Below are 57,671 nucleotides of genomic sequence, written 5' to 3' on the forward strand. Positions count from 1 at the left end.
TGAGGCTGTCCGCATTGCGTTTTTCGTCGAGAGCCTTTGCCAGCGAACCACGAATGCCGGAAACGACGATGACATCTTCATTTGAGTCCGCAGTTTCAACCGCATCGGTCGATTGCGCCCAGACCGGGGTTGCAAACATTGTCAACGCGGTGCCAGTCAAAAGCGCTGCTACAAAACGCCGCGAATCGATCTCACGCACCAAGGCGCCAGACGTGGCTATTCCTTTCAGTTTCATCCTAATTTCTCCCAAATATTGTTTTTTTTTTACGTGATTCAAAACTGATGATGTCTGACCATATTGTCAACCTGTTTTATCTACCAATACCATAAAGTTAAAAGCCAATATGCCAAGCCAATGTATTGATTGCGAATATACCAATTGAACATACCAATAAATTTGTCCTCAGTACGATGTCAGGTTTTACGTTGTTCACCAATGAAATAAGGTCGTCTCCCTAGGTCAACTAGATGGGTAAAGCTGGGGCAGGGTAATAGTGATTTTAAAAGCAAAGGATTCTGTTTTAAAATCTATACTGACCACTTTCTGGCTATCGCAGGCGCTGGCGACAAACATCGCAGAGGCTATGAAGGGGCGTGGACGGAGCCCAAGTAGTATCGCAACCTGGATGGCGATTGCGGCGCTCTCGCCTAATTCGACAACCATTTTTGAATTGCAGAACTAGCTCGTTACATTTCCAAACGCTCAGCCAAATTTAGCTCAATGCCGGTATTATCCAGACTAGCGACATTACAATAACTGCAAGCATCAATGAGGCTGCCAGAACAATCCTGACATTGTGAGGCGCTCGCGGTATGTTACTCGCCTCGCGTTCGGTAACTTCGATCTGATCGCCATGTCTTTCCATGATATGCTCCTTCACTGTCCGCAAAATAGCAAAGGTCATGATAGCATAAATATTCGGCTTTGGGCAGGTCTACGGCTGCTTCGGTCGAAAGGGCCAGGTGATGACGCCGCCAGCGATTAATGCCCACCAGATAAATATCGGTTGAAACGCCAAGCGTGGGGTGTGGTAGAGCCAACTCGCTGCCTCCCCGCCGATCGCGATATTGTTCACCGCATGGTTGATATTTGCCGGATAGACGCACAGCGCATAGAGCGCGAGGCCGATGCCAGCTGCATAGCGGATATGTTGGATCGTCCTGGGCGGGGTCATTAACCCTACCGCACCTGCGATTTCCGCGACCCCGGTCAAGAAGATGACTTGTTCGGGGAATGGTACCCAGTCGGGCGTGATTTGAAGAAAACCTACGGGAGACCGGATATGGACAATGCCCGCGACCAGATAGAGCAGTGCGAGCAAAATTCGGAAAAATCGCTTCGCCATTCCATCTTGCGGGTTGATATGCTCCACTACCGACGACCCATGCGAGCGACAACGGTAACAAAGAAGGCGGTCGACCAACCTAGTAGAATGAAGCCATTGAGGCCTTCTATAGCCGCAATCATCTGCCATTTCATGTCCAGGCCGTCACTGTTATAGCCGGTGGTGGAATAGGTGATGGTGGAAAAATAGATTGCCTGTTCGAAATTGGGTATGGCATCCACAAGGCGGTAGACGATCGCATAAGCCCAGATTTCTATACCATGCAGTACGAAAAGACCGAACACCAGGGCAAGGGTCACGACAATCCCGTGCGGTGACATTGGGTGAATATGTTCTGCTGCCTCTTCGCGCGCCTCTATCCGTAGAAAACGACCAAGACCAAAGACGCCGATACCGTGGATGAGCACGGTCAACAAGACCATGAAACCGCCCACGGCCAGTTCAGCGAACATGTGGTTCTAGCTTCCCCATGGTGCCGGTGGCACGGGAACAGGGGTAGACAAGTCGAATTCGACTCGGAAATGACGCCCGTCTGCCGATTCCGGACGGCGTAGCTCATATGCGAATTTGGCATCGGACTGACCGGGCGGGCTAATCTCGACGGCCCATATATTGGTAACAGACTGGTCGAGTCCGTTGGCCTTGAAGGATGCGATGGATTCTGCATCCACGGGGAACTCCTGCCGGTCTGCAGTACCTTCATCGGCCGTATCTCCGCCATAGTTGGTAACATCGTCGAGACTGCCATCTTCATGCCGGTGACGGTGCTTCAAGCGAAGTCCTTGATCGTTGCGGGTAATGAACCAAGTCCGCGACCGGTCCCATGTGTTCGAGCTCTCGGCAATATGGAAGGGGATCTGGATCTCGTTCAGATCGCAGGACGCTGCATGCATGATCATCGGCTTGCCCACCATGTCGGCGTCCGCTTCTTGCCCGGATACCAATATTCCGGCATATGCCTTGCCACAGAGTAGACTCATCCGCTCGAAAAAGAGGTCCTGTGCAGACGGTTCCGGTGTCGTGTCAGGCGACGAATCGCACGCAATGAGCGGGATACAGAGGAAAAGCGCTGCCGAGCAGGCGAATGAAGATTTGGTCATAAGTTTTATAGCTACACAATTTCTGCGGTCCGGGAAACCATCGAAATACATCTGATTGCTTATTATGTAATAGGGTGCTATAGGCACGAAAGCTAATAAATCGCGTTACGACGAAATCATGGTTTCGCAACCCCTAAGGTCGCATACTCTTTTTCCCATTTCTCGAAGTTGGCCAATCCCGTCCGGTTCTGCATTTTGCTAGATCGGGCATAATTAAGTTATGAATAGGAATAAGACTATGCCTACAGGCACCGTAAAATTTTTCAACACCGACAAGGGCTATGGTTTCATCGCTCCTGAAGACGGTGGCGATGACAGCTTCGTGCACATCACAGCAGTTCAGGCTGCCGGAATGCAGTCGCTCGAAAAAGAACAGCGTTTGACATATGATGTCGAAACCGGAAATAACGGCAAGAAAGCCGCTGTAAACTTGCAGCAGGCTTAAGCCTAAAACCGAATACGGAAAAGGGCGGGAGTGCACGGCACTCCCGCCCTTTTTTTGTTTTAAGTGGCTTGCTTGGCTAGCCCCAGTCGAATGCGAGACTGCCGCGATTATACAGTCCGGCGATCAGCGCCACGACCTCGTCCGATTTTCGCCATTCGGGATCGATGACAAATTGGTCTTGCGCGCAAAGCATCTCGGCCAACGGGATTTCATCCCCGGTGCATGGAAAGCATTCCCCGTCGACAAACAGCATTAACTGGTCCGCACTTTCGCGGATGAAGGAAAAACGGCTTGCCGGATTGCGGAGCAGGGGATGGTCGGCGGTCAGCAGGGCGTGCAGATGGTCTGTCTCGATCGGTTCCTCGGGACGCCAGTCGGTTTCCGGATATCTCGGCGTGCTGCTATATTCGCCAAACCATTTTGCAAAGTCGTTACGATCGGCCAATTTCTCGGTGACCATGGCGTGCAGCCGGTCGATAGCGGTGGCGGGTATTTCTCCAGGATTTGACTGGGTCGCCAAATCCGGATCGCAGTAGCGGTCATCATCGGTCATTTGCGGCAACAGGTCGTCGCACCAGCTGCCGATCAGTTCCTTTCGCGACGGCGATCGAAAGCCTATGCTGTAAGTCATGCAATCCTTGCCGACCGCGACGCCATTGTGGGCGATCCCTGGCGGGATGTAGAGCATGTCGCCCGGCTCCAATATCCATTCCTCCACGACGTTAAAATCGGCGAGCAACAACAAGTCATCGTGAGAACGGAGGGCAGTCTGATCGTCGCACATGCCGCCGATTTGCCATCGGCGCTGGCCGAGGCCCTGAACCAGAAACACATCATAATGATCAAAATGCGGGCCCACTCCGCCGCCATCGCTGGCAAAGCTGACCATCACATCGTCGATCCGCCAGTTCGGGATGAAGCGAAACGGCTCAATCAGCGCGGCAACATCGGCGACATGTTGATCGACCGCCTGAACCAGCAGGGTCCAGGGGGATTTACCCAATTCGCCAAAGCGGGCCTCGGGCAAGGGGCCATGTTCGGCGTTCCAGTCATCGCTCGATTGCGTGATCAGGCGTGATTCTACATGCTCCTCGCATGCCAGGCCGGCAAGCTCGTCGGGCGAAAGCGGATTGCGCCATGATTGCCAGGGATTTCTGATCAGTAGCGGTCGCTTCTGCCAGTAATCACGCAGGAAGGCAGCGGTATCGAAATTGTTGAATTGCATCCCCATCCGCTACACAATCTCCATCGGGAACGGTAGTGATACCGTTCAGATATATCAGCAGGCGTGTATCTTTGTCGGCTCCGGCTTTGTTGCGTTGCTCATTCTGCTCCACGCTGCCAAAGAGGGATATGACAAAACTGATCCTCTTCAACAAACCTTTCGGTGTGCTGCCGCAATTCACCGATCGCGGGAGCGAAACCAAGCGTGCGACTCTGTCGGACTATATCGATATGCCAGGCGTATATCCGGCGGGCCGGCTCGATCGGGACAGCGAAGGACTGATGATGCTAACCGGCGATGGTAAATTGCAGGCGCGGATTTCCGACCCCAAATATAAGATGCCGAAAGCCTATCTTGTGCAGGTCGAGGGGGAGGTCAGCGATGAAAGTCTCGCTATGCTGCAACAAGGCGTTGAGTTGAAAGATGGTTTGACCCGGCCTGCCGAAGTCGAACATATAGAAGAACCAGACCTTTGGCCGCGCGATCCCCCGATCCGGGTGCGCAAGAGCATACCCGATTGCTGGCTCAAACTGGCCATCAGCGAAGGCAGGAACCGGCAGGTACGCCGGATGACCGCCGCGGTGGGGCATCCGACCTTGCGACTGGTGCGCTGGAGCATTGGTGACTGGTCGCTAGAGGGATTGCAGCCCGGTGAATGGAGGGCCGACGAATAGGCGGTTTGCGCTTGCCCGAATTTTCGATAAAAAACAGGGATCGAGAGAGGGGCTGAAACATGAAAAAGACGATCCGTATCATTCTGCTGCTACTGGCTTTGCTGCTTGCGGCTTTCTTCATTTTCCGGACCCCCGACACCGATCGCGCAGAGATGATCGCTAAATATGGCAGCGAAGCGTCGCGCTTTGTCGACGACGGCCATGGCGCCAAAATTCACTATCGTGACGAGGGCAACAAAGACGGTCCAGCGCTTCTTCTGATCCACGGGTCGAACAGCTTGCTGCAGACTTGGGAGCCGCTGGTGGCTCTGCTTGGTGACAAATATCGTCTCATTTCGCTCGATCTCTACGGCCATGGATTGACCGGTCCCAATTCAGATGGTGCTTATGATGCCGATACCAATATAGAGGCGGCCCGCCTAGTGCTCGACAACGTGGGTGTCGACAAAGCCTATTGGGTAGGGAACAGCATGGGCGGCTGGGTGACGTGGCGTGCCGGTTTGTCGGTACCGGAGCGTATCTTGGGACTTGTCCTGATTGACGCTGCGGGAGCGCAGGTCGAGCAAAAGGGGCAGCCTTATCTGGGGGCGAGACTGGCCCGCTCATCGGTAGGACAGATGCTGCTGCCGGAAATTACGCCACGCTTTCTGGTCAAATCCTCGCTGGAAGAAAATTTTGCACAGCCTGAGCGGCTGACCGAAGAACTCGTCGACCGCTATTGGGAATTGCTGCGCTTTCCCGGCAATCGCAAAGCGGCAGTGGATCGGACGAAAACGCCGCGCCAACCGGAAAAATGGGCAGAAATAGGCACGTTGAAAATGCCGGTGCTGTTACTCTGGGGAGAGCAGGACAAAGTCATTCCTCTGGCCCACGGGCGTGCCTTCGCAGAAGCGATCCCTGGCAGCAAGTTGATCACTTATGCCGATGCCGGCCACCTCCCGATGGAGGAAACGCCGGAACAGGTTGCTCGCGATATCGACGGATGGATTGAAGGATTAGCCATAGAAGCAGTCGCTCCGAACGAGGAATGACGCCGGTTTCTTGCTATTCATTCCAATAAGCGTTCATCGGCAGGTTGATATCTGGTAGGCTCCAGTCGATCGGCGCCTGTCCATTCTGCTCGAGAAAAGCATTGGTCTTGCTGAAATGCTTGCATCCGAAAAACCCGTGATAGGCCGACAGCGGTGATGGGTGAGGAGCTTTTAGCACCAGATGTCGGCCACCTTGTTCAATGCTCTCCACAAAGGCCGCCTTTTTCTGCGCATAGCTTCCCCACAACAGAAACACGACAGGTTCAGGCTTCGCGGCAATCAGGCGTATGACCGCGTCGGTAAACTGCTCCCACCCTTTGCCGCGATGGGAGGCCGCATTGGCCATTTCGACGGTTAGAACGCTGTTGAGGAGCAGCACGCCTTGCTGCGCCCAATGTTCGAGAAAACCAAGGGCAGGGCGGGGCAGGCCCAGATCGTTTTCGAGCTCTTTGTAGATGTTAACCAGTGACGGCGGCGGTCGAACGCCGGGTTGGACACTGAAACACAGGCCGTGGGCCTGTCCAGGACCGTGATAGGGGTCCTGCCCCAATATTACGACGCGGACCTTGTCGAGGGGAGTGAGGTCAAGCGCGCGAAAATATTCCTCGCTCTCTGGGTAAATTTCTTTGCCTGCGGCTTTTTCCTGCAGGAGAAATTTCCTCAAGGCAGCCATATAGTCGCTGGCAAATTCTTCGGCGAGAGGTTCTTTCCAGCTGTCGTCCAGTTTTACGCGGTCATCCATATCCTGCTGATAGCAAGACGTTATGGATAGGCAAAGCGGGATCAACCTCGCTTGCCAGTTTCGTCCGGGGAGATTACCATCGCATCCAAGCGCCATAAAAAGGCGCAAACGCAGAAGGAAAAGCATCTTCCCATGACCAACCAAAATATTCCCGTAATCTCAGCCACTGGTCTTTTTACGCCGACAGATAGCATCAGCAATGAAGAACTGGTCGCCAGCTTCAACGCTTATGTCGATATGACCAATAATGAAAATGCAGAAGCTATCGCTGCGGGTGAGATGGAGGAGTTACCGCACAGTTCGGTGGAGTTTATCGAGAAGGCGTCGGGCATCAAGTCGCGCTTCGTGCTTTCCAAGGATCCGATCCTCGATCCGGAGGTGATGTGTCCCCGCTTTCCTGAACGACCCAATGAGGAAATCTCGGTTCTTGCCGAAATTGGTGTGAAAGCCGCACTGCAAGCGCTGGAACGGGCAGGGCGGAAACCGGAGGATGTCGATGCCGTGCTTTGTGCCTGTTCGAACATGCAGCGGGCCTATCCTGCGATTGCTGTGGAAATCCAGGCCGCACTGGGAATGGAGGATGGCTTTGGCTTCGATATGAATGTTGCCTGCTCCTCCGCGACCTTCGGTATTCAGACGGCGGCTGACTATATCCGCTCGGGTAGCGCCAAATCGGTGCTGGTGATCAATCCCGAAATCTGTTCCGGCCATCTCAACTGGCGGGATCGGGACAGCCATTTCATCTTTGGCGATGTTGCTACTGCAATCCTCATCGAATCCAAAGATATTGCTCCGGCGCAGCATTGGGAAATCGTCGGCACGAAACTCAAAACCCAGTTTTCGAATAATATCCGCAACAACTTCGGCTTCCTCAATCGCACCAATCCCGAAAGTCGCGATGACAAGGACAAGCTGTTCGTCCAGGAAGGGCGAAAGGTTTTCAAGGAAGTGGTGCCGATGGTCGCCAGGATGATCAACGAGCAGACGGATCGCCTCGGTATCGAAACGAGCGCGCTGCGCCGTCTCTGGCTGCATCAGGCCAATGCCGGTATGAACCGCCTGATCGCCCAGCGGGTGCTCGGTCATGAGGCCAGCGATGACGAAAGTCCGACGGTCCTCGACACATATGCCAATACATCGTCGGCCGGATCGATCATCGCCTTTCACAAGCACAGTGAAGATCTGGCTGCTGGCGACATCGGCCTGATCTGTTCGTTCGGCGCAGGCTATTCAGCGGGAACGGTTTTTGTGCGCAAGGTTGCGTGATCAGGGAGATTTGACATGACGATGACAGGCCAGTGCCTATGCGGCGCGGTAAGCTACTCGATTGAGGGAGACCTCCAGATGTGCGGCGTCTGTCATTGCAAAAATTGCCAGCGACAGGCCGGCAGTTCCTATTCCGTGCTTTTCGCGGTCGCGGATGACCAGATCGAGATTATCGGCGACCTCACCACTTATGACGATCATGCCGAGAGCGGCAATGTCGTCCATCGCCATTTCTGCGGTACCTGCGGCTCACCAGTGAAGACTTCGCTTCCGACCCAGCCTGGCATGACTTACATCAAAGCGGGAACGCTGGATGATACAAGCGTGCTGCATCCGCAAATCCATTTCTGGACGGGTAGCAAACAACCATGGGTAGAGATTGATCCGAAAGTCCCGCAGATGGAAGGGAATCCCGGATGATGATGAAACAGAAAATAGCTGCGGCGGTCATAACCTTTACCGTGCTCGCCGGCTGTGTTGATTCCGCAGGGCAGGGAGGTTCGGATGAAGCGGACGCCAGCTCACAGCTTTCGCCGGTCATCCTTCAGGCAGATGGCATCGCTCAGGGAGAGGGCTTTAACCTTCCCTACGGCACAAAAAAGTCAGAAGTGATCGCTATGCTGGAACTTTTCGGTCCGGTTGATCAGAGTAGCAATGAGGAATGCGGCGCCGGACCGATGGATTTTGTATCTTCTCCCGCGACAGGCCTGACTACCAATTTTCAGGATGGTAAGCTGGTTGGCTGGTCCTTCGACGGTGATGGGAAATTGGCGCGCACGGATCAAGATATCACTGTCGGGTCGGCCCGCTCTGATCTCGAAGCCGCTCTTCCGATAGAGATGCAAACCGACAGCACGCTCGGTATCGAGTTTTTCTCCGGCTCGGGAGAAAACGGATTTATCGCTGGTTTTCTATCGGATGAAAGCAAGAATGCGACTGTCGAGAGCCTTTATTCGGGCACCAATTGCTTTTTTCGCTGACCATTTGAGGTTGCGATTTCGGGGGACAATATGATCAGTTTACGGGCGCGCTTCCTGTTTTTCATCATCCGCATTTCGGGGTTGAAAAACTATCTACTCAAACCCGGCAATGCGGAGAAATATGTTGCGCGAGACCATGCGCGCGGTCCGGCTTCGCCCGTTCGCTGGTTGCGCAAACATTGTGACATAGAGAAATCCGAGATTAATGGGCAGCCGTTATATCATCTGGGCCCGAAGAAAAACGGCAGTTCGCTGCATATATTCTACCTGCATGGCGGCGGCTACGCGTTCAACATCGTTTCGCTTCACTGGCATTTCATCAAGAAATTGATCCGGAAAACCGGAGCAAGCGTCACGGTGCCGATCTATCCGCTATCGCCCGAGAACAAGTGGGACAGAAGCTATGCCATGGTGATGGAGGCCTTTGAACAGGCTGTTTCCCGACACGGCGCAGAGAATATCGTGGTGATGGGTGACAGCGCGGGCGGCGGCTTTGCGCTTGGCCTGTCGCAGATGCTTCGTAACGCGAACAAGCTTTTGCCCGGCAAACTGGTGCTGCTCAGTCCCTATCTGGATCAAACTGCTGCTGACCAGACGCAGGAAGAACTGGAAAAGACCGATGTTCTGATTTCGATTGACGGTATCCGTCGCCTCGGTAGCTGGTGGATGCGCGAGGGCGAGGATCCGGCAATGTTTCCCGGTAGCCCGTTGTTCGAGACGGTTGATCGATTGCCACCGATGCTGGTGTTTGCCGGAAGCGATGAAATGTTGCTTGCGGACTCCCTGCGGCTGAAACGAAAAGCTGATGAAATCGGCGCGGAGATCGAACTGAAAATCTATGATCGCATGCAACATGTCTGGATGCTGTTGCCGATTCCGGAAGCGAAAACGGCTTTGAGCGAGATTGTCGAATTCCTACTCGCCCCGAAAGTTTAGTTCCAGAAGGACACCATTGGGTTCCGTGAAAAACAGCTGTTTCAGCTGGATCGACGGGATGTCGTTAAGCCGATAATCGATTCCATGAGCCTCTAGTCGAGCGCTGAACGCCTGATGGTCGCTGCAATCCAGTGCCACATGATGGATTGCACCGGTGGTCGGTCCGGTCTCTGTTTCACGGCGATAGGCCTGCTGCATCTCTTTGGAATTTATGTGAAAAATCGCGCGACCGCTGTTATCATAAAGCCACTGGACATGCTCGGGTGGCAGCGGTTCAGGCCCATCTCGCACATCAAGATCGAATAACTCGACAAAGAAGCGCACGGTCCCTTCAAGATCGTCGGTGATGATATTCACATGATCGAGTGCGTTGAGTTTCATTCTAGCCCTTCAACTTGCGGCCACGTTCGATGATGGCGAGCCGCCGGTTCTCGACTTCGTCCATCGAGACACCAGCGTTATAAGGTACCGATATCTCGTGCTCATAGGCCATGCCGTCCTTGAGGTTGCGGTCAAAGCCGGCCATGATCAGATCCTTGTAAACCTTCAGAAAGTCGCGGTCGATAGTCGTCATGTCCCGCGCCAGTGCCAAAGCTGCCGGCATAAGTTCGCCGGGTTCATAGACATGGTTGACGAGGCCCCAATCACAAGCGGTCCGGGCATCCAGAAACTGCCCGGTGAAGCTGAGTTCGCAAGCGCGGGACAGGCCAATGAAACGGGAGAGTTTTTGCGACAATCCCCAGCCGGGCGTTATCCCGACCCGCGCGTGGGTGTCGGCGAACCGCGCGTTGGTCGACGCGATCCGGATATCGCAAGCCAGTGCCAGTTCAAAACCGCCGGTAATGGCGACGCCGTTGATGGCGCCGATCACCGGTATCGGCATTTCACTCAAAGCGAAGATCGGGTTTGTGCCTGCATCGCGGTCATTGGCCGGGCCAAGGCCGGACTCGCCCAGTTCCTTGAGATCAAGGCCGGCGGTAAATGCGCGCTCTCCCGCACCGGTAACGATCAGGGCATGGATATTTTTGTCATCGCGAACATCCTGACAGGCACTACAAAATTCCGCTCGCAACGCCGTGGACAGCGCGTTCATCGCCTCCGGTCGGTTGAGGGTGAGGGTGGCTACACCGTCCGATTTGTCCAGCAGTACAAGGGCCATCAGTCGTCATCTCCCGCTTCATATTTCTCGGCGATCTGTGCGCCCATCGCGGCGGTCATCGCGAAAGCCTGTTCAGGTTCGCTCTGTCGCAACAGTGCGATCTGTTGTTCCATACCTTCGGCGATAATAAGCTCGGGGACATTATTGGCGACAGCATCCAGAATCTGACGCGCGCATTCATCCGGTTCCATGCCATTGTCGATAGCGGCATCGGACTTCCCGCGACGTTCGCCCCCTCTGGTCAGCGCATTGCGCGATACATTTGTGCGGATTGATCCCGGCAGGATATTGGTAACGTGGATATTGTGCAGTTTTTCGACCTCGGCCCGCAGAGCATCCATATAGCCGATCAGTCCGTGTTTGGCGGCGCAATAGGCGGTGCGGAGCGGTACGCCAACGCGGCCCGCGACAGAGCTGATGCCGACGATATGGCCGCTTCCGGCGGCAATCATGTGCGGCAGCAACAGCTGGGTCAGCCAGATCGGCGCCAGCAGGTCAACGTTGATGATTGTGCTGTGGATCTCGGGATGGGTGTCGAGCGCTAGACTGCGCTGGCTGATGCCGGCGTTGTTGACCAGAATGTCGATCTGACCTTTCCAGTTGCGCGCCTGTTCGACCTTTACCGGCAGGGCCTCATAGTCGGTCGTTTCAAACGGCAGGACCAATGTATCGGTAGCGATACCGGCAGCCACTTGCTCGAGCGCATCCGTGCGACGGCCCGACAGGATGATATGCGCGCCTTGTGCAGCAAAGGCTTTTGCCAATGCCTCACCGATGCCGGAGGATGCTCCGGTGATCCAGACAATCTTACCATCAAATGTCATAAGTCCATTCCCTGTTCTGAAACGTTGGATTTCTTCCAGCCGACCCGACATAGGAAAGTGGCAGCATGATCACATGTTGCTGGGAAAAGAAGCCCAGCCGCCAAGGACGACGAACAGCAGCACAACGAAAAATTGAATGCGCCGGGCTGTCATGCCCATCCCGTCGGTTAAGCGTTTTTGCTCAATTTCGGTGCGTCATCGCCAAGATCTTCGAACCAGGCCTCGACCTCGCCGTTGAGCTTGATCAGCAGGGGATTGCCTTTGCGATCCATGGTCTTGCCGGCCTGAACTTTTACCCATCCCTCGGATACCGAATATTCTTCGATATTGTGCTTGCGGTCACCGCGGAAATTGATGCCAATACCGCGGGAAAGCAAGTCGCCGCCATAATGTGGGCTGCGCGGGTTGATGGCCAGATGGTCCGGCGGAACGTCGTTGCCGGATGCTTCGCTCTTGGCGGGTTCGGATTGCTGGTTGTCGGTCATTTTCTTTAAATACTCCAATTTGTTTGCAGCGCTTTGCCACAAACAGGCGGATAATCAAGTGTTCCCGGATCACAGACCGGAGGGCATCTTGTCAGTTAAAAACATCCTTGATATTTTCATCGGATTTTGGATCGGGGCCGAACCGGTTTTCTCCACGCGTCCCTTCAAGGCACATGAATACCAGTACGATCAGTCCACCGATGAATGGAATGAAATTCAATAGAACAAGCCAACCGGTCTTATCCTGATCATGGAAGCGTCGAACCTGTACCGCGAGAGCAGGGATTAAAATCGCCAGGTAAAACAGGCCGAGCAGGATTGAACTCGAGCTCCAGGTGGCCGCCTGAAAGGCATTTTCTGGATCCGATGTCGTGGTAAAGCTGCCGGTTATCAGTCCTAACGTCACGCCGACGATCACGATCAGTAGGACAAACATCCAATATTCTTTGCGCCGGGAGCGTCCGCTAAAATCTGCATAGCGTCGCAATGGCATCAACATCCATTCCATGGTCTTTCTCCTCGCAAGCCTCAATGGCATGAAGGTTACGGGAAAAAGATAGATAATCAAGTGATCTCGGCGTGAGGAAGTAATTTCTTGAGCTGGATTTTATATCACTAAGCTTGTTATCGAGTAGGTGCCTCGTCGGTTCGGTTAGACCGCTTTTGCGCGCGGTAATTTCAGTCTGGAACATCATAGAATGCGGAGTTTTCGACGTCGGATCACGCGTACCTCGAATTTCTGTCCCTTAAATGTCACACCCGCGCATATTCCTATTTGCGATGGAACCTTATCAGCACCGACGCGCTTGATGTGTCTCTTAATTGTTAGAGTAAAAAGAGGAGTTCACTATGTCCCCCACCAAACGCGCACTTAGCGCGGCCACAGTGCTGACAGCGATGATTGCTGTTCCTGCGCAAGCTCAGGAAGTTGATAACAAGGAATTCGACGGCTTCTATGTCGGCGGCTCATTCGGATTGGGCGCACAGTCCAATGACAGGGATGAAGGCGTCGCATTCGATACCGACCGCGACGGCAGTTTTAACAACGTTGTCCAGACGGTATCGGGCGCAAATGCCTTCTCGCCCGGTTTCTGTAACGGAGCTGCAAACGGAAATGCGCCAACTGCGGGCTGCCGGAATGATAAAGATGACATGGATTATTACATCCGTGCCGGAGCGGACAAACAATATGGCAATATTGTCGTCGGTTTTCTGGTCGATGCCGGTCGGAGTGAATCGACCGACAGCGTGACAGCGTTCAGCACAACGCCTGCGTCATACACGTTCACTCGCGAACTTGACTATGCGATCGGCGCTCGTGGCCGTGTCGGCTATACCCCGGGCGGCGTATTATTTTACGCAACTGGCGGTGTTTCTTATGCCAAGATCGACAATAATTTCACCACAACCAACGGTGCCAACAGCTTTACCGATAACGGAAAGACTGAAAGCTGGGGCTGGAGTGCCGGTGGAGGTGCAGAGGCGAAGATCACCAACAATATCTCCATGGGTCTCGAATATCTCTACACTCAATATACCGACGATGATTATGTTGTGAATGTCGGGCCGGGAACTGCGGGTGCGACAAACCCGTTTCTGCTGGCATCCGGTGGAACCGATATGAAGCGCAGTGACTCGAATTTCGATCAGCACAGCATCAGACTGACTGCAGCGCTCCGCTTCTAGCGGTTGTTGCAAATGGACAAGAAAAAGGCGGCCTCACCGGCCGCCTTTTTTTGTAACTGACGTTGTCTTAAGCTGCCGCTGCCTGACGGGAGGCTTTTTTGCGATCATTCGGATCGAGATAGCGCTTGCGCAGACGGATGTTTTTGGGAGTAACCTCGACCAGTTCGTCATCGTCGATATAGGCAATTGCCTGTTCCAGCGTCATCACTTTCGGTGTGGTCAGACGAATGGCGTCTTCCTTGCCCGAAACGCGGAAGTTGGTCAGCGCCTTTGATTTCATCGGATTGACATCCAGATCGCCCGGCTTGGCATTTTCGCCAATGATCATGCCTTCGTAAACCGGCGTTTGTGCGCCGATGAAGAGAATGCCGCGTTCTTCAAGCATGTTCAATGCATAAGCCGCGGTATTGCCGGTGCCATTTGAAACCAGTACACCAACCGGGCGGCCTTCGATAACGCCTTTATATTCGCCATATTTTTCGAACAGGCGGTTCATCAGGCCGGTACCGCGCGTGTCGGACAGAAACTCGCCGTGATAGCCGATCAGTCCGCGGGAGGGTGCGGAGAAGGTCAGGCGGGTCTTGCCTGCGCCGGAAGGGCGCTGCTCGGTCAGTTCCGCTTTGCGGCGCTGCATTTTTGAAACAACGGTGCTGGCATAGTCGTCGTCGACGTCAATGACGACGGTTTCATAAGGTTCCTGACGTTTGCCACCTTCTTCCCGATAGAGCACGCGGGGACGGGAAATGCCAAGTTCAAAGCCTTCGCGACGCATCGTTTCGATGAGCACGCCCAATTGCAATTCACCACGACCGGCAACTTCAAAGCTGTCCTTGTCGTCGCTCTCGGTCACTTTAATCGCGACATTGGATTCTGCTTCGCGCGCCAGACGGTCACGGATCACACGGCTGGTGACCTTGTCGCCTTCACGACCGGCAACCGGGCTGTCGTTTACGGCAAAGCGCATCGAAAGCGTCGGCGGATCAATCGGCTGTGCTGCAATAGGTTCTGTAACAGAAATATCGCAGATAGTGTTGGAAACGGTCGCCTTTGTCAGACCTGCCAGCGAGATAATATCACCCGCCTTCGCGCTTTCCACGGGAACGCGTTCCAGGCCATTAAACGCCATGATCTTGGTGGCGCGGCCAGTTTCGACGACCTTGCCGTCCATATCGATCGCGTGGATCGGCATGTTGATGTCGATTTTTCCGCTTTGGACCTTGCCGGTAAGGATGCGGCCAACGAAATTGTCGCGGTCGAGCAAAGTGACAAGAAATTTGAATTCAGCGTCCGGATCGACGTCTGGTTCAGGCACATGTTCGATAATCTTGTCGAAAAGACAGGACAGGTCGCCCTCGCGCACGTCCAGCGATTCACCGGCATAGCCGTTACGACCACTGGCATAGAGCGTCGGGAAATCGAGCTGCTCGTCATTGGCGTCGAGATTGACGAACAGGTCGAACACTTCGTCGAGGACTTCTTCCGCGCGGCCATCGGGACGATCGATCTTGTTGACAACGACGATTGGTTTCAGGCCAAGAGCCAGAGCCTTGCCGGTCACGAATTTTGTTTGTGGCATGGCGCCTTCGGCGCTGTCCACCAGAAGAATCACACCATCGACCATCGACAGGATGCGTTCGACTTCACCGCCAAAGTCGGCATGGCCCGGGGTATCAACAATATTGATCCGCGTGCCTTTCCATTCGACGCTGGTGCATTTTGCGAGAATCGTGATGCCGCGTTCTTTTTCAAGATCGTTCGAATCCATCGCCCGTTCTTCGACTCGTTCATTGTCGCGGAAGGTGCCGGATTGGCGGAAAAGCTGGTCAACCAGAGTTGTTTTGCCGTGATCAACGTGCGCAATGATTGCGATATTGCGAAGGGACATATATAGATTCTACCGTATGATTGAGGAAGGGGCGGCCATAAGCACAGCCCCGCTATCGTCGCGCCCTTAGCCTGTTTGGTGCTGCACCGCAACATTAGAAAGCTTGCTAAATCATTCTTAGCCATCCATTTGGCGCTACGACCATGCAAACCCTTCGTCTGATCCTCACCGATAAATTCATCTGGCTGCTCAGCGGAGCGGTGCTGTTGGCGACTTTGCTGCCGGTGCAGGGTCTGGCAAAAGATATTGCAGGAATTTTATTCAACGCCGGGATTTTCGCGGTTTTTCTGCTTCACGGTATCCGGCTCGAACGGCATGAAGTGAAGGCCGGACTGGGCAATATCCGCCTGCAAGGGACGATATTCGTCTGGGTATTTGGCGTGATGCTCGGGATCGGCCTGTTGCTTTCCAAGGCGCTCGATCAGATTCTCCCTGCCGATGTCGCTCTGGGTTTTCTGTTCTTAGGTGTGCTTCCGTCCACCGTGCAGTCGGCAACCAGCTATTGTGCCATCGCCAAGGGCAATGTTGCCGCCTCTGTCGTCGCCAGCGCCTTCATTAATCTGGTCGGCGTATTTTTGTCGCCGCTACTGTTTGCGTTGCTTGCCAGCGCGGCTGGCGTGGACATCACGACCGAAACCATCGTCAAACTAGCGGCAATATTGGTGCTGCCATTCGTTCTCGGGCAGACCTTCCAGAAATGGCTGCGGCCCTGGATCATGCAGCATAAGGATTTGACCGGCTGGATCGATCGCGGTGCGATTGCGCTGGCGGTCTATGTATCCTTTTCCGCTGCGATCATTGCCGGAATGTGGAGCCGGGTGAGCGGTACCGAATTCATCTGGCTGGCTGCCGCGCTGTTGCTTTGGCTGGGACTGGCCTTTGGCGGCGCGTGGCTGCTTGGCGGCTGGATGGGTTTCGCGCGGGCAGACCGCAAGAGCTTGCTCTTTTCCGGCGCGCAGAAGAGCGTTGCCATTGGCGCTCCCATCGCCGCGATCATCTTTGTGCCCGAACGTGCGGGACTGGTGATATTGCCGCTGATTTTCTATCATCTGGCGCAATTGTTCCTGTCGGCACCGGTCGCGGTGCGACTGGCCGGCGACGAGGATTAACGGATATTATCCGTTCGTCCTGAGCCTGTCGAAGGACCGCGCGCGCTCGAGAGAGGCACTTCGACAAGCTCAGTGCGAACGGTGAAATCTAAAGTTCTCGAAGCGCCCGAGCCGGTTTGGCTGACAGCACAGGAATGGAACCCAGCAAACCAATCCCCAGAGTGGCAATCGCGCCGATGCCCAGTGTCAGCAGGACGATTCCCCAATCGGGTTGCCAGGTGAACTCGAAAATCTGGGTGATCACGAACCAGCCTGCGAACAGGCCCAGCCCCAAAGCCACAGCCGACAACAGAAACGCCAATAGCGCATATTCAATCGCCTGAACCGTCAATATCTGGGCGCGCGTGGCGCCGAGCAGTTTCAGGATCACGCTGTCATAGACGCGGGCCTGACGCGACGCGGCGATCGCGCCGATCAGCACTGCGATGCCGGAGAAGATCGCAATCGAGGCGGCAGCGGCAATGGCGGTCGCCATTTGGTCCAAAATGTCGCCGATCTGGGACGCAATTTCCTTGACCTTGACCATCGAGATAGACGGGAATTCTTTCGGCAAGATGGAGAGCAGACTGTCTTCCTTTGCCGTTTCCATCTGGATCGTGGCGGCGACATTATGCGGTACATTGGCGAGCACGCTGGGCGGGAATACCAGCACATAGTTAAACCCGAAATTGCGCCAGTTAACCTTGCGGAACGAGGCAACCTTGGCCGGTATTTCGACGCCGAGCAGGCTGACGGTCAGGCTGTCGCCGATCTTGAGGCCTAGTGCGGCGCCTTGCTCTTCGTCGACCGAGACCAGAGGCGGCCCGTCATAATCTTGCGGCCACCATTCGCCATCGACAATCTCGCTGCCTTCGGGAATGGTCGCGCTATAGGTGAGGCCGCGGTCGCCGCGCAGCACCCACGCGCCTTCGGGGAGGGTTTCCAGTTCAGACACCCGCTGCCCACGAAATTCAGTGATCGTCCCGCGTAGCGTCGGCACGATATTCACTTCCGCGGCTCTCGATGTTTCTGCAACCTTGGCGCGAAACTCGTCCGCGCGTTCGACCGGGATGTCGAGCACGAAGAAACTCGGGGCGTCGCGGGGAACGGTGGAGCGTATTTCATTGGTCAGGCTGGTCTGGATCGCGGCCAGCGTAGCGAACAGGGTAAGCCCCAGTCCCAATGCCACAACCAGTTGTCCGGTCTGGGCACCGGGGCGATGAAGGCTGGTCAGGGCGAGACGCAGCAGCGGTTGTTTCGGCCGTGGTGCCTTGCTCGCCAGCCAGCGGATCAGCGCGCCCAAGCACGTAAGCAGCAGCAATATCGCGGCTGCGGCACCAATGAAGGAGGCCGAAAATAATGGCTCATTGGCTGTGCCGAGCGCTAGCGCGATGATCGCGCCAATCGCCAATCCCACGCCAATCCAGCTTTGCCGGTCGATCTGACGCCAGGACTTGCCCTCTCCGCGGATAATGCCCGCTGCCGGGATTGTTTTTGCCCGCGACAAGGGGGGCAGCGCGAAGATCACCGCTATAAGCAACCCGTATAACGCGCTGACCAGCAGCGGAAGCGGGTAGATGGCAAATTCCGGCTTGATCGGCAGAACGTCACCGGCGATCTGGATGATCGCCAGCGGGGCCAGGGCGCCGATCACGAGACCCAGCGCAATCGCGCCCAGCGCCACCGCCATGATCTGGAACAGATAGATGCGGAAGATCATAGCGCTGTCCGCGCCGAGTATCTTCAGCGTAGCAATCGCGCCCTGCTTGCCGCGCAAATAAGAAGCGACGCCATTGCCGACACCGATTCCGGCGATGACCAGCGAGGCCAGACCGACCAAAGTCAGAAACTGGCCCATCCGCTCGATAAAGCGGCGGGTGCTCGGCGCGCCATCGTCGCGGGTCTTGACCTCCCACGCAGCATTGGGAAATTGCTCTGCAAGACCGTCACCGACGTCGCGAGGAAGCGCGGTGGCAGGGAGTTTGAGACGATATTTGCTCTCGAACAGGCTGCCCGGCTGAATCAATTTTGTAGCGCGCAAGCCCTCGATCGAGGTGATCGCCACGGGACCGAGGGAAAGGCCTTCGCTAAGCCGGTCCGGTTCCTCGGCAATGATGCCGGAAATGGTGAAGCTGGCCTCGCCAAAGGCAATTTTGTCGCCGGTTTCCAGCGACAGGCGCTGCATCAGGGCAGGGGTGACGTAAATTTCCTGTGGCGCGGGAGCAGAGACGGTCTTGCCACTTTCGAGCTTGAACTTGCCGTATAAAGGATAGGCCGCGTCGACGCCTTTGAGTTCTACAAGCTGCGTGTCGCTACCGTCCGGTAGCCGGGCCATCGCCTGCATCCGCAGCGTTTCGGACAGCGTACCCGCTTCCCTCAGCGCAACAAGTTCTTCGTTGGTGGCTTCGCGCTGCGCAACCGCTATTTCCAGATCGCCGCCCAATATCGCCTGGCCGCGATTGGCCAGTTCGTCGGTGATCGCGTCGGTCAGGCTGCCGATGGCGGCAAGAGTGGCGACACCAAGAAACAGGCAGATGATCAGTAGCCGGAGTCCGACAAACCGTCCGCGCAGATCGCGGCGGGCAATCGTCCATGCTTTGCCCAGTTCAGCGCTCACGCGGCGCTGTCCCGTTCGATCAAACCGTCGCGAAGCTCAATGATCCGGTCGCAGCGTTTGGCCAGTTCGGGGTCATGGGTAATGATCAATAGGGTCGCCGCCGTGGCTTTCTGGCGATCGAACAGCAGGGCGATGACTTTCTCGCCGGTGGTGCCGTCGAGATTGCCGGTTGGTTCGTCTGCAAAAATGATCGTCGGCCGCGATGCCATGGCGCGGGCAATGGCCACGCGTTGCTGTTCGCCGCCGGAAAGCTGGGTCGGATAATGGCCGAGACGGTCGCCCAGGCCAACTGAGGTCAATTCCTTTGCCGCGATTTCAAAAGGATCGGGCTGGCCGTCCAGTTCGAGTGGCACCGCGACATTTTCCAGAGCGGTCATTGTCGGGAGCAGGTGGAAGGCCTGCAATACAATGCCGACCCGGCCGCGCCGAGCCACCGCCAGTTGGTCCTCGTTCATCGTGCCGAAGTCGGCTCCGGCAATATTCACTTCGCCGCCGCTTGCCCGTTCCAGACCGGACAGGATCGCCATCAGCGATGATTTGCCCGAACCCGACGGTCCGAGCAACGCAACGGTCGTTCCCTCTTCGATCTGCAGATCAATACCGCGCAAAATATCGACCCGTGCTTTCCCTTCCCCCAAAGACAGGGTGACATTCCGGGCTGCAATCGCGATATGGGGTTCAACTGAGGCGGCGTCGCTCGATGCGGCGTTTTTCTGGATCATGTGGGTAAGGATATCCGATGTTGAAGAATTTTTTCTTATATGGGTTCACACTGGCATTTCTGCAACTTTTGATCGCTTGTGGGCCTGCGCCGGAAGACGAACAAGCTGTTCTCAAGGACGTAGAAACGGCCGCGCCGAAAGCTGACGGCGATCGGGCGGCGGAAGCCAAAGAGGCCGAAATCCTGATAGTCGCTTTCGGTGACAGTCTCTACGCCGGCTATGGTCTGGACCAGAAAGAGGGCTTTGCGCCGGAACTGCAGGCCGCCCTCACGGCAGCGGGCAAGGACGTCCGGGTCCACAATGCCGGCGTGTCGGGCGACACCACTGCTGCCGGATTGCGGCGGATGGATTTCGTTCTGGATAGCTTGTCGCGCAAGCCGGATCTGGTAATATTGGGGCTAGGCGGTAATGATCTGCTCCGGGGCCTGAAACCGGCAGATACGCGCGCCAATATGGAAGCGATGGTCAAGAAGCTGCAGGATCGCGATATCCCGGTGATGCTGACGGGGATGCTCGCCCCGCCCAATCTGGGAGCCGCCTTTAGCGATGAGTTCAACATCATCTATCCGGCATTGGCCAAGAAATATGATGTCGCGCTTTATCCGTTTTTCATGGACGGGGTTGTCGGGCATCCCGATCTGTTCCTGCCAGACGGCCTGCATCCTACCGCAGAAGGCATTGATATCATCGTCGGCAAGATCGCGCCGCAGGTGGCGGAATTGCTGGAAGGCTGAGCCTTGTTGGAAATTGGAAGATTTGGAAGCATGTTGCACAGTTCTACAAAAACTGTATTATTTTGCTAATACAGCAGTTGAAACGCTTGAAAAGCGGGGCATTTGCATCCATTTATAGAGAAAGCCCCGCACTGGTGCCGGGGCAGGGAGGCTGAACAGCATGGCGACCGAAACAATCACCGCGACCGACGACCTGAAACTGACCCCGCCAGATCCGGTGGTTGCCGTTGCGCCCGAAAAGGCCGGAGGCCTTGTGTCCATTGGCGACGAGGTAAAGACCAAGCTGGAAGATAAAGTTGACACTTTTATCGACGATTTGATCGCTCAGGATCAAAATAGTCCCGAATTCGGGAAAAAAGTGGACCAGATTACCAATATGGGCCGCAAGGAAATTGCCGAAGCGGCGGGCCAGTCCAATCGCTTTCTCGATCGCCCGATCCGGTCGATGGATGAAGAAAGTGGCATCGGTTCCGATCTCGCGGAACTGCGCCGCACGGTCGAAGATCTTGATCCGGGCAAGCGCGGTAATTTGACCGCCAAGAGGAAGATTTTCGGAATCATTCCGTTCGGTAACAAGATGCGCAATTATTTTGACGGCTATAAAAGCGCGCAGGGCCATATCAGCTCGATCCTCGACCGGCTTCGTTCCGGCAAGGACGAATTGCTGATGGACAATGCGGCGATTGATGTCGAACGCAAGAATCTCTGGGCGGCGATGGGCCGGCTGGAGCAGATGATCCACGTTTCGAAGGTCATGGACCAAAGGCTCGAGGACAAAGCGGCCGAGCTGGACGCCACCGATCCGGGCAAGGCGAAGGCGATCCGCGAAAGCGCGCTTTTCTATGTTCGTCAGCGGACCCAGGATTTGCTCACCCAGATGGCGGTTACCGTGCAGGGCTATCTCGCTCTCGATCTGGTCAAACGCAACAATGTCGAACTGGTCAAGGGTGTGGACCGCGCCAGCACAACGACGGTGGGCGCGCTGCGCACCGGTGTGACCGTGGCTCAGGCGCTGACCAACCAGAAGCTGGTTCTTGACCAGATTACGGCGCTGAACACCACGACGGCTGGCGTGATCGACAGCACCAGCGAGATGCTCAAAAACCAGACCGGCCAGATTCACGAACAGGCCGCTTCGTCGACGATTCCGCTGGAAACGCTGCAACGGGCTTTCCAGAATGTCTATGACACGATGGACAATATCGACACGTTCAAGCTGAAAGCGCTGGAAAATATGAAAGCGACCGTAAATTCGCTGTCCGGCGAGATCGAAAAGTCGAAAGGCTATATTGCGCGGTCGGAAGGGCAGGCGAAGGCGCAACTGGAAGCGCCGTCGGAAAACCCCTTGTCGGCGCTGGAGGAATAGAGCCTGGTGTCCGAATCCAACCAGCAAGTCTTTGACAGCGCGGCTCGAGCGCTTCGCGACTCCCAGTTCCGTCGCTCGATCGGCAATCGCTCCCATCAATTGAAGCGGGGCCATTTCGTCAAGAAACTGGGCCGCGCCGCTATGTGGACGGTCGGCGTGCTGGTCGGCGCCAGTATTGTCGGCGGCATATTGAGCGGTATCGGTTTCTGGGGCGTGATGATTTCTGCCGGATTGATCGGCGGCGGTATCTGGGCGTCGATGAAATTTCCAAAGATGAAAATGCCAACGCCCGAAACGATCCTGAAGTCCGATCTGAAATCATTGGCGGGAAAAACCGAAATCTGGCTGGAAAACCAGCGTCCGGCGCTGCCGGCGCCAGCGGTCCAGATCGTCAACGGCATCGGCGTCCAGCTGGATATGCTGTCACCGCAGCTGAACAAGCTCAACGAAGGCGATGCCGCTGCCTATGAGGTGCGCAAGCTGGTCGGCGAGCATCTGCCCGAGCTTATCAACGGCTATCGAGCAATCCCTGTGTCGATGCGCAGCAAAGCCACCGACAGCGGCAAATCGCCCGACGAACAGCTGATTGGCGGACTGTCACTGATCGAGAAGGAAATTGCCGGGGTCACCCAGCAGATTGCCAAGGGCGATATCGACAATCTGTCGATCCGCGGCCGTTATCTCGAACTTAAATATGACCAGAATGCCGAAGCGGAATAAGGTCTGACGGCCAGATAAATTTTGTCCGGGACGGCAGCGTCCCGCTCGTAGCGGCGAGAGTCTCCATGGTCGCGCAAAGCATTGACGCTGGATGATTTTTGCCGGAAGAGACTGAAATTCAACTCGGTCTCCTGCCGGTTACATGTCATGGCCACAGGCCCTAAATTTCTCCCCGTTTTCGCCAAATCAGAGTAACTGTTTGCGAGCGGCATTGGGCAGCGGCGCAATAATACTTTTCGCACTTGCGCAATTCTTGACTTCAAAATACGTCGAATTCCATCTAGAAGCACATTAATTACAAAAATCTTATCGAAATGTAAGGACGGAATATGAGTTTCCCGCCACGGCAAGGCCTGTACGATTCAAACAACGAACATGACGCATGTGGCGTCGGTTTTGTCGCGAATATTGAAGGTGAAAAATCGCATCTCACGGTCAAACGCGGCCTCGAGATTCTGGTTAATATCGATCACCGAGGTGCCGTTGGTGCCGACCCTCTACTGGGTGACGGCGCCGGGATATTATTGCAGATTCCCGACGCTCTCCTGCGGGATTGGGCGAAATCGGAGGGTCTGACCCTTCCGGCTGTCGGTGACTATGCCGTTGCTATGTGTTTCATTCCGTCCGATCCGGCAGAAGCGGAATTTGCGACGACGCATTTTGAACGGTTCATTGCCAAGGAAGGGCAGAGCCTGATCGGCTGGCGCGACGTGCCGATCGATACAACAGGCATCGGCAAGGCGGTGCTCGACCAGATGCCACTGATTCGCCAGATGATCGTCGGCAAAGGCGAATCGATCGCCGATCAGGATGCATTCGAACGCAAAATCCTCGCGATCCGCAAGCAGGCCCATAATCCACTCGATGGCCTTGCCGAAAAAATGGGCATGCCGGGGCTGTCCGAATTTTATATGCCGTCTTTCTCGACCAGAACGATTGTCTACAAGGGGCTGTTGCTCGCCGATCAGGTCGGATCCTTCTACAAGGATCTCAACAACCCGCTGACCACATCGGCCGTGGCGATGGTCCATCAGCGCTTTTCGACCAATACATTCCCGTCTTGGAAACTGGCGCATCCCTATCGCTTCATCGCGCATAATGGCGAGATCAATACGGTCCGGGGCAATGTCAACTGGATGAACGCCCGTCGCCGGACGATGGAATCCGATCTGTTGGGAGCCGATCTTGACAAGATGTGGCCGCTGATCCCGCACGGCCAATCCGATACCGCCTGTCTCGACAATGCGCTGGAACTGCTGATTGCTGGCGGCTATTCGCTGCCGCACGCGGTGATGATGCTGATTCCGGAAGCATGGGCCGGCGATCCGACGATGGATGCCGACCGCAGAGCCTTTTACGAATATCACGCAGCCCTGATGGAGCCATGGGATGGCCCGGCAGCGGTTGCCTTTACCGACGGACGGCAAGTCGGTGCTACGCTGGACCGCAACGGTCTGCGTCCGGCGCGTTTCTGCGTCACAGATGACGGCCATGTGATCATGGCGTCGGAATCCGGCGTGCTTCCGGTCAAGGAAGATAATATCGTCCGCAAATGGCGGTTGCAGCCGGGCAAAATGCTGCTCATCGACATGGAGCAGGGCCGGATTATCGAGGATGAAGAGATCAAGGCCGATCTCGCCAAAGCCAAACCTTATGCGAAATGGCTGGAATCCACGCAATATAATCTGAAAGATCTCGATCTCGACGATCTCGACGATGTCGATGCACCTAAGGCGAACGGGCTGGACAGTCCTGCGGCACTGCTGGACCGCCAGCAGGCATTCGGCTTCACCCAGGAAGATATCACAAAATTCCTCGAACCGATGGCCAGTGACGGCCTCGATCCGATCGGATCGATGGGCACCGACACACCGATCGCGGTTCTGTCCGGCAAACCGCGCTTGCTGTACGATTATTTCAAGCAGAATTTCGCTCAGGTGACCAACCCGCCGATCGACCCGATCCGCGAGGAACTGGTGATGTCTCTGGTCTCGATGATCGGGCCGCGGCCCAATCTTCTCGGCCATGATGCCGGTACCCACAAACGGCTCGAGGTGGACCAGCCGGTTCTGACCAACGCGGATCTGCTGAAAATCCGTTCGGTTGAAGATGCTCTGGATGGCGCCTTCCGGACCGAAACCATCGATATTACCTGGGATGCCGAGACTGGCGCAGCCGGTCTGGAAATGGCGCTCAAGGAAATGTGCTGGGCGGCAACCGAAGCGGTGCTTGCCGACCGCAATATTCTCATTCTTTCCGACCGCGCCAAGGGCCCGGACCGGATCGCGATGCCCGCCTTGCTGGCAACCGCAGCCGTCCATCATCATCTGGTCCGTCAGGGCCTGCGGATGCAGACCGGTCTGGTCGTCGAAACCGGAGAAGCCCGCGAAGTGCACCATTTCTGCGTGCTCGCAGGCTATGGCGCGGAAGCGGTCAATCCCTATCTGGCCTTTGAGACGCTCGAGGATATCCGCGTTCGCCGCGAATTGCCGCTGACCACTCAGCAGGTCGAACAAAATTATATCAAGGCCATCGGCAAGGGCATTTTGAAAGTCATGTCGAAGATGGGCATCTCGACCTATCAAAGCTATTGCGGCGCGCAGATTTTTGATGCGGTCGGTCTATCCAGCGAATTTATTGAAAAATATTTCACAGGAACGGCTACGATGATCGAAGGCGTCGGGCTGACCGAGGTCGCGGAAGAAACCGTGAAACGGCATTCCGAAGCTTATGGCAACAATCCGATTTACCGGAATATGCTCGATGCCGGCGGTATCTACGGCTACCGGATTCGTGGTGAGGAACATGCCTGGACCCCCGCCAATATTGCGAACCTGCAGCATGCTGTGCGCGGCAATGACCCGAAAAATTACGCAGAATTTGCGGACTCGATCAACGAACAGAGCGAGCGTCTGCTGACCATTCGCGGGTTGATGGAGCTGACCAAGGCTAATGAACCGCTCGATATCAGCGAAGTAGAGCCTGCGACCGAGATCGTGAAACGTTTTGCCACCGGCGCGATGAGCTTTGGCTCGATCAGCCGCGAAGCGCATACGACGCTGGCGATTGCAATGAACCGTATTGGCGGAAAGTCCAATACCGGTGAAGGCGGCGAGGAACCGGATCGTTTCGTCCCGATGGATAATGGCGACAGCATGCGCTCTGCGATCAAGCAGGTCGCCAGTGGCCGTTTCGGGGTGACCGCCGAATATCTGGTCAATGCCGACGATATCCAGATCAAGATGGCGCAGGGTGCCAAGCCCGGCGAAGGCGGGCAGTTGCCTGGCAGCAAGGTCGACAAGAATATCGGCAAGGTGCGCCATTCGACCCCTGGCGTCGGTCTGATTTCACCGCCACCGCATCATGACATTTACTCGATCGAGGATCTGGCTCAGCTAATCCACGATCTGAAAAATGTGAACACCGGTGCGCGTATCTCGGTGAAGCTGGTGTCCGAAGTCGGCGTCGGCACGGTAGCCGCTGGTGTGTCGAAAGCACGCGCCGATCATCTGACGATTTCCGGCTATGACGGCGGCACGGGCGCTTCGCCTCTGACCTCGCTGACCCATGCCGGTTCGCCGTGGGAAATCGGTCTGGCGGAAACGCAGCAAACCCTGTTGCTCAACGGATTACGCTCGAGAATATCGGTGCAGGTCGATGGCGGGCTTCGTACTGGTCGCGATGTTGCGATTGGCGCTCTATTGGGTGCCGACGAATTCGGCTTTGCCACAGCGCCGCTGATTGCTGCCGGTTGTATCATGATGCGCAAATGTCATCTCAACACTTGCCCGGTCGGCGTTGCCACGCAAAATCCGGAACTGCGCAAGAAGTTTACCGGTCAGCCGGAATATGTGATCAACTATTTCTTCTTTGTCGCCGAAGAACTGCGCCAGATCATGGCCGATATGGGCTTCCGTACGATCGAGGAAATGGTCGGACGGGTTGACCGGATCAACATGAGCAAGGCGCTGCACCACTGGAAAGCGGAAGGCGTCGACCTGTCGCGTATATTGCATCAGGTTGTTCTCGCCGAAGGGGAGTCGCTCCACCAGACGATAACGCAGGATCACGGACTTGAAGCAGCACTCGACCAGGAATTGATCGCGGCTGCCGGACCGGCGCTGGACAATGGCCAGACCGTCAAGATCGAACGCAAGGTGAAGAACGTCAACCGGACCGTCGGCGCGATGCTCTCGGGCGAAGTTGCAAAAAAATATGGCCACGCGGGCCTGCCGAACAACACCATCCAGCTATCGTTTGAAGGCGTTGCCGGGCAGAGCTTCGGCGCGTTTCTGGCACACGGTATCTCGGCTGAATTGGTCGGCGATGCCAATGACTATGTCGGCAAGGGGCTTTCGGGCGGCCGTGTGGTCGTCAAACAGCCAGGCCATGTCGATCGCAATCCGACCGAGAATATCATCGTGGGCAATACCGTGCTTTATGGTGCGGTTGCCGGTGAAGCCTATTTCAACGGTGTCGCGGGCGAGCGCTTTGCGGTTCGCAACTCCGGCGCGGTGGCGGTCGTCGAAGGCACGGGCGATCATGGCTGCGAATATATGACCGGTGGCGTGATTGCCGTGCTGGGCAAGACCGGACGCAATTTCGCGGCCGGCATGTCCGGTGGTGTCGCCTATGTCTATGACGAGGACGGACTGTTCCGTCAGCGCTGCAACATGGCGATGGTCGATATCGAGACAATCAACGACGAAGAGGATGGCGAAGGCACCACGCCGCCGCAGCAGCTTCCGGTCGATGTGAATGATTTCGGCATGGGTGACATGCTCTATCATGACGCGGCCCGGCTGCGGATATTGCTGGAACGTCACAAACTTTATACCGGCAGCAAGCGAGCCAGCGAAATTCTCGACAATTGGGAAGAGGCCCTTGGTCGTTTCGTGAAAGTCATGCCGCGCGATTATTCGTCGGCGCTTAAACAACTCGAAGCCGAGCGTCTCGACGCTATCGTTGCTGCAGAATAATTGAAGATATTGGAGTAGAACGTGGGTAAAGTAACAGGCTTTCTCGAGATTGATCGCAAAGAAGCGACCTATGCCGATCCAAAGGAACGGCTGACCAACTATCGGGAATTCACGATCCCGCTGCCGGAAAAGGACCTCAAGGACCAGGCGGCGCGCTGCATGGATTGTGGTATTCCATACTGCCACAACGGCTGCCCGGTGAACAATATCATCCCGGACTGGAATAATCTGGTCTATGAAGGTGACTGGAAGAACGCGCTGGAATCGCTGCAGTCGACCAATAATTTTCCCGAATTTACCGGCCGCATCTGTCCAGCGCCTTGCGAAGCCGCCTGCACCTTGAATATTGACGATGTGCCGGTGAACATCAAATCCATCGAATGCGCGATTGTTGATCGTGGATGGGAAGAAGGCTGGATAACACCCCAGATTGCCGAAGAAAAAACCGGAAAATCGGTTGCGGTTGTCGGCTCCGGCCCTGCTGGCATGGCGTGCGCCCAGCAGCTCGCCCGCGCCGGTCATAACGTCACCCTGTTTGAAAAGAACGACCGGATGGGTGGCCTGCTTCGCTATGGCATCCCCGACTTCAAGATGGAAAAACATCTGATCAACCGCCGCCTCGTGCAGATGGAAGCGGAAGGCGTCGAATTCCGTACCAGCGCCGAAGTCGGTGTGACCGTTTCGGTGGAGTCGCTGCAGGAAAATTTTGATGCGGTTGTGATGTCCGGCGGCGCGGAAAAACCGCGCACGCTCGATATCCCCGGCTATGAAATGTCCGGCGTTCGTCTGGCGATGGAATTCCTGGCGCAGCAGAACAAGCGCAACGCCGGCGACGACGAGATGCGCGCTGCCCCGCGCGGCACGATTACCGCGACCGGCAAGCATGTCATCGTCATCGGCGGCGGCGACACCGGGTCGGATTGTGTCGGCACCTCCAATCGTCAGGGTGCCGCTTCGGTGACCCAGATCGAAATCATGCCCAAGCCGCCCGAGAAGGAAGACAAGACCTTCTCATGGCCGGACTGGCCGCTGAAGCTGCGCACCTCGTCCAGCCATCTCGAAGGTTGCGAACGCGACTGGTCGATCCTCGCCAAGCGGGTCGTCGGCACCAACGGTGAGGTCGAAGGCCTCGAATGTATCCGCCTCGAATGGGTGGACGGCCAGATGCAGGAAGTCGCCGGCAGCGAGTTCATCATCAAAGCCGACTTGATCCTGCTCGCGATGGGCTTTGTCGGCCCCCGCAAAATGGGGCTGGTCGATCAATCCGATGTGGACCTCGACGCCCGCGGCAATGTCGCGGCCAATGTTGTGAGCTATGCGACCAGCAAACCGGGCATCTTTGCCTGCGGCGACATGCGCCGCGGCCAGAGCCTGGTCGTCTGGGCGATCCGCGAAGGCCGCCAGTGCGCCCGCGCCGTGGACCTGCAACTGATGGGAAAAAGCCTGCTGCCGCGCTGAAAGAAGTGTAGCGGCGACTGCCTTGGCGATCTGGTTTTACGGAGCCATCTGCATAGCCGCTCTGCCGGTGCCTATTCAGCGAAGCCTGACGGTGCTCGGTCTCGGCATCCCGCTGATTCTGGTCGCCGTACCGCTGCATTTCCTGATCACCGGACGGACGCGCGCACGCGGGACCGTTCCTGCCGCCTAGTATCAGTTATGTCTCCAGCGCTTGTTCTTCGAACCGGTGAGGGAAGAAATCAAAACAGCCGGTCAGCTTCCGCCCCAATAGTTGTCATTCCGCCTTCGCCTCTTTAAGCCTATAAGCTGCCGCAAGCTAATGTTCAGTGCTGGGAGATGCTTGATTGCCAGCGCGCTGTGGCAGGAAATATATCAGCGCGACGATTGCAATAATCAATGCAAGCGACGCCAATGGACGACTAAACGCCAGTCCGCCATGGTCCAGAGGCTTATCAAGAAAATCTCCAACGGTCGCACCGAGCGGACGAGTGAGAATGAAGGCGGCCCAGAACAGAGCAACATGGCTGATAGAGGAGCGGTAGTAGAGCAAAGCGAGTAGGACAAGCATAGAGCCGAAAATCGCTGCCGCACCCAGATACCCCAAAGGTCCATCGGCGACCCAATCGCCAAGGGCGGTTCCCAGCGTTTGTGAGAATGTAATTGTGAGCCAGTAAAATACTTCCGCATGTGGTTCGTGGATGGTTTCTACTGACACGCTGCCGAGCGACCTGTGCCAAACAATAAGCGATGCTATCACAAGCCCTAGCAGCAACAGCGACCCGCCAGGATAGCCGATGCCAAGCGAACGGGTGGCAAAATCGGCCATCGTTGTTCCGACTGTGGTTGAGGCTATGATCGTGGCCCAGTAAAGAAATGGGTGAAACTTGTTCGAACGTATCTGAAACACAGCAAGCACGATAAAGATAACTGCAAAAATCGCTGTGCCGACAAGATAGCCCAGATCAAGCGACATACTGACGGTGTCGCCAGCCGTTTCGCCGAAGGTCGTGGCGAGTATTTTGATGATCCAGAAACCGAGCGTAACTGCCGGGACTTTTATCAAGGTGGTCATTTGGGTAGGTGTCATTGTGCGTCTCCAGTTATCTGGAGCAGCAGCTAGTATGAACTTAGATTCTACTCCATAAGCAGGCGCTCAAATAGGATGCTTTAAGCGAAAGTGCTATCAGTCCCGATGATCGTGAATACAGAACCAAAGGCACGCGCCACACCTAGTAGGAAGATCACGTTTGCTGTTGCAATTATAGTGCTTCAAGCGTTTGCGGCGACCTTCTTCGTTATCGACAGCATTGACGAGGTGGTTTTGAAAACCCGCGAAGGCATCACGACTGAAGTGATACTGGAATGCCTGATTGCTCTCGCTCTTTTGGCAGGGGTGGGAATAAGCGCATGGCTTACACGCAAATTGATTGTGGAAGCCCAACGCCGTGACGAAGCACTAGCCACGGCCAAAGGCGCGCTTGCCGATGTAATCAATCTTCGCTTTCAGGAATGGAACTTGTCGTCAGGGGAATCCGAAGTTGCCCTGTTTGCTATCAAAGGATGTAGTGTGGCTGAAATTGCGCAATTGCGAGGCGCTGCAACAGGAACGGTCCGGTCTCAACTCAGTCAAATATATGCCAAAGCGAAGGTGACAAGCCAATCGATGCTTGTTTCGCTTTTTATCGAGGAGCTACTGTAGTGCAATTTGTTGCAACTGCAAAAAGCGATGCCTTATCCTGACGCTTTCCATAAGCGGATACCGCTGGCCGGATCGAGACGGCGCAGTTACAAGCTTGGCATGGATGACCTTTCCACTGACAAATCGATCTGCAACAAGACAGTGACCCGTGATGAAATGCAGGCTCTGACCGAGCCAGGGACGTTGACCAATTGTAACCTCGAAGATGAAGACCTGTCTAAAATAGACCTTTCTGGGTGGAAGTTCGAGCTATGCAATTTGCGGCGGACGAATCTTGCTGGAGCAAATCTTGAAGACACTACATGGAAGTCCTGCCGTGGAGGTTTTGCGAATTTTACAGGCAGCAATCTATCCGACGCCGTCTTTACCGCTAGCGATTTTAATAACGCTTCGATGAAGCGTAGCACTCTTGAGGGCGCGAGCTTCGAGCGATGCAAACTCACTGGCGTCGATTTTTCTGATGTGAAAGCCATCGACATTAGCTTTAAGGAGACATTGCTAATCAACGTAAAGATGATAGGCATTTCGTTCAGGAAAGCCAATCTCGAGCGGCTCGACTTTTCACAGAGCGACCTTCGAAAATGCGACTTCCGGATGGCATCATTTGAGAACTGTAGTTTGCGCGAAACCATAGTGGACGATGCGCGCTTTGAAGGAGCAGACCTTCGCGGTGCGGACCTAGGTGGTATCCGTCTAGGTGACGCATCTCGATTTCGAGGCGCTACGATTTCTCGGGAACAGGCAGCGCAACTTCTAAGCGAAGTCGGTCTAATGGTCCGCTAATAGCGCATTGAAGCTCGAAAGGGTCTTTCTGCTTCCCACCCATTTGCGCTCATTCACATTATCGGACTTTCACTTTCGGCAGGTGCGAAGGGAGAGGTGGCTTTGCTCAACGGAGGGGGTGTTGCGCGCTTCGGTGCTTGTCGACGGGGAAACCATCGTCAATCCAATGTGTCATCGCTAATATGGCTTCCCGCCGCAGTGCGAGGCCAATCGGAAATGCCCTGAGTCCAAAAACATCGGGTGCGCGAATTGGGAGCGCACCAAATCGCATTGATATAAATTTATCAAATCTAACGATGTATATGAGAAAAAACTGGATCCCCCGTGAGGATTCGAACCTCAATTAACGGAGTCAGAGTCCGTGGTATTACCATTATACGACAGGGGAGTGCCGGTGCGGGGCAATAGGCAGCGAGCGGCTTTTGGTCAAGCCTTTTGGTGGTAAATGAACCGGGAAGGGGCAAACAATTTTACCATCGCTACAGTCGTGGCTGTCCCCGCTGGAAATCGGGAGGGGACGGGGGCAGGACTATTGCCGATATGTCGCGATATTCTGGCCGAGACAGCTTTTTACGGCCCGATTTGCGATCACGGTTAATGTTTTACCTGGAACAAGGTTACCGGCCCTTGCGTCATAGACCGCGCATCGTTATCTTCGAGGGCAAGTACCGGCGGTATTATCCGATCCGGAGAACATAAGAGTACGGTTATGGCGGATCAAGCGTCCCCATCGCCGCAAGATGCAAACGGCGGGTCATCCGCAAGGAAATCCCGCCCGAACCCTGCGGCGACATATAATGCACAGAGTCAAGCTGCGCCTGCCGTCCCTAACGGCGCGGCGCGTTGGCCGAAATTGCGATCCTATGCGGCGATAGATCTCGGCACCAACAACTGCCGGTTGCTGGTAGCCAAACCTTCGTCAGACGGTTTCATCGTTACCGACGCTTTTTCGCGCGTCGTGCGCCTGGGCGAGGGGTTGGTCGAAACCGGCCGGATCAGCAGCCGGGCGATGGACAGAGCGGTCGCCGCCCTGTCGATTTGTGCCGACAAATTGCGCCGTCGCAATGTGACGCTTGCGCGGTCGGTCGCCACAGAGGCCTGCCGGCGTGCAACCAATGGTGACAAATTTATCGAGCGGGTCCGCCGGGAAACCGGCATCGCGCTGGATGTAATCACCGCTGAAGAAGAAGCGCGTCTGGCGGTACTGGGCTGCCAGATATTGCTCGAACCCGGTGAAGGTCCTGCGCTTATTTTCGATATTGGCGGTGGATCGACCGAGCTCGTACTGGTCGACACGACCGGTTCCGCTCCCGAAATCATCGACTGGCTGAGCGTGCCCTGGGGCGTTGTTTCGCTAACCGAAAGCGAGAAATTCGATGGTGATGATCCGGTCGCGCGGGCGGAGGCCTTTGCCTCGATGCGGGCAAAGGTTGCGGACAGTTTTGCCGTTTTTGCCGAACGATTGCCGCGGCTCGAGCAGTGCGATTACCGTCTGCTCGGAACCAGCGGTACGGTGACGACCTTGGCCAGCCTGCATCTGAAACTGCCGCAATATGACCGCAAGGTGATCGACGGCCTGATTGTTCCGACCGAATCGATGCGCGAAATCAGCCATATGCTGGCGCATGTTTCGCCCGACGAGCGAGCCGATATTCCCTGCATAGGCCGCGAACGCGCCGATCTGGTGGTCGGCGGCTGCGCGATTCTGGAATCGATACTGGATATCTGGCCGGCGCCGCGTGTCGGTGTCGCGGATCGCGGCATCCGCGAAGGCATATTGCGCTCGCTGATGTCGGCCAACGAACGGAGGGCATTGCGATGAGCCGGGGCAGATCAGGAACCAGACAGAAGGTCAAAACCGCCAAGGGCCGTAAGATCGGCTCGACGCGCTGGCTCGAACGGCAACTCAACGACCCCTATGTCAAGCAGGCGAGGGCCGAGGGCTATCGCTCGCGCGCTGCCTATAAATTGCTGGAACTGGATGAACGGTTCAAGCTGGTGCGCAGCGCCAAGGCCGTGGTCGATCTCGGGATCGCGCCGGGTGGCTGGGCCCAGGTGATGCGCAAATATGCGCCCAAGGCCGCGGTTGTCGGTATCGATTTGCTGGATGTCGATGCCATCGAAGGTGTCACCATTTTCAAGATGGATTTCATGGATGACGCCGCGCCCGATATGTTGATCGAAGCGCTGGGCGGCAAACCGGATCTGATATTATCCGATATGGCGGCCAATACCGTCGGCCACCAGCAGACCGACCATTTGCGGACGATGGGACTGGTCGAGGCCGCTGCCTATTTCGCGGTCGAGAACCTGCAAAAAGGCGGGAATTTTGTCGCCAAGGTATTGGCCGGCGGAACCGACAATGATCTGCTGACCTTGCTCAAAAAGCATTTCGACGTGGTGAAGCACGCCAAACCGCCAGCGAGCCGCAAAGGCTCGTCCGAATGGTATGTGATTGCCCAGGGGTTCAAAGGCGGGTCAGAAGAAGACCCTGCAAAGGACGCCTAATTGGTGGCTCGCGCGTTCGCGACCATTTCCTTCAGGCCATCATAACCGACGGCGCCGACTTCAGACTGATTGCCGACGACCCAGGCCGGGGTGCCGGTGAACCGCATTTGCTGGGCGATTGCGATATTATTCTCGATTTCCTTCTTGGCTTCTGGCGAAGCGATAAAGGCGCGCGCAGCAGCCATATCGAGACCGATTTCATTCGCGGCAGCCTCTATGGTTGAAGGAGTTGGCCGGCCGGTGGCGAACATGGTTTTGTGGAAGGCATAATATTTGCCCTGTTTCGCAGCCGCCAGGGCCATCAACGCCGCGTCATTGCTCGCCTCGCTGAGGATCGGCAGTTCGCGGAACACGACCTTCACATTCTTGTCTTCCGCGATCAGCTTGGCGATATCGCGCTCGGTCTGCTTGCAGTAAGGGCAGTTGAAGTCGGAATATTCGACGATGATCACATCACCATCCGGATTGCCGGCAAAGGCGTTACCCGCGAACGGCTTTTCGATTTGCCCGCGCACGGCGTCAATTGCCGAGGATTTCTGGCGGTTTTGCAATATCTCGACCGCTTCGGGAATGATCTCCGGATTCTTCAGGATATAGTCGCGTATAATAGCCTCGATGGCCGACTGTTCCTTGGCATTGATGCCCGCTGCTAAAACGGCTGCGTTGACGTCCTCGGTCGAGGAGACGCTGCTCGTCTGCCAGAACCAAACGCCTACTGCCGCCGCTATGGCCAATCCGCCACCCGCCATAATCATCAACTTTCTCTTCAAATCTTTATCCACAATCGGGTTCTTTCGTTGCAGGATGGCATTGGCCATGGCTGCACGGCTTGTCCAGCCCAAATGGGGTCTGCGGAGGAGGAGCGCAGCCTAGCGCCGTTTGCTATTTCTTTCGAATTCGGCCTTGGCGATGAAGGAAATATCCTGCGCCCGGATCCAGTCCGGCGTATTTTCCTTGATGCCGGACATGGCTATTTGCGAGCTGCGGATGGCGCTGGCATAATTGCCTCCGAGCAGGGAGCTTTCTGCGGTGGCCAGCTGTGCCCGCGGCATATCGCCCTGTTGCGAGTAGACCACGCCCAGCTGATACCAAGCAAACGGATTGCGATTGTCCTTGTTGACGGCAGCTTTCAGCACTTGCGTTGCCTCGTCAAAATATTGCGGATCCTCGGTGGCGATCAGCGCATGACCAAAGAGGCTTGCGATCAGGGGCTGGTTATTGGTTAGCTGTACGGCCCGGCGCAGCGATTTCAGCGCTTCGTCCGGTTTGCCGGACTCGAGCAGGATCTGGCCCTGCAGTTCAAGAAAGTAGGGATCATCCGGAGCAGACAAGAGCAGATTGTTGACCTCGTGGAGTGCCCGGTCCGGATAGGCGCTCTTGTGCCAGGCATAAGCGCGGGCATAGCGGGCAGGGACCGTTTGGTCGCTTTCCGGATATTCGCGCAAGGTTACCACCGGGTCGGCGGTAAAGCCGAGCAGCTTGGCCTTGACCCGCTGGAACCGGGCTTCGATCGCCGGATCGGACGGTTTGTCCCAGGCGGGGTCTTTTTCATAAACGTCCCTCAGCAGGCTGACCCGCTCTCCGGAGAGCGGATGGGTTCGGCCGTAGCTGTCCTCCTGCGGGATGCCGAGGCGGAATTCATAATTTTGCAGCTTCTTGAAAAAATCGATCGAGCCTCTGCCGGATATGCCTGCTTCGGAAAGATAGCGTGCACCGGCGGAATCGGCGGACCGTTCCTGCACCCGACTAAAGGCCAGAAACTTGCCCATGGCGGCTTGCTGGCCCGCGGCCAATATCCCCATGCCGGCGTCACCGGCTCCGGCAGCAATAGCTGCGGCGCCCAGCACCAGACTGAGAATGGTGATGCCGGTGGCTGTCTTTACGCCTTCGTTGAAGCGGATGATGTGGCCGCCGGTGATGTGACCCAGTTCATGGGCCATGACGCCTTGCACTTCGTTGGCGCTATCTGCTGTTTCGATGAGACCGGAATAGAAATATATCCGCTGGCCGCCGGCGACAAAGGCGTTGATCTGGTTGTCGTTGATCAAAACGACTTCGACCTCGTTGGCGTCCAGTTCCGATACGGCCACCAGTGGCGAGACCATGTCGGTAAACAACGCCTCGGTTTCGGCATCGCGCAGGATGGACTGGGCGGCAACCGGTTGCACGATGATCGAGATCATCGCCAGAAATACCATCATGAATCGGGTCAGGCCGCCGAAGACGGGCCGACGGGTGCGGGGGAGTGAAACAGCAAGCTTGTTGCGCATGTTAAGTCCTCAGCGTGAAAGTCCGGTTGAAGCTTTCTCTCCTGACAGCTTGTGCCTGAACCGCGGATGAAAATCGCATCGCCCCCGTCCGGCAACCGGACGGGGGCGATAATCTTTCCCTTATCCGAACGTGCGCTGCCACCAGCCCTGCCGGGATGATCCATCGCTCGACGTTGTAGCGTCGCTGTCGGAAGTTTTGGCTACCGCTTCGTCTTTAGGCTTGGCGGTCGTATCGTCTTTAGGCTTAGCAGCTGTGTCTTCTTTAGGTTTCGCAGCCGCACGGGGTTTGCGCGGTTTGGCAGGCGCTTTTTCCTTTGCAGCTTCCGGAGCGGTTTTGTCAGACACCTCGACGCTATCCGCCTTTTTGGCGCGGGCTCGTGGTGCCCGTTTTGCCGCCGGCTTTTTCTCGACGGTTGCGTCAGCAGCTGCTTCGGCAGTCCCGCCAGTGGTGGCATCAGCCGCAGGTGCTGCCGCTGTCGGCTTGGCTTTGCGCGGTGCGCGGCGCCGCTTCGGCTTTTCTTCTGCCGCTTCGGCTTCCGGTTGCGTGCTTACCGCTGGCTGTTCAGCAGGGGCATCGCTCTTCGCCGAACGGCGTCTGCTGCGTGGCTTTGCTTCTGCCTGCGGTTGCTCGTCGCCGCCGTTTTCGGCTGCGGCAACAGGTGCAGCATCCGCTTTGCGAGGATTGTTGCGACGTGAGCGGGGCTTCGGCTTCTCGGCCTGTTCGCCAGCGTCCGTGTCGTTCGCGTTCGGCTGCGCAGCAGTTTCGCTGTTGTTATCCGCATTGTTGCCGGAGTTATTGTCGCCGGAACCATTCTCGCCGCCATTTTCGGCACCACCGGATTCCGGACGATCACCACCACGGTTGCGTCTGCCGCGCCGACGCCGTTTGCGTTTCGGCCGTTCTTCGCCGTCGTTCCGGTCACTACGTTCGGAACGTTCAGAACGATCGCCACGTGCTTCCCGTTCTTCCGTTTCCTCGATTTCCGCTTCTTCGACATGATCATCATCGTCGTCATCGTCGATGATGGGCTCGAACTTGGGCATGTTCTTTGGCGGGCTGCCGGAGGTCTGGATTTCCATCCGTGCGCCTTCGGTTTCGCCATCGGGCACGATTTCGATCGAGACACCGTAGCGTTGCTCGATATCCTCGATTTCGTGACGCTTGCTGTTCAGGACGTAAATGCACGCTTCCTGACTGGTGCGCAGACTGATCACGCTGGCTTTGCCCTTGGCTGCTTCTTCTTCGAGCAGACGGAGCGCGGACAGGGCAGAGGACGATGCCGTCCGTACCAGTCCGGTGCCTTCGCAATGCGGGCAGACTTTGGTCGAGGCTTCAAGCACGCCGGTGCGCAGACGCTGGCGGCTCATTTCCATCAGGCCAAAGCTTGAAATCCGTCCGACCTGGATCCGTGCACGGTCGTTCTTCAGCGCATCGCGCATCGCCCGTTCGACTTTGCGGACGTTGCCGCTGCGGTCCATGTCGATGAAATCGATGACGACAAGGCCGGCCATATCGCGCAAGCGCAACTGGCGGGCGATTTCGGCGGCGGCTTCCATATTGGTTTTGACCGCAGTCGCCTCGATCCCGTGTTCGCGGGTCGAGCGTCCGGAGTTGATGTCGATCGACACCAGAGCTTCGGTCGGGTTGATCACCAGATAGCCTCCGGATTTCAGCTGCACTTCCGGCGAATACATCGCCGACAGCTGATCTTCGACGCCATAGCGCTGGAACAGAGAGACCGGATCGGCGTAGCTCTTCACCCGCTTGCTGTGGCTTGGCATCAGCAGCTTCATGAAATTCTTTGCCGCCGTATATCCGTTCGCGCCTTCAACCAGCACTTCCTCGATCTCTCGATTGTAAATGTCACGGATCGCGCGTTTGACGAGGTCGCTGTCGCTGTGGATCAGGCTCGGGGCCGTCGCGCTCAGCGTCTTCTCGCGGATTTCGTCCCACAGACGGGCGAGATAGTCAAAGTCGCGCTTGATTTCCGGCTTGGTACGGGAAAGTCCGGCGGTGCGAACGATACAGCCCATGCTGGTTGGCAGTTTCAGGTCGGCGATGATCGATTTCAAACGCTTGCGATCGCCAGCGTTATTGATCTTGCGGCTGATTCCGCCACCGTGCGAGGTGTTCGGCATGAGCACGCAATAGCGGCCGGCCAGACTGAGATAGGTGGTGAGTGCAGCGCCCTTGTTGCCGCGTTCTTCCTTGACGACCTGAACGAGGACAACCTGCCGCCGCTGGATAACGTCCTGGATCTTGTAGCGTTTGCGCAAAGCCATACGCTTCTGGCGCGCCTGATCGCTGGCTTTCGGCATGCTGCCTTTGCCACGGCCACGCGTGTTGCGACCACCGCGTCCGCGACGGCCACCGCTCTTGCCTTTGTCATCGCTATTGTCATCAGACGAATCGCCATCGGATTCATCATCCTCGTCATCGTCATCATCTTCGTCGTTATTTTCCTGCGGGATTTCGCCTTCGGTCACGTCGATCGTGTCGATGCTTTCATCCTGATCGACTTCCACCAAAGCGGTGTCGAGTTCTTCAGTGGCTTCGCTGCGCACCATATCGGCGGGCGAATCATCTTCTTCCTCTTCCTGGGCACGCAGGGCGGCTTCTTCAGCCGCATGTTCGGCTTCCTCGGCGAGAAGCGCTTCGCGATCCTCTCTCGGAATCTGGTAATAGTCGGGATGGATTTCGGAAAAGGCGAGAAATCCGTGGCGGTTGCCACCATAATCGACAAAGGCAGCCTGCAACGACGGTTCGACCCGGGTTACTTTTGCTAGATAGATATTGCCTTTAAGTTGTTTATGTTCGGAAGATTCAAAATCGAACTCTTCAATTTTGTTCCCTTTTACGACCGCCACCCGGGTTTCTTCCTGGTGGCGCGCGTCGATTAGCATGCGCGTTGTCATTCGATAGTCTCCTGGCATGGCACAGAGGGCCGGAGCCCGTTTGGGCCATGCGATATGATAGGGATAACGGGTGTTCGCGCGCGGTCCTTTGATGAGGGGCGGGCGGCGTTATCCGGTTGATTTGAAATATTTCAGATAAAATTGTGTCTGCAACAACTGCATGGCCCTGGCCGGTAGCCAAAGTCGTTCCGTCTATAGAAGCGCGTCCGATACGGATAGCTTCAGAGCCGGAAATGTCATGCCTCATGTTGCGTCAACCTGGTAGATGCCGAATGATTTCCGGCATTTAGACGAACCGCTTCAGGAATATTCCTTAATGGTTCGGAGAGTCTGCTAGCACCGCTCGCGCTAATCGGCAACACATACTGTTACTATCTCCAATAGTATCGCGAAACATCTCCCTAAATATCGTGCCGTCCGGATTTATGCCTAACGGGCCGTTAACCGCGTCATTTTACGGCGCCTTACGAAACCTTCCTTAATAGCTTCTTCACTCAGTTTTACGTTGTTATTTAGGCAGGAACCCGGAACCGATGAAATTTGACTGGACCAAAAAGGCCCGTGCGGGGCATAAGCGGACCATGGCGCTGGCATCCATCCTTATATCCGCATTGCTGATCACTCAACCGGCCCAGGCGGGGTCGGTGAGCCGGATCGAAGCAAACGGTTCGAAAATAACTGTTTCCTTTGACGACGTTGTAGAAGGCGTCTCGACCTTCTCCTTGCTTGGACCAGACCGTATTGCGATCGATATTCGCGGGGGCACGGCCGGGCAGGGCGGTTATGCATCCGGTATTGTTAAGTCTGTACGGCAGGGACAGTATGATCCTAATACCGCACGAATAGTTTTTGATCTGGATCGACCCGCGGTCATCAGCGATGGCAGCTTTTCGCAGGATGGCAAAAGCTTGAACCTGAGCCTGCAAGCAGTTGGCCAGAACCAGATATCCATGGGGAAAAAGTCGTTTCTGCCGCCGCTGGCGTTTCGCGCTGAGCCGCCGAAAAAAGGCTATAGTGTGAAGGTGGCTTTGGGCAAGCCAAACGATTCTGTCAGCCTGCCGAAAATATACGGACCGAATGATCCGAGCAGGCCGCTTGTGGTCATTGACGCCGGACATGGCGGGCACGATCCTGGAACGGTCTCACCTCATGGCGGCAAATATGAGAAGAATGTCGTGCTGGCCATTGCAACCGCGATTCGGGACCGGTTGGTCGCAGGCGGACGGGTGCGCGTGGCTTTGACCCGGGATACCGACAAGTTTCTGGTGCTCGAAGAGCGTTATGGAATCGCCCGGCGTCTCGGCGCCGACCTGTTCATGTCGATCCACGCTGATGCTGCCGGAAACGAAGATGCGTCCGGCGCCACCGTCTATACATTGTCCGAAGTCGCCTCCGATCGGGAAGCGGCCAAGCTTGCGGCGCGCGAGAACCGGGCCAATATCATCAATGGCATCAATCTCGGCGGGGCAACACAAGACGTTTCGTCGATCCTGATCGATCTCACCCAGCGCGAGACCATGAACATATCTGCAGATTTTGCCAAATTGCTGCACCGCGAAAGCGCCCGTCAAATGAGTTTTCGTAAAATACCGCACCGCTATGCTTCGTTCGTTGTGCTCAAGGCACCGGACACGCCGTCGGTGTTGTTCGAAACCGGCTATCTGACCAACAAGGACGATGTTGCGTTCCTGAATTCCCGGGAAGGCCGGACCAAAGTTGCCACCGGTGTCGCGAGTGCAATCGAGTCGCATTTCGCCCGTAAACTGGCGATGCGCTAGAAAATTTCAGCGGTGAAAATCTGTCCGGTCGTGCCGTCTTGACGCGGTGCGCGTTTTTCAAAGATAATCGCTGGAAAATGCGCGCGAGGCGGTTTAGATAGCGCAGCCTATGGTAAAAGATGCGTCAGATACGGCTGGAGAAAGCCTCGCTTACAAGCTGGAACGAAGCACCGGCAGCCTTTTCGAGCGGCTCGAAAATTTCTGGCAAAAGAAATGGTTCCGGTTGCTCGTGGCTTTTCTCGGTCTGTGCATTCTGGGCTGGCTCCTGATCTGGGTCATCTTTGCCCGCGATTTACCCGATGCGAGGGCGTTGCAAACCTATGAGCCGCCTTTGCCGACGATGGTCCGCGCCTATGATGGTGAACCGGTTCACAGCTATGCCCGTGAACGGCGGGTGCAGCTGGAATTTTCGGAATATCCCGCGCTACTGGTGCGTGCCTATCTGGCTGCTGAAGACCGTACCTTTTTCGAACATGGTGGACTGGACTATCCGGGTATCGCCACGGCGATCCTGAGCAATATTACCAACAGCGGGCGGCCGATCGGGGCCTCCACGATAACCCAGCAAGTTGCGAAAAATCTCCTGCTGACCAGCGAAGTTTCCTATCGCCGTAAAGTACGCGAAGCGATCCTGGCCTACCGGATCGAGGACGTGCTGACCAAGGAGGAAATTCTCGAGCTCTACCTCAACCAGATATTCCTCGGTCGTAATGCTTATGGCGTACAGGCCGCCGCACAGGCCTATTTTGGCAAGGATGTTGATGCGCTGGCGCTGCATGAAATCGCCTATCTGGCAATTCTGCCCAAAGGTCCGTCCAACTATCGCCCCGAAGCGCACGAACAGCGTGCGATTGGCCGGCGCAACTGGGTATTGGGCGGAATGCGCGACAATGGCTGGATCACATCCACGCAATATGAAAACGCCGTGGCACAGCCACTCGGCGCCATTTCGCGTTCGGGGCCCCGTTTCGAACGGGTTGGCGGCTATTTTATCGAGGAAGTGCGGCGCCAGCTGATCGAGCAATTTGGCGATAACGAAAAAGCGGGACCCTATAGCGTCTATTCGGGCGGTCTGTGGGTGCGCACGTCGCTCAATCCCGAATTGCAGGAATATACCAAGGCCGCGCTGCGCAGCGGATTGCTGCGTTATAGCAGCGGCAAGGGGTGGAGCGGTCCGATCAACAAGATCGAGATCGACGAGCAATGGGCCCAGCGGCTGAACTCGACCTTTATCAACACCGATTATGAAAACTGGCAGATCGCTGTCGCTATCCGGACCACCGGTGGTGGTGCCGAAATAGGCTTCAGTGATGGCACGACGGGCCGGATCAATTCGGTTCCCGGTGCGCTTAAGGCCGGTGACATTATCGCCGTCAGTCCGGTGGGCGGAAGCAATTTCAAGCTTGAAAATGTTCCCGAAGTTTCCGGCGGAATGGTGGTGCAGAATCCTCGCAACGGCCGGGTTTGGGCGATGCAGGGCGGCTTTGACGACCGGATGAGTTCGTTCAACCGCGCCACGCAGGCAGAACGCCAGCCTGGTTCGACGATCAAGCCGTTTGTCTACGCGACCGCGCTGGATCAGGGCATGACCCCCGCGACTCTGATCCCCGACGAGCCCTTTTGCGTGTACCAATCGGCTGCGCTCGGTCGCAAATGTTTCCAGAATTTCGGTAATTCACGTGGTGCGGGCGAACAGACCCTGCGCTGGGGAGTCGAACAATCGCGCAACCTGATGACGGTGCGCGCCGCCAATGATGCCGGCATGGAAAATGTCGTAAAGACGATCAAGACCATGGGGATCGGTGACTATAAACCGTATCTGGCCTTTGCTCTCGGCGCCGGCGATACCACGGTGATGAAGCTGACCAATGCATATTCGATGCTTGCTAATCATGGCCGCGAACTGAAGCCGACGGTTATCGACTTTGTTCAGGATCGCCACGGCAAGGTGATTTTCCGCGCCGACAAGCGGGCCTGTGAAAATTGCAATATGCGGGACTGGGACGGACAACCCATGCCGCGTCCGCGTCCCGCCGGAAAACAGCTGATGGACCCGATGACGGCTTATCAGATGATCGACATCATGCAGGGCGTGATCACGCGCGGAACCGCGCAAAATCTGAAAAGTCTCGAGCGGCCATTGTTCGGCAAGACCGGCACGACCAGCGGCCCGACCAATGTCTGGTTCGTCGGCGGTTCGCCCGATATGGTTGCCGGTGTCTATCTGGGATTTGACCAGCCACGCAACATGGGTGGCTATGCCCAGGGCGGTACGCTGGCCGCACCGATTTTCCGGCGTTTTGCCGAAAAGGCGATGGCCGGGATGCCGAAAACGCCGTTTGTCGCGCCCAAGGGTGTGCGGATGGTGCGTGTTGATCGCAGATCTGGCAAGCGCGTCTATGGTGGATGGCCGACCGATGATCCGAAATCTGCGGTTATCTGGGATGTCTTCAAACCCGAAACCGAACCGCGCCGTTCGATCCGCAAGGACGAGCTTCTGGCCCGTCTGGAAGCCCGCAAGGCGCAGCTGATCGCACAGCGCGCAGCAGCGCAGGCCCGTGCCGCGGAAGCCAATCGCAATCGCGGTCCGGCGAAAAATGATGATGAATTCCTGCAAGCCGAAGGCGGCATCTATTAATGCCAGCGATTCCCTATACCGATGCTGAAAGCATCGGACATTGCGCCCGCACAAGGCATCAAAACCGTTGGCGGCGAGAGTGTCTCGACGCTGGCTAGCATCACTGCGGACGCCTTTCGCGACGATCCGTTCAACAACTGGCTGTTCGGCGGCTTTGATCCGATGCAGCGGACCTTTGCCAATCTCGCGCGCCATATTTACGCGCCCAACGGCTTTTGCCAGATACTCAACGAAGACGGCGAAGGCCGCGCTGCGGCGATGTGGCTGATGCCCGGCGACAAGGCCGACGCGACGCTGGGCGGCACGTTGCAGACTTACTGGGGACTGTTCGCCAGCGGCGGCCTCGGCGCGTTGCAGCGGGGCAAGGCGGCGGGCGACGCCATGGCCAGACACCATATCAAAGAACCGCATGCCTATCTGTTCACCGTCGGGGTTGCCGGTGCCGGACGGGGCAGGGGGCTGGGCCGGCGTCTGGTCGAGCCGGTGCTGCAAGCCTGCGACCGCAGTGGAACCTTGACCTATCTGGAGAACAGCAATCCGGCGAACCGGCGTTTCTACGCCAGCCTCGGTTTCGAGCGGGTCGAACTCTTCCATGCGACGCCCGACAGTCCGCCGCTGGAGGCGATGCAGCGGCTTCCGCGCTAGTTTCGGAGTTGCCTGGATTTCCGCCAGCACCCGGACGGCTGCCACAATTGTGAAATATATCTGTAATTCAACGGTCATTGAGCACCGCTAAATCGCCTAGTCGAAAGGTTGCGCAGGCATATCCATTGCGAAATCAACCTCGGGCAAAGGAATTATCGATGAAAAACAAGATTGCATTAATCGCTCTGGCTTCGCTGACATTGGCGGGCTGTGAAAACCAGGCCGGCGGCGCTGGCGGAGGCGGCAGCCGTGACCAGATCCGGATTGTCGGATCCTCTACCGTATTCCCGTTCGCCAAGGCGGTGTCGGAAAATTTCGTCAACTCGAACAGCTTCAAGGCACCGGTGCTGGAATCGACCGGGACCGGCGCGGGCATGAGCCTGTTCTGCTCCGGCGTTGGCGCGGATACGCCTGATATCGAAAACGCATCGCGCCGGATGAAGGCGTCAGAATTTGAACTGTGCCAGACAAATGGTGTCACCGACATCGTCGAAATCAATATCGGCATCGATGGAATCGCCATTGCGCAATCGAAGGAAGGGCCGAGCTTCACGCTGACCCCCGAACAGATTTACAAGGCCATTGCAGCCAAGCCGTTCGGCAAGGAAAATACGAGCAAGAATTGGTCGGATGTCGACGCATCGCTGCCGTCTATCGCGATCAGCGTCTACGGTCCGCCTTCGACATCGGGAACGCGCGATGCGCTGACCGAGCTGATCATGGAAGTTGGCTGCAAGACCGACGCTGCGACCAAGGCGCTGAAGGAAAGCGACAAGGATGCATATGAATCCATCTGCCACGACATCCGCTCCGACGGCCCCTATCTCGACGCGGGCGAAAATGACAATCTGATCGTGCAGAAGCTGAAGTCAAACCCGAAAGCACTTGGCATCTTCGGTTACAGCTTCCTCGAGGAAAACCTCGATACGGTGCGCGGGATTGCCATCTCCGGCGTTGAACCCGCTTATGACGCAATCGCGTCCGGCCAATATCCCGGCGCCCGTCCGCTCTACATCTATGTGAAGAAACAGCATATCGGCGTGATCCCGGGCATCCAGGAATTTATCACGGAATTCGTCAAGGCGGGAACCCGCGACGGCTATCTGGTCAAGGCCGGCCTGATCGCTTCGCCCGATGCAACCCGCGTTACCATGACGGAAGCGACCAAAAATCTGCCGTTGCTTAAAAAAGACGTGCTGAAATAGGCGCTAAACGGCGTTCGAAGAAAAAGGAGTCGCCGCCTGAACTAGACATAAGGTGATGACGATCCTGAGGGGGCTGTTGGCAACAACGGCCCCCTTTTTCGTGCGGGTAGGTCTTGGATAGGAAGCTTTACCCAACAGACTCATCCGGGCGGGACGGTCTCGCTGTCGTGACAACCGAACGCAAAAAGGGCGGTGAGGCGAGCGGGGAGACCCGCGGACCGTCACCGCCCTTATGTTATCAGCCACCACCAGCGCAGCATCGCTGCAGACGGCGGCGAGGATCAGAAGCTTATCTGAAACCGTCCGGCGAAGCTGTCGACCGAATAGTCGCCGTCGCCCGCCGCCAGGATGGCCGCATTGCTATAGTCGAGCTTGGAATAGCTCAGCAGGAAGCGGACGTAATCGACCGGAGTCCAGATCAAAGATGCCTGATAGGCATCCTGCGTCCCGCCAACAAAGCCGGCATCGACCAGATCGAGACGATCATAGCGCGCATTGACCTGCCAAGCGCCGAGGCCACCCTTGCCGACGGGATTGGACACCTTGACGCCCTTGAACACGCCTTCCTTGTAACCGCGCGTGTCGTCGGTCAGGAAGAAACCTGCCTCGACCGAGCCACCGAAGAAGGTCGGATCGGCGAGCGCGCCGCTGCGGTTCAGGTTGAGCCAGTGGCCCTCTGCCGCCGCGTGGAAACGACCGGAGATTACCGCCGCCTCGAGCCCGTAGCTGGTCTCGGACTCTGCGTCGGCGATATTGCCGGTGTCGATGAAGCGCGTGTCGGTGAAATGGACCGCCGGGCGCTGGCGATAGCGGCGCGAGCTGACCGTGTCACCGAGATCGCGATAATGGTAAGACGCCCCGAAATGGGTCTGGACATCGCCGAATTTCGGCATCGCCACGGCGCGCAGATCGAAACCGACGCTGTTGTTCTCGTCATTGTTCAGATCACCGATATTGGCGGTGAATATACCGGCCTGAAACAACAGGTCCGACACGCCATATTGCGCAGAAAGCCCGACCCGCCGCTCGAAACCGAAGGCATCGGTATAGGCGGCGCGCTCGATAAAACTGGTGTCGTTGCTGCTCGAGAGCTCTTCCAGCCCCTGGAAATTATTATGCTGCCCCGCTGTCACCGTCAGCCCGCCGTCTTCATAGGTGAAAAAGGCATCGGTCAGGTCAACCTCGTTGCCGGCAAAATCCGCTTCCAGCTTGTAGCCGAAGCCACCCGGGATCGATCCCGACGCGCCGAGCCGGACCCGCCGCGCTTCATTGGCAAAGCCTAGCCCGTCATCGACGATGCTGTCGGGCGCATTGACGGTACCAAAGTCATAAAGCATGCGGCCGCGCGGCTTGAAGCTCCAGCCGTCTTCTCCCTTGATCTCGGGCGCGCCCTTGAAGGCGATCTTGGCCGGCTTCTGCTGCTCCAACTTCTCCTCGGTCGCGGCGATCTTTGCTTCCGTCGCGGCAATCGCGCTGGTCGATGCCTGCTGGCTCTGCTGTACATTGCCAAGCTGCGCCTTCAGATCGGCGACTTCCCGCTCGAGCTGGTTCAGCTTGCTCAGCAGCGCCGCTGCCTGTTCGCTGCTGATCGACTGCGCCATCGCCGACGCGGGATAAAGCCCGATCGCCGCCGTCCCGGCCAGCAGGCCTATTGTCTTGAGCATATGGTTTTTCATAATCGCCTGTCCGTTGCCTTTACATTACATGATAGTGAGCGATCTATGACCGCAGCGTTTCTCTTTCATGGCATATTTATTTCACGTTTGTGACAGAGCGCGGGCGGGGAGGGGCCGAGGGACGGCGTTGTCGCCGGGCAAGGGTGAAACCGCACAGCTCAACCGGCAGCAGGCAGGCGGCGCTTGCCCTTGGTCCGGCTGGTCAGATGATATTGAAAGCAGCGATCACAAAGATAGGGACGGAGGACGATAGTCGCACCCTGCGCCGCCGCGATTGCGTCCGCCTCGCTGGCAAAACGCTTTTTCTTGCGGCAGATGGCGAGACGGGTGCGCATGGGGTGGATTTAGCGGCTTGCGGGGAGGCGGGCAAGCGACCCTTTCCTCCCTGCCGCGCAGCGGTGGGGAGGGGGACCGTCCGCAGGATGGTGGAGGGGGCGGTTGGGCGTGGCGCTGGCCTCGGGGATCATGCCGATCCTCGAAAGGCCGTTGTTGCCGCGCCTGCCCCTCCGTCATCCGTTCCGGCTGCCACCTCCCCACCGCTGCGCGACGGGGAGGAAAATGGGGGGCAAAATGCTTTCCTACAGGTCGGCGCTTATGGCATATTCAAAATGGCTCTTTGAAAATTAAATCCTGCTCCAACATTGCGGCGGAAGGGGAAACGGCACGTCCCGGGCTATCATCGGCTGCCCTTTCTCCCCTTGTTCACCGGCGCGGCGCGGAAACTGAACGAATCGGCGGATGTCAGTCCGGAAATGCTGCCGAAATCACACCCGAAAAACCCTGGACCTTTTCAAATTCATAACCGTGTAAAGTGTGTGAAGTTCGATTGTCGCCGCCGCAGAATATCGCGACCCGATCTGTGGGACGCGGGGCGGACGTTTCCTGCTGACATTGCTCTGCGCCCCTGCTAACGGCTGGCCATGACCGAACCATCCTCTACCCGGGCCTATAAACAGTCCCATATCCGCAATTTTTCCATCATCGCCCATATCGATCATGGCAAATCGACTCTCGCCGACCGGCTGATCCAAGAGACCGGCGGGCTGACCGCGCGCGAGATGAGCGAGCAGGTGCTCGACAATATGGATATCGAGCGCGAGCGCGGGATCACGATCAAGGCGCAGACGGTGCGGCTGCATTACAAGGCGAAAAATGGCGAGGATTACGAGCTCAGCCTGATGGACACGCCGGGCCATGTCGACTTTGCCTATGAAGTGTCGCGGAGCCTGGCGGCTTGCGAGGGCGCTTTGCTGGTGGTTGACGCGGCGCAGGGGGTCGAGGCGCAGACCCTGGCCAATGTCTACCAGTCGATCGAGCATGATCACGAGATTATTCCGGTGCTCAACAAGATCGATCTGCCCGCCGCCGAGCCGGAACGGGTGCGGCACGAGATCGAGGAAATCATCGGCATCGATGCGTCGGATGCGGTGCTGGCGAGCGCCAAGTCGGGCATCGGCATCGAGGATATACTGGAGCAGATTGTCGCGAAAATCCCGCCACCGGGCGGCGACCGCGACAAGCCGCTCAAGGCAATGCTGGTCGACAGCTGGTATGATCCCTATCTCGGCGTGGTCATCCTCGTGCGGGTGATCGACGGGGTGCTGACCAAGGGGCTGAAGATCAAGTTCATGGCCCAGGGCACCGAGCATCTGGTCGACCGGGTCGGCTGCATGCGGCCGAAGATCGAGCAATTGTCGGAACTGGCGGCGGGCGAAATCGGTTTCATCACGGCGCAGATCAAGGAAGTCAGCCAGACCGCGGTCGGCGACACGATCACCACGGTCAAAAATCCGGCGCCCGAGGCTTTGCCGGGCTTCAAGGAAGTGCAGTCGGTGGTGTTCTGCGGGCTGTTCCCGGTCGACGCGGCGGATTTCGAGAAATTGCGCGAAAGCATCGGCAAGCTGCGGCTGAACGACGCGAGCTTCACCTTCGAGATGGAGACCAGCGCGGCATTGGGGCAGGGCTTCCGCTGCGGTTTCCTCGGGCTGCTGCATCTGGAGATCGTTCAGGAACGGCTGACCCGCGAATATGATCTCGACCTCATCACCACCGCGCCGTCGGTGGTCTACCGGATCCAGATGAACGACGGCAGCGAGCAGTTCCTGCACAACCCGGCCGACATGCCGGACGTGGTCAAGATTCGCGAGATTGAAGAGCCATGGATCGAGGCGACCATCTATTGCCCCGACGAATATCTCGGCGGCATATTGAAACTCTGCCAGGACCGGCGCGGGGTGCAGAAGAACCTGACCTATGTCGGCGACCGCGCGCAAGTGGTCTACGAACTGCCGCTCAACGAAGTGGTGTTCGACTTTTACGACCGGCTGAAGAGCATTTCGCGCGGATATGCGAGTTTTGACTATCACCAGATCGGCCTGCGCACCGGCCAGCTGGTCAAGATGAACATCATGGTCAACGGCGATCCCGTCGATGCGCTGAGCATGATCGTCCACCGCGACGCTGCCGAATTCCGCGGTCGTCATATGTGCGAGCGGCTCAAGGACCTGATCCCGCGCCATCTATTCAAGATCCCGATCCAGGCCGCCATCGGCGGCAAGGTGATCGCCCGCGAGACCATCTCGGCGATGCGCAAGGATGTGACCGCCAAATGCTATGGCGGCGATATCAGCCGCAAGAAGAAGCTGCTCGACAAGCAGAAGAAGGGCAAGGCGAAGATGCGCGAATATGGCAATGTCAGTATCCCGCAGGAGGCCTTTATCGCGGCACTCAAAATGGGCGACGAGGGCTAGTTTTTTGTTGGAAAGCTTTGTTTAAAGGCGTTTCCGAAACGAGCGGATGACCGGTATCAATTGAAGGAAAACGGAAAATAGTCTATGGGCGGATAGATAGAAAGCAGGAGAGGGACCAGACTCAAGATCGGGAACCATTCATGTTTGGCTTATTCGAACCAGCTCATCGCCGCGCCAAGGACGATCAGGAAATACGCTATTTTTATTCCAAATATGGTGAGGATGCGCCCGTCGTCCTAGGTGATCGGGCAAGCGATGACAGGCTGTCATCCCGGGACCGGCGTCACTGGCAGCGGTTGGCGCGCAAAGCGCGGCGGCATAAAAGCAAATGGATCGACGGGTTGAAAGCCGACTGACTTTGCACCGCTTATGAGCCGCTGTCCCGCTGATAGGGGCAGGGCTTGATCTGGTCCGGTTCGATCGCCGGACCCTTGGCGCGGAAGCGCGCGAAATAGCCGCCCAGCTCGGGCCGCTCCATGAATCCGACCAGCTCGTAACCGACCGCCTCGAACTCGCAGAACAGCTGCTTGGGCGGGATGCCGTGCTGGGCAACATCGCGGTTGACGTCGACCACGATCACTTCCCCGGCACCGTGCGCCTTGGTCTTCTGAAGCAGAGCGGGACGCAGGCGCGAGAGAAAGGCATAAGGCTCGCGCACCTCGTGATACATGTGGACCAGAAAAATCCGGTCGAAACTATTCTCCGGCAGCCGCGGATCATCCGGCGCGCCGAGCTTGATCGAGACATTGTCGAGACTCTCCCGGCTGACCCGCTCGCCCAGCCGCGAAATCGCCTCCTCGTCGATATCCTGCGCCAGCACCCGCCCCGCCGCGCCGACCTTCTCGGCCAGCCGCACGGTATAATAGCCTTCGCCCGCCCCGATATCGGCGACCGTCATGCCTTGCTCCAGCCCCGCCGCCGTCATAATCTCCTCCGCCTCGCCCCGCTTGTCGCGTGCGGTCTCGGTCGACCATTGATTGCCGGCGAGATCCGACACCGGCCGCGAAGCCGGCGGGTAAGCGCGCGCACTATCGGCGCGGTTTGCATCCGCATCCGGCACCCGCTTGCAGGCTGTCAATGATGTGGCCAGCAAGATGCCGGTTATTGCGAATAGCGCGAAGCTGGTCTTAGGCAGAGACATGCTGCGCTGAATAGGCGAGGCTTTCGGCAGGAGCAATGGGGTTTTTCCTAGTCCACATCCTCGACATCAACCGCTTCACCGGTCACCTTCTGCGCGAGCGTGGCTGCGATGAAATCATCGAGGCCGCCGTCTAGCACATCGCTCGGGGCGCTGCTGGTGTGGCCGGTGCGGAGGTCCTTGACCATCTGGTAGGGTTGCAGGACATAGGAGCGGATCTGGTGGCCCCAGCCGATTTCGGTCTTGGCTTCATATTCGCCCGAGGCTTCGGCTTCGCGGCGTTGCAGTTCGGCTTCGAACAGGCGGGCCTTCAGCATGCCCATCGCGGTGGCGCGGTTCTTGTGCTGGCTGCGGTCATTCTGGCTGGCGACGACGATGCCGGTGGGGGCGTGGGTGATGCGGACGGCGCTGTCGGTGGTGTTGACGTGCTGGCCGCCGGAGCCGGAGGCGCGATAGGTGTCGATCTTCAGGTCGCCTTCGTTGATCTCGACCTCGAAACTGTCGTCGATCACCGGATAGACCCAGACGCTGGAGAAGCTGGTGTGGCGCTTGGCGGCGCTGTCGAACGGGGAGATGCGGACCAGCCGGTGGACGCCGCTCTCGGTCTTGGCATAGCCATAGGCATTCTCGCCCTTGACCTCGATCGTCGCGGATTTGATCCCCGCCTGGTCGCCGGCCTGATAATCGACCATCGAGACCTTGTAGCCGCGGGCCTCGGCCCAGCGCTGGTACATGCGCAGGAGCATCTCGGCCCAGTCCTGGCTTTCGGTGCCGCCGGCGCCGGCGTGAATTTCGATATAGGTGTCGAGCCCGTCGGCTTCGCCGGAGAGCAGGGCCTTGACCTTGTCGCGGTCGGCGCGGGTGGCGAGCTTTTCGAGCGTGGCGACGCCTTCATCGGCGAGGCCGGCATCGCCTTCTTCCTCGGCCATCTCGATAAATTCGAGCGCGTCGTCGCGTTCCTGCTGGATTTCGCGGGCGGCGCTGATCGATTCATCGAGGCGGCGGCGTTCGGTCATCACCGCTTGCGCGGCGGTCTGGTCGTCCCACAGGGTCGGATCCTCGACCCGGGCGTTGAGCTCGTCGAGACGCCGCAGCGCGACATCCCAGTTGAGCGCGGTCTTGATCAGGGTAAGAGCGGCGTCGATCCGGTCGACAAAGGCTTGCGCGTCGGCACGCATGATATTCTCCAAAGCTATTGGTTGCTGCGATTAGACGATATCGGCGGGAAGTAAAGTGGTGTGCGGTCTGGCCGGGGGGATCGGACGGATTTTTACGGCGAGGATTTTGTCTCCGGATTCAGGTTTATGTGGTAGAAGCAGCGTGGGTACAGGAGACAGGCGGCATGGCGATCAGCAATTTTACCGACAAGGATGTTGTCGAGCAGAACGGGCGGGTCTATTTTATCACCGGGGCGAATAGCGGTCTGGGTTACGAGGCCGCCAAAGTGCTGGCGGGCAAGGGCGCGCGGGTGCTGATGGGGTGCCGTTCTGAGGACAAAGCAGAAACCGCGATGGCGAGCATATGCGCTGTCTATCCGAAGGCGGACCTGCGGTTCATTCCGCTGGATCTGGGCAATCTCAAATCGATCCGCAGCGCGGCAAAGCTTGTGGAGAAAGAGCCGAGGCTGGATGTTCTGGTGAATAATGCCGGAATCATGATGCCGCCGCGCGAAGAGACCGCCGACGGTTTTGAATCGCAATTTGGCGTCAATCATCTCGGGACCTTCGCGCTGACCGGACTGCTTCTGGACAAGCTGGCCAAGGGTCAGGAGCCGCGGGTGGTGATCACCGCCAGCATGGCGCATCGCAGCGGCCGGATCGATTTTGACGATATCAATGCAGAGCAGGGCTACAGTCGCTGGAGTCGTTACGCGATGAGCAAGCTGGCGAATCTGCTGCACATGTACGAACTCGACCGGCGGTTGCGCGCGGTCGATTCCCCGATCAAGGCGGTCGCCTGTCATCCGGGCGTTGCCGATACCGAACTGACCAAGAATTTTCCGGCTGTCCTGGTTTCCCTGTTCCGGCCGGTGTCGAGCCTGTTCATGAACAGCGCCGCACAGGGCGCGTGGCCGACGCTGGCCGCCGCCACCGGAAAAAATGTCGAGGGAGGGCAGTATTTCGGACCCAGCCGCAATGGCGAGTGGACCGGGCCAGCGGGTGAGGTGCAGCCCAGACCTAAGGCCAAGCGGATAGAACTGGCAAAACTGCTTTGGGATGTTTCGGAAGAAATGACCGGCGTTCGTTATCCCGTATAGTTGCTGCCCGATCGCTTTTCCCTGATTGTCTTTGCCTATCGCGCGTTCCCCCGTTAGACAGGGAGCGGGAGGAGACAATTGAACGCCTAATGAAGGGGGAAATTGTTTGTTCGATGAAATGCTGGGTAGCGACGATGTCGTTCGCGAACCTTATGCCGACTATAAAGAATGGCTCGACAAGGAAGATGTCAAACGTCTCCATCGCAAGACTGACGATGCCGAGGCCTTTTTCCGCAAGACGGGCATCACCTTCAATGTCTATGGCCAGGACGAAGCCGATGAACGGCTGATTCCGTTCGACGTTATTCCGCGGATATTATCTGCCCGTGAATGGCGCAAATTGTCGCGCGGTATCGAGCAGCGGGTCAAGGCGATCAACGCGTTCCTCTATGATATCTATCATCGTCAGGAGATATTGCGCGCCGGCCGTGTGCCGGTCGAGCTGATCGCCAATAATATTGCCTTCCTGCCGGAGATGATCGGCGTTAACCCGCCCGGCGGAATTTATACTCATATTATCGGCACCGACATTGTCCGGACCGGGCCGGGTGAATTTTACGTGCTCGAGGATAATGCGCGGACGCCTTCCGGGGTCAGCTATATGCTGGAGAACCGGGAAACGATGCTGCACATGTTCCCCGAACTGTTTGCCAAGATCGGCGTGCAGGAAGTGAGCCGCTACCCGAATAATTTGCGCCGGTCGCTGGCCGCCTGTGCGCCGCCAAAATGCGAAGGCAAGCCGGTGGTTGCTGTCCTGACCCCGGGCATCCACAACAGCGCCTATTTCGAGCACAGCTTTCTCGCCGACCAGATGGGCGCGGAACTGGTCGAAGGTCATGACCTGAAGATTGTCGACGGGCGCGTCGCGATGCGCACGACACAAGGCTATACCCCGATCGACGTGATCTACCGGCGGATCGATGACGATTATCTCGACCCGCTGAATTTTCTGCCCAATTCGATGCTCGGCGTGCCCGGAATCATGGATGTCTATCGGTCCGGCGGGATTACCATCGCCAACGCACCCGGCACCGGTATTGCCGACGACAAGGCGCTCTATTCCTACATGCCGGACATTATCGAATTTTATACCGGCCAGAAGCCGCTGTTGGAAAATGTTCCGACATGGCGCTGTTCGGAGAAGGACCAGCTTGCATATGTGCTGGAGCATCTGGCGGAACTGGTGGTCAAGGAAGTGCACGGATCGGGCGGCTATGGCATGCTGGTCGGACCGGCGGCTTCCAAAAAGGAAGTCGAGGAATTCCGCGCCAAGCTGATCGGCAATGCCAGCAATTATATTGCCCAGCCGACACTGGCGCTTTCGACGGTACCGATCTTTACCGAAAAGGGACTGTCGCCACGACATGTCGATCTGCGCCCGTTCGTGCTCGTGTCTCCCGATCGTATTGATATTACGCCCGGCGGCCTGACCCGCGTTGCGATGACCGAAGGATCTCTGGTGGTCAACAGCAGCCAGGGCGGGGGGACCAAGGATACTTGGGTACTGGAAGAATGAGGGGGGCGGGATCATGCTAGGCAAAACCGCCGCAAGTCTTTTCTGGATGGCGCGTCTGCTCGAGCGGACAGAAAATAGTGCCCGTTTGATCGAAGCGGGTTTCCGCATCGCATTGACCCACTCATCTTCCTCAGTCGATGAATGGGCCTCGATTCTGGCCTCTTCTGGCGCCAAGAAGAGCTATTTGGCGAAGCACGAGGATTATAGCTCGGCTAAAGTGATCGACTTTCTGCTGCGGGACAAAAGCAATCCGGGTAGCGTCATTTCACTGATAAAGCAGGCGAGGGACAGCGCCCGCACCGCGCGCATAGCCCTGACAAGAGAAGTCTGGGAAGCCACTAACGAAGCCTGGATGAACCTGAAAACAGCTCTCGCCAGTCCGGTTGAAGAGCGGGATTTGCCAGATGTCCTGGCTGTCGTTCGCCAGCAAAGCTCGCTGGTCAGGGGTGCTGTAATGGGCACGATGCTGAGGAACGACGGCTTTAATTTTATTCGGCTGGGCACGTTCATTGAGCGGGCGGACAGTACAGCGCGGATATTGGATGTGAAATATTATCTGTTGCTCCCCTCGATCGCGCAGATCGGTACCGCTGTGGATAATGTCCAGTGGGAAACCATATTGCGATCTGTCTCTGCGCAACGCTCCTACCGGTGGCTCAACGGTTCGGATATTAGCGCGTTAAGCGTCGCCGAATATCTGATCCTTCACCGCCAGATGCCGCGGTCGCTGGCATTTTGCTATGCACAGATATCCGATAATCTCGGTCATCTGGAGCGGGAATATGGAAATGAGGTGACGTCACACCGTCTGGCGGACGATATTTGCGACCGCTTGCTCGGCCAGCCTGTGCAGAATATTTTTGAAGCCGGCCTGCACGAGTTCATCATCGAATTTCTGGCGGCCAATAACAGCCTCGCTGCCCAGATCGAGACCGACTATAATTTTCAAGACAGGATAAGCTGAATATGCTGCTGAAAATTAATCACGAAACCCGCTATAATTACGACAAGCCCGTGCAATATGGCTTGCAGCAGTTGCGCCTTCGCCCGAAGGAAAGGCCCGGTCAGCGGATATTGGAATGGAATATCGAGATTGAAGGCGGCGCGCTGGAATTGTCCTTCGAAGATCAACATTGCAATCATGTTGATCTGATCAACATCGAGCGCGGGCGGAGCGAAATCGTCATTCGTTGCACCGGCGAGGTTGAAAATACCGATGGCAGCGGCGTTATCGGACGCCACGCCGGATTTGCTCCGTTGTGGTACTTCAAAAGGGCGACAGCGCTTACCAGGCCCGAGGCCGAAACCGGTAAGTTGGTTGCAGCGCTGGATCAGGATTATGACGGCGACATTGCCAGGCTGCATGCGTTATCGGCTCTGGTTACCGACAAGGTCGCTTACAAGACTGGCGAGACCGATGCTGAAACCACTGCTGAGCAGGCTCTTAAGGTCGGTGGCGGCGTATGTCAGGATCATGCCCATATCTTCTGCACCGCGGCGCGCTCGCTGGGATTTCCTGCGCGCTATGTCTCCGGATATCTGATGATGAGCGACCGGGTAGATCAGGATGCAACACATGCATGGGCGGAAGCCTATGTCGAGCATATCGGCTGGGTCGGTTTTGACGTGTCCAACGGCTATTCGCCGGACGAACGCTATGTCCGGGTCGCCACAGGCCTGGATTATCGCGATGCATCGCCGATAAGCGGCCTGCGATATGGTGCGGGCAGTGAGGATATGATTGTCAGCCTGCAAGTGCAGCAGTAGAGAGACCGCGAATATTGATCAGGGATAACCATTATAAATGACCTATTGCGTGGCACTGCGGATGAAACGTGGTCTGGTTTTTATGTCGGACACCCGCACCAATGCGGGCGTCGACGATATTGCCCAAGTCAAGAAGCTGACAAGCTGGGAAGTGCCCGGAGAGCGGGTGATCACGTTGCTTTCGGCGGGCAATCTGGCGACCACGCAAGCGGTGGTGAGCTTGCTCGACGAGCGCGGTAAACATCCTGATGACCGCAATCCTTCGATCCTGCAGGCGCCGTCGATGTTTCAGGTTGCGACGATCATCGGAGACACATTGCGCGAAGTCGTCAAAACCTATTCTCATCAGGGTCAGGAAGCGAAATCCCCCTTTGGCGCGACGCTTATTCTCGGCGGCCAGATCAAAGGCAGTGATCCGAGGCTTTTTCTGATTTATCCTGCTGGCAACTTCATCGAAGCCAGCGATGACAGCCCGTTTTTCCAAAGCGGCGAAACCAAATATGGCCGTCCGATTCTGGTCCGCGGCTTCGACCCCGAAATGTCCTTCGAAAATGCCGTGAAGCTGTTGCTGGTCTCTTTCGACTCTACAATCCGTGCCAATCTGGCGGTGGATCTGCCGCTCGATATGCAGGTCTATGAAGCCGACTGTTTTGCGAT

Annotated in this window: 52 protein-coding genes and 1 tRNA gene (1 of these 53 running past the window's edge); 30 read left to right on the forward strand and 23 right to left on the reverse strand. The window is 56.9% G+C overall.

The features are described from left to right. The 4 genes from AAC060_RS05435 to AAC060_RS05450 form a co-directional block, all read right to left on the reverse strand. The coding region (locus AAC060_RS05435; protein WP_339823825.1) for a hypothetical protein at positions 1-235 on the reverse strand (235 nt) is incomplete at its 3' end. A 700-nt stretch (positions 236-935) separates the two neighbouring features. Beyond that, positions 936-1,346, reverse strand: a complete 411-nt coding sequence (locus tag AAC060_RS05440; protein WP_339823828.1) for a DoxX family protein — start codon at positions 1,344-1,346, stop codon at positions 936-938. Between the two features lie 26 nt (positions 1,347-1,372). Next, positions 1,373-1,798 (reverse strand): ion channel, encoded by a 426-nt coding sequence (locus AAC060_RS05445; protein WP_339823830.1) that lies wholly within the window; start codon positions 1,796-1,798, stop codon positions 1,373-1,375. Positions 1,799-1,804: 6 nt separating this feature from the next. Further along, positions 1,805-2,446 (reverse strand): hypothetical protein, encoded by a 642-nt coding sequence (locus AAC060_RS05450; protein ID WP_339823832.1) that lies wholly within the window; start codon positions 2,444-2,446, stop codon positions 1,805-1,807. Between the two features lie 238 nt (positions 2,447-2,684). Between AAC060_RS05450 and AAC060_RS05455 the strand changes: the two genes are divergently transcribed. Further along, positions 2,685-2,891 carry a cold-shock protein gene (locus tag AAC060_RS05455; protein WP_067200226.1) on the forward strand — a complete coding sequence of 69 codons (207 nt, stop codon included), beginning with the start codon at positions 2,685-2,687 and terminating at the stop codon, positions 2,889-2,891. Positions 2,892-2,967: 76 nt separating this feature from the next. Here AAC060_RS05455 and AAC060_RS05460 read toward each other — a convergent pair whose 3' ends face one another. Next, on the reverse strand, positions 2,968-4,116 hold the full coding sequence (locus AAC060_RS05460; protein ID WP_339824695.1) for a cupin domain-containing protein: 1,149 nt from the start codon (positions 4,114-4,116) through the stop codon (positions 2,968-2,970). Positions 4,117-4,244: 128 nt separating this feature from the next. On the opposite strand from AAC060_RS05460, the gene AAC060_RS05465 reads away from it, so the two are divergent. Then, a complete protein-coding gene (locus tag AAC060_RS05465) occupies positions 4,245-4,790 on the forward strand; it encodes a pseudouridine synthase (RefSeq protein ID WP_339823835.1) in 546 nt (181 codons plus the stop codon). A gap of 59 nt (positions 4,791-4,849) precedes the next feature. Next, positions 4,850-5,821: an alpha/beta hydrolase gene (locus AAC060_RS05470; RefSeq protein ID WP_339823837.1), complete on the forward strand. Its 972-nt coding sequence runs from the start codon at positions 4,850-4,852 to the stop codon at positions 5,819-5,821. Positions 5,822-5,834: 13 nt separating this feature from the next. On the opposite strand, the gene ung is transcribed toward AAC060_RS05470, so the two are convergent. Further along, the gene (ung, locus tag AAC060_RS05475; protein WP_339823840.1) at positions 5,835-6,563 is read right to left on the reverse strand and encodes a uracil-DNA glycosylase; all 729 of its coding nucleotides are present in this window, start codon (positions 6,561-6,563) and stop codon (positions 5,835-5,837) included. 132 nt (positions 6,564-6,695) lie between these two features. Here ung and AAC060_RS05480 point away from each other — a divergent pair, with 132 nt between their 5' ends. From AAC060_RS05480 to AAC060_RS05495, 4 genes are read left to right on the forward strand one after another with little or no spacing between them, the layout of a single operon-like run. Then, positions 6,696-7,829 carry a beta-ketoacyl-ACP synthase III gene (locus tag AAC060_RS05480; protein WP_339823842.1) on the forward strand — a complete coding sequence of 378 codons (1,134 nt, stop codon included), beginning with the start codon at positions 6,696-6,698 and terminating at the stop codon, positions 7,827-7,829. Positions 7,830-7,844: 15 nt separating this feature from the next. Beyond that, positions 7,845-8,249 (forward strand): GFA family protein, encoded by a 405-nt coding sequence (locus AAC060_RS05485; protein ID WP_339823845.1) that lies wholly within the window; start codon positions 7,845-7,847, stop codon positions 8,247-8,249. After that, complete coding sequence (locus AAC060_RS05490) at positions 8,246-8,809, forward strand: hypothetical protein (protein ID WP_339823847.1); 564 nt, start codon at positions 8,246-8,248, stop codon at positions 8,807-8,809. Before AAC060_RS05485 ends, AAC060_RS05490 begins: the two co-directional genes overlap by 4 nt. A 30-nt stretch (positions 8,810-8,839) precedes the next feature. Then, the gene (locus tag AAC060_RS05495) at positions 8,840-9,745 is read left to right on the forward strand and encodes an alpha/beta hydrolase (RefSeq protein WP_339823850.1); all 906 of its coding nucleotides are present in this window, start codon (positions 8,840-8,842) and stop codon (positions 9,743-9,745) included. Here AAC060_RS05495 and AAC060_RS05500 read toward each other — a convergent pair. The 5 genes from AAC060_RS05500 to AAC060_RS05520 form a co-directional block, all read right to left on the reverse strand. After that, the gene (locus AAC060_RS05500) at positions 9,725-10,126 is read right to left on the reverse strand and encodes a VOC family protein (RefSeq protein WP_339823853.1); all 402 of its coding nucleotides are present in this window, start codon (positions 10,124-10,126) and stop codon (positions 9,725-9,727) included. The two genes, AAC060_RS05495 and AAC060_RS05500, sit on opposite strands and share 21 nt — an antisense overlap. A gap of 1 nt (position 10,127) precedes the next feature. Continuing rightward, entirely contained in the window at positions 10,128-10,904 is a 777-nt protein-coding gene (locus tag AAC060_RS05505; protein WP_339823856.1) for an enoyl-CoA hydratase, read from the reverse strand. After that, a complete protein-coding gene (locus AAC060_RS05510; RefSeq protein ID WP_339823859.1) occupies positions 10,904-11,728 on the reverse strand; it encodes an SDR family NAD(P)-dependent oxidoreductase in 825 nt (274 codons plus the stop codon). The genes AAC060_RS05505 and AAC060_RS05510 overlap by 1 nt, the downstream gene beginning before the upstream one ends. Positions 11,729-11,895: 167 nt before the next feature. Continuing rightward, the gene (locus tag AAC060_RS05515; RefSeq protein WP_339823862.1) at positions 11,896-12,213 is read right to left on the reverse strand and encodes a DUF3297 family protein; all 318 of its coding nucleotides are present in this window, start codon (positions 12,211-12,213) and stop codon (positions 11,896-11,898) included. A gap of 91 nt (positions 12,214-12,304) precedes the next feature. Further along, positions 12,305-12,721 carry a DUF805 domain-containing protein gene (locus AAC060_RS05520; protein ID WP_339823864.1) on the reverse strand — a complete coding sequence of 139 codons (417 nt, stop codon included), beginning with the start codon at positions 12,719-12,721 and terminating at the stop codon, positions 12,305-12,307. 341 nt (positions 12,722-13,062) lie between these two features. Here AAC060_RS05520 and AAC060_RS05525 point away from each other — a divergent pair, with 341 nt between their 5' ends. After that, entirely contained in the window at positions 13,063-13,899 is an 837-nt protein-coding gene (locus AAC060_RS05525) for an outer membrane beta-barrel protein (protein ID WP_339823865.1), read from the forward strand. 67 nt (positions 13,900-13,966) lie between these two features. Here the strand turns inward: AAC060_RS05525 and typA are convergent, their stop codons facing one another. Next, the gene (gene typA / locus AAC060_RS05530) at positions 13,967-15,784 is read right to left on the reverse strand and encodes a translational GTPase TypA (protein WP_339823867.1); all 1,818 of its coding nucleotides are present in this window, start codon (positions 15,782-15,784) and stop codon (positions 13,967-13,969) included. A gap of 143 nt (positions 15,785-15,927) precedes the next feature. On the opposite strand from typA, the gene AAC060_RS05535 reads away from it, so the two are divergent. Further along, positions 15,928-16,893: a bile acid:sodium symporter family protein gene (locus tag AAC060_RS05535; protein WP_339823869.1), complete on the forward strand. Its 966-nt coding sequence runs from the start codon at positions 15,928-15,930 to the stop codon at positions 16,891-16,893. Between the two features lie 88 nt (positions 16,894-16,981). Here AAC060_RS05535 and AAC060_RS05540 read toward each other — a convergent pair whose 3' ends face one another. Continuing rightward, positions 16,982-19,489: an FtsX-like permease family protein gene (locus AAC060_RS05540; RefSeq protein ID WP_339823873.1), complete on the reverse strand. Its 2,508-nt coding sequence runs from the start codon at positions 19,487-19,489 to the stop codon at positions 16,982-16,984. After that, a complete protein-coding gene (locus tag AAC060_RS05545) occupies positions 19,486-20,211 on the reverse strand; it encodes an ATP-binding cassette domain-containing protein (protein WP_339823876.1) in 726 nt (241 codons plus the stop codon). Before AAC060_RS05545 ends, AAC060_RS05540 begins: the two co-directional genes overlap by 4 nt. 17 nt (positions 20,212-20,228) lie before the next feature. Between AAC060_RS05545 and AAC060_RS05550 the strand changes: the two genes are divergently transcribed. From AAC060_RS05550 to AAC060_RS05575, 6 genes are all read left to right on the forward strand, one after another. Continuing rightward, positions 20,229-20,945, forward strand: coding sequence for an arylesterase (locus AAC060_RS05550; protein ID WP_339823879.1), 717 nt, complete (start codon positions 20,229-20,231; stop codon positions 20,943-20,945). 160 nt (positions 20,946-21,105) lie between these two features. Further along, positions 21,106-22,311: a toxic anion resistance protein gene (locus AAC060_RS05555; RefSeq protein ID WP_339823882.1), complete on the forward strand. Its 1,206-nt coding sequence runs from the start codon at positions 21,106-21,108 to the stop codon at positions 22,309-22,311. Positions 22,312-22,317: 6 nt separating this feature from the next. Continuing rightward, positions 22,318-23,031 (forward strand): hypothetical protein, encoded by a 714-nt coding sequence (locus AAC060_RS05560; RefSeq protein ID WP_339823884.1) that lies wholly within the window; start codon positions 22,318-22,320, stop codon positions 23,029-23,031. Positions 23,032-23,360: 329 nt separating this feature from the next. After that, entirely contained in the window at positions 23,361-28,010 is a 4,650-nt protein-coding gene (gene gltB / locus AAC060_RS05565) for a glutamate synthase large subunit (RefSeq protein ID WP_339823885.1), read from the forward strand. Positions 28,011-28,031: 21 nt separating this feature from the next. Then, the gene (locus tag AAC060_RS05570) at positions 28,032-29,468 is read left to right on the forward strand and encodes a glutamate synthase subunit beta (protein ID WP_339823887.1); all 1,437 of its coding nucleotides are present in this window, start codon (positions 28,032-28,034) and stop codon (positions 29,466-29,468) included. Between the two features lie 22 nt (positions 29,469-29,490). After that, complete coding sequence (locus tag AAC060_RS05575) at positions 29,491-29,658, forward strand: hypothetical protein (RefSeq protein ID WP_339823889.1); 168 nt, start codon at positions 29,491-29,493, stop codon at positions 29,656-29,658. Positions 29,659-29,784: 126 nt separating this feature from the next. On the opposite strand, the gene AAC060_RS05580 is transcribed toward AAC060_RS05575, so the two are convergent. Further along, on the reverse strand, positions 29,785-30,555 hold the full coding sequence (locus tag AAC060_RS05580) for a hypothetical protein (RefSeq protein WP_339823891.1): 771 nt from the start codon (positions 30,553-30,555) through the stop codon (positions 29,785-29,787). A 105-nt stretch (positions 30,556-30,660) separates the two neighbouring features. Between AAC060_RS05580 and AAC060_RS05585 the strand changes: the two genes are divergently transcribed. Both AAC060_RS05585 and AAC060_RS05590 read left to right on the forward strand, forming a co-directional pair. Beyond that, the gene (locus AAC060_RS05585) at positions 30,661-31,167 is read left to right on the forward strand and encodes a hypothetical protein (protein WP_339823893.1); all 507 of its coding nucleotides are present in this window, start codon (positions 30,661-30,663) and stop codon (positions 31,165-31,167) included. Between the two features lie 99 nt (positions 31,168-31,266). Beyond that, the gene (locus tag AAC060_RS05590; protein ID WP_339824698.1) at positions 31,267-31,950 is read left to right on the forward strand and encodes a pentapeptide repeat-containing protein; all 684 of its coding nucleotides are present in this window, start codon (positions 31,267-31,269) and stop codon (positions 31,948-31,950) included. Between the two features lie 314 nt (positions 31,951-32,264). Here the strand turns inward: AAC060_RS05590 and AAC060_RS05595 are convergent. Continuing rightward, positions 32,265-32,338 (reverse strand) — tRNA-Gln (locus AAC060_RS05595). Between the two features lie 321 nt (positions 32,339-32,659). On the opposite strand from AAC060_RS05595, the gene AAC060_RS05600 reads away from it, so the two are divergent. Together AAC060_RS05600 and AAC060_RS05605 are read left to right on the forward strand one after the other, a co-directional pair. After that, positions 32,660-33,772, forward strand: coding sequence for a Ppx/GppA phosphatase family protein (locus tag AAC060_RS05600; protein ID WP_339823895.1), 1,113 nt, complete (start codon positions 32,660-32,662; stop codon positions 33,770-33,772). Continuing rightward, the gene (locus AAC060_RS05605) at positions 33,769-34,458 is read left to right on the forward strand and encodes an RlmE family RNA methyltransferase (protein WP_339823897.1); all 690 of its coding nucleotides are present in this window, start codon (positions 33,769-33,771) and stop codon (positions 34,456-34,458) included. The genes AAC060_RS05600 and AAC060_RS05605 overlap by 4 nt, the downstream gene beginning before the upstream one ends. Here the strand turns inward: AAC060_RS05605 and AAC060_RS05610 are convergent. The 3 genes from AAC060_RS05610 to AAC060_RS05620 form a co-directional block, all read right to left on the reverse strand. Next, positions 34,455-35,240, reverse strand: coding sequence for a DsbA family protein (locus AAC060_RS05610; protein ID WP_339823899.1), 786 nt, complete (start codon positions 35,238-35,240; stop codon positions 34,455-34,457). The genes AAC060_RS05605 and AAC060_RS05610 overlap by 4 nt on opposite strands. A gap of 87 nt (positions 35,241-35,327) precedes the next feature. Further along, positions 35,328-36,659 (reverse strand): M48 family metalloprotease, encoded by a 1,332-nt coding sequence (locus AAC060_RS05615; protein ID WP_339824702.1) that lies wholly within the window; start codon positions 36,657-36,659, stop codon positions 35,328-35,330. A gap of 189 nt (positions 36,660-36,848) precedes the next feature. Continuing rightward, positions 36,849-39,644 carry an Rne/Rng family ribonuclease gene (locus tag AAC060_RS05620; protein WP_339823901.1) on the reverse strand — a complete coding sequence of 932 codons (2,796 nt, stop codon included), beginning with the start codon at positions 39,642-39,644 and terminating at the stop codon, positions 36,849-36,851. Positions 39,645-40,177: 533 nt separating this feature from the next. Between AAC060_RS05620 and AAC060_RS05625 the strand changes: the two genes are divergently transcribed. The 4 genes from AAC060_RS05625 (at position 40,178) to AAC060_RS05640 (ending at position 45,910) form a co-directional block, all read left to right on the forward strand. Continuing rightward, complete coding sequence (locus AAC060_RS05625; RefSeq protein ID WP_339823903.1) at positions 40,178-41,422, forward strand: N-acetylmuramoyl-L-alanine amidase; 1,245 nt, start codon at positions 40,178-40,180, stop codon at positions 41,420-41,422. 109 nt (positions 41,423-41,531) lie between these two features. Beyond that, a complete protein-coding gene (locus tag AAC060_RS05630; protein WP_339823904.1) occupies positions 41,532-44,060 on the forward strand; it encodes a PBP1A family penicillin-binding protein in 2,529 nt (842 codons plus the stop codon). A gap of 21 nt (positions 44,061-44,081) precedes the next feature. Next, a complete protein-coding gene (locus tag AAC060_RS05635; protein ID WP_339823905.1) occupies positions 44,082-44,705 on the forward strand; it encodes a GNAT family N-acetyltransferase in 624 nt (207 codons plus the stop codon). Between the two features lie 158 nt (positions 44,706-44,863). Continuing rightward, complete coding sequence (locus tag AAC060_RS05640) at positions 44,864-45,910, forward strand: substrate-binding domain-containing protein (RefSeq protein WP_339823906.1); 1,047 nt, start codon at positions 44,864-44,866, stop codon at positions 45,908-45,910. A 281-nt stretch (positions 45,911-46,191) separates the two neighbouring features. Here the strand turns inward: AAC060_RS05640 and AAC060_RS05645 are convergent, their stop codons facing one another. Continuing rightward, positions 46,192-47,586 (reverse strand): porin, encoded by a 1,395-nt coding sequence (locus AAC060_RS05645; protein ID WP_339823909.1) that lies wholly within the window; start codon positions 47,584-47,586, stop codon positions 46,192-46,194. Positions 47,587-47,744: 158 nt separating this feature from the next. Next, on the reverse strand, positions 47,745-47,921 hold the full coding sequence (locus AAC060_RS05650) for a hypothetical protein (RefSeq protein ID WP_339823912.1): 177 nt from the start codon (positions 47,919-47,921) through the stop codon (positions 47,745-47,747). 585 nt (positions 47,922-48,506) lie between these two features. Here AAC060_RS05650 and lepA point away from each other — a divergent pair. Both lepA and AAC060_RS05660 read left to right on the forward strand, forming a co-directional pair. After that, on the forward strand, positions 48,507-50,336 hold the full coding sequence (gene lepA, locus AAC060_RS05655) for a translation elongation factor 4 (protein ID WP_339823915.1): 1,830 nt from the start codon (positions 48,507-48,509) through the stop codon (positions 50,334-50,336). A gap of 140 nt (positions 50,337-50,476) precedes the next feature. Next, entirely contained in the window at positions 50,477-50,692 is a 216-nt protein-coding gene (locus AAC060_RS05660; RefSeq protein WP_339823918.1) for a hypothetical protein, read from the forward strand. Between the two features lie 11 nt (positions 50,693-50,703). Here AAC060_RS05660 and AAC060_RS05665 read toward each other — a convergent pair whose 3' ends face one another. Together AAC060_RS05665 and prfB are read right to left on the reverse strand one after the other, a co-directional pair. Beyond that, positions 50,704-51,477, reverse strand: coding sequence for a class I SAM-dependent methyltransferase (locus AAC060_RS05665; protein WP_339823921.1), 774 nt, complete (start codon positions 51,475-51,477; stop codon positions 50,704-50,706). Positions 51,478-51,524: 47 nt separating this feature from the next. Beyond that, positions 51,525-52,652 (reverse strand): peptide chain release factor 2, encoded by a 1,128-nt coding sequence (prfB, locus tag AAC060_RS05670; RefSeq protein ID WP_339823924.1) that lies wholly within the window; start codon positions 52,650-52,652, stop codon positions 51,525-51,527. A 128-nt stretch (positions 52,653-52,780) separates the two neighbouring features. Here prfB and AAC060_RS05675 point away from each other — a divergent pair, with 128 nt between their 5' ends. The 5 genes from AAC060_RS05675 to AAC060_RS05695 all read left to right on the forward strand — a co-directional run. Next, positions 52,781-53,731: an oxidoreductase gene (locus tag AAC060_RS05675; protein ID WP_339823927.1), complete on the forward strand. Its 951-nt coding sequence runs from the start codon at positions 52,781-52,783 to the stop codon at positions 53,729-53,731. Between the two features lie 118 nt (positions 53,732-53,849). Beyond that, the gene (locus AAC060_RS05680; protein WP_339824705.1) at positions 53,850-55,247 is read left to right on the forward strand and encodes a circularly permuted type 2 ATP-grasp protein; all 1,398 of its coding nucleotides are present in this window, start codon (positions 53,850-53,852) and stop codon (positions 55,245-55,247) included. 13 nt (positions 55,248-55,260) lie between these two features. Next, positions 55,261-56,211: an alpha-E domain-containing protein gene (locus tag AAC060_RS05685; RefSeq protein WP_339823930.1), complete on the forward strand. Its 951-nt coding sequence runs from the start codon at positions 55,261-55,263 to the stop codon at positions 56,209-56,211. Positions 56,212-56,213: 2 nt separating this feature from the next. Beyond that, positions 56,214-57,014 (forward strand): transglutaminase family protein, encoded by an 801-nt coding sequence (locus tag AAC060_RS05690; protein ID WP_339823933.1) that lies wholly within the window; start codon positions 56,214-56,216, stop codon positions 57,012-57,014. Positions 57,015-57,051: 37 nt separating this feature from the next. Beyond that, a protein-coding gene (locus AAC060_RS05695) for a peptidase (protein ID WP_339823936.1) crosses the window boundary here: on the forward strand, positions 57,052-57,671 show its 5' portion. It continues 118 nt past the right edge of the window; the window shows 620 of its 738 coding nt (coding positions 1-620); the start codon lies at positions 57,052-57,054; the stop codon falls past the right edge of the window.

The organism is uncultured Parasphingorhabdus sp. (genome assembly GCF_963975555.1).
In the GTDB taxonomy this organism is placed as follows: domain Bacteria; phylum Pseudomonadota; class Alphaproteobacteria; order Sphingomonadales; family Sphingomonadaceae; genus Parasphingorhabdus.

Excerpts from the sequence above, each read along its gene's own strand:
- AAC060_RS05605 (WP_339823897.1), top strand. The coding sequence starts at position 33,769 with ATGAGCCGGGGCAGATCAGGAACCAGACAGAAGGTCAAAACCGCCAAG.
- AAC060_RS05485 (WP_339823845.1), top strand. The coding sequence starts at position 7,845 with ATGACGATGACAGGCCAGTGCCTATGCGGCGCGGTAAGCTACTCGATT.
- AAC060_RS05590 (WP_339824698.1), top strand. The coding sequence starts at position 31,267 with ATGGATGACCTTTCCACTGACAAATCGATCTGCAACAAGACAGTGACC.
- AAC060_RS05680 (WP_339824705.1), top strand. The coding sequence starts at position 53,850 with ATGCTGGGTAGCGACGATGTCGTTCGCGAACCTTATGCCGACTATAAA.
- lepA (WP_339823915.1), top strand. The coding sequence starts at position 48,507 with ATGACCGAACCATCCTCTACCCGGGCCTATAAACAGTCCCATATCCGC.
- AAC060_RS05555 (WP_339823882.1), top strand. The coding sequence starts at position 21,106 with ATGGCGACCGAAACAATCACCGCGACCGACGACCTGAAACTGACCCCG.
- AAC060_RS05505 (WP_339823856.1), bottom strand. The coding sequence starts at position 10,904 with ATGGCCCTTGTACTGCTGGACAAATCGGACGGTGTAGCCACCCTCACC.
- AAC060_RS05660 (WP_339823918.1), top strand. The coding sequence starts at position 50,477 with ATGTTTGGCTTATTCGAACCAGCTCATCGCCGCGCCAAGGACGATCAG.
- AAC060_RS05635 (WP_339823905.1), top strand. The coding sequence starts at position 44,082 with ATGCTGAAAGCATCGGACATTGCGCCCGCACAAGGCATCAAAACCGTT.
- AAC060_RS05500 (WP_339823853.1), bottom strand. The coding sequence starts at position 10,126 with ATGAAACTCAACGCACTCGATCATGTGAATATCATCACCGACGATCTT.
- AAC060_RS05510 (WP_339823859.1), bottom strand. The coding sequence starts at position 11,728 with ATGACATTTGATGGTAAGATTGTCTGGATCACCGGAGCATCCTCCGGC.
- AAC060_RS05490 (WP_339823847.1), top strand. The coding sequence starts at position 8,246 with ATGATGATGAAACAGAAAATAGCTGCGGCGGTCATAACCTTTACCGTG.
- ung (WP_339823840.1), bottom strand. The coding sequence starts at position 6,563 with ATGGATGACCGCGTAAAACTGGACGACAGCTGGAAAGAACCTCTCGCC.
- AAC060_RS05525 (WP_339823865.1), top strand. The coding sequence starts at position 13,063 with ATGTCCCCCACCAAACGCGCACTTAGCGCGGCCACAGTGCTGACAGCG.
- AAC060_RS05690 (WP_339823933.1), top strand. The coding sequence starts at position 56,214 with ATGCTGCTGAAAATTAATCACGAAACCCGCTATAATTACGACAAGCCC.
- AAC060_RS05535 (WP_339823869.1), top strand. The coding sequence starts at position 15,928 with ATGCAAACCCTTCGTCTGATCCTCACCGATAAATTCATCTGGCTGCTC.
- AAC060_RS05600 (WP_339823895.1), top strand. The coding sequence starts at position 32,660 with ATGGCGGATCAAGCGTCCCCATCGCCGCAAGATGCAAACGGCGGGTCA.
- AAC060_RS05645 (WP_339823909.1), bottom strand. The coding sequence starts at position 47,586 with ATGAAAAACCATATGCTCAAGACAATAGGCCTGCTGGCCGGGACGGCG.
- AAC060_RS05520 (WP_339823864.1), bottom strand. The coding sequence starts at position 12,721 with ATGGAATGGATGTTGATGCCATTGCGACGCTATGCAGATTTTAGCGGA.
- AAC060_RS05550 (WP_339823879.1), top strand. The coding sequence starts at position 20,229 with ATGTTGAAGAATTTTTTCTTATATGGGTTCACACTGGCATTTCTGCAA.
- AAC060_RS05440 (WP_339823828.1), bottom strand. The coding sequence starts at position 1,346 with ATGGCGAAGCGATTTTTCCGAATTTTGCTCGCACTGCTCTATCTGGTC.
- AAC060_RS05640 (WP_339823906.1), top strand. The coding sequence starts at position 44,864 with ATGAAAAACAAGATTGCATTAATCGCTCTGGCTTCGCTGACATTGGCG.
- AAC060_RS05585 (WP_339823893.1), top strand. The coding sequence starts at position 30,661 with ATGATCGTGAATACAGAACCAAAGGCACGCGCCACACCTAGTAGGAAG.
- AAC060_RS05450 (WP_339823832.1), bottom strand. The coding sequence starts at position 2,446 with ATGACCAAATCTTCATTCGCCTGCTCGGCAGCGCTTTTCCTCTGTATC.
- AAC060_RS05495 (WP_339823850.1), top strand. The coding sequence starts at position 8,840 with ATGATCAGTTTACGGGCGCGCTTCCTGTTTTTCATCATCCGCATTTCG.
- AAC060_RS05665 (WP_339823921.1), bottom strand. The coding sequence starts at position 51,477 with ATGTCTCTGCCTAAGACCAGCTTCGCGCTATTCGCAATAACCGGCATC.
- AAC060_RS05545 (WP_339823876.1), bottom strand. The coding sequence starts at position 20,211 with ATGATCCAGAAAAACGCCGCATCGAGCGACGCCGCCTCAGTTGAACCC.
- AAC060_RS05460 (WP_339824695.1), bottom strand. The coding sequence starts at position 4,116 with ATGCAATTCAACAATTTCGATACCGCTGCCTTCCTGCGTGATTACTGG.
- AAC060_RS05465 (WP_339823835.1), top strand. The coding sequence starts at position 4,245 with ATGACAAAACTGATCCTCTTCAACAAACCTTTCGGTGTGCTGCCGCAA.
- AAC060_RS05515 (WP_339823862.1), bottom strand. The coding sequence starts at position 12,213 with ATGACCGACAACCAGCAATCCGAACCCGCCAAGAGCGAAGCATCCGGC.
- AAC060_RS05625 (WP_339823903.1), top strand. The coding sequence starts at position 40,178 with ATGAAATTTGACTGGACCAAAAAGGCCCGTGCGGGGCATAAGCGGACC.
- AAC060_RS05580 (WP_339823891.1), bottom strand. The coding sequence starts at position 30,555 with ATGACACCTACCCAAATGACCACCTTGATAAAAGTCCCGGCAGTTACG.
- AAC060_RS05445 (WP_339823830.1), bottom strand. The coding sequence starts at position 1,798 with ATGTTCGCTGAACTGGCCGTGGGCGGTTTCATGGTCTTGTTGACCGTG.
- gltB (WP_339823885.1), top strand. The coding sequence starts at position 23,361 with ATGAGTTTCCCGCCACGGCAAGGCCTGTACGATTCAAACAACGAACAT.
- AAC060_RS05615 (WP_339824702.1), bottom strand. The coding sequence starts at position 36,659 with ATGATGGTATTTCTGGCGATGATCTCGATCATCGTGCAACCGGTTGCC.
- AAC060_RS05630 (WP_339823904.1), top strand. The coding sequence starts at position 41,532 with ATGGTAAAAGATGCGTCAGATACGGCTGGAGAAAGCCTCGCTTACAAG.
- AAC060_RS05470 (WP_339823837.1), top strand. The coding sequence starts at position 4,850 with ATGAAAAAGACGATCCGTATCATTCTGCTGCTACTGGCTTTGCTGCTT.
- AAC060_RS05685 (WP_339823930.1), top strand. The coding sequence starts at position 55,261 with ATGCTAGGCAAAACCGCCGCAAGTCTTTTCTGGATGGCGCGTCTGCTC.
- AAC060_RS05650 (WP_339823912.1), bottom strand. The coding sequence starts at position 47,921 with ATGCGCACCCGTCTCGCCATCTGCCGCAAGAAAAAGCGTTTTGCCAGC.
- AAC060_RS05480 (WP_339823842.1), top strand. The coding sequence starts at position 6,696 with ATGACCAACCAAAATATTCCCGTAATCTCAGCCACTGGTCTTTTTACG.
- AAC060_RS05455 (WP_067200226.1), top strand. The coding sequence starts at position 2,685 with ATGCCTACAGGCACCGTAAAATTTTTCAACACCGACAAGGGCTATGGT.
- prfB (WP_339823924.1), bottom strand. The coding sequence starts at position 52,652 with ATGCGTGCCGACGCGCAAGCCTTTGTCGACCGGATCGACGCCGCTCTT.
- typA (WP_339823867.1), bottom strand. The coding sequence starts at position 15,784 with ATGTCCCTTCGCAATATCGCAATCATTGCGCACGTTGATCACGGCAAA.
- AAC060_RS05620 (WP_339823901.1), bottom strand. The coding sequence starts at position 39,644 with ATGACAACGCGCATGCTAATCGACGCGCGCCACCAGGAAGAAACCCGG.